Annotated in this window: 57 protein-coding genes, 1 tRNA gene and 2 pseudogenes (1 of these 60 running past the window's edge); 23 read left to right on the top strand and 37 right to left on the bottom strand. The window is 64.0% G+C overall.

Features of this window, described 5'->3' with window-relative positions:
* The 5 genes from Q2941_RS28395 to Q2941_RS28375 all read right to left on the bottom strand — a co-directional run.
* Positions 1-41, bottom strand: the start of a protein-coding gene (locus tag Q2941_RS28395) for a hypothetical protein (protein ID WP_254112144.1). Its footprint begins 196 nt before the window's first position; only the first 41 of its 237 coding nucleotides appear in the window; the start codon lies at positions 39-41; its stop codon lies off the left edge, out of view.
* A gap of 57 nt (positions 42-98) precedes the next feature.
* A complete protein-coding gene (locus tag Q2941_RS28390; RefSeq protein WP_458194414.1) occupies positions 99-1,313 on the bottom strand; it encodes a GGDEF domain-containing protein in 1,215 nt (404 codons plus the stop codon).
* 225 nt (positions 1,314-1,538) lie between these two features.
* Positions 1,539-2,015, bottom strand: coding sequence for a 30S ribosomal protein S9 (rpsI, locus tag Q2941_RS28385; protein ID WP_027522852.1), 477 nt, complete (start codon positions 2,013-2,015; stop codon positions 1,539-1,541).
* Position 2,016: 1 nt separating this feature from the next.
* Positions 2,017-2,481, bottom strand: a complete 465-nt coding sequence (rplM, locus tag Q2941_RS28380; protein ID WP_027522853.1) for a 50S ribosomal protein L13 — start codon at positions 2,479-2,481, stop codon at positions 2,017-2,019.
* 159 nt (positions 2,482-2,640) lie between these two features.
* The gene (locus Q2941_RS28375) at positions 2,641-3,069 is read right to left on the bottom strand and encodes a PaaI family thioesterase (RefSeq protein ID WP_027522854.1); all 429 of its coding nucleotides are present in this window, start codon (positions 3,067-3,069) and stop codon (positions 2,641-2,643) included.
* An 84-nt stretch (positions 3,070-3,153) separates the two neighbouring features.
* Between Q2941_RS28375 and Q2941_RS28370 the strand changes: the two genes are divergently transcribed.
* The 4 genes from Q2941_RS28370 (at position 3,154) to Q2941_RS28355 (ending at position 6,688) form a co-directional block, all read left to right on the top strand.
* Positions 3,154-3,978: an enoyl-CoA hydratase gene (locus tag Q2941_RS28370; RefSeq protein WP_027522855.1), complete on the top strand. Its 825-nt coding sequence runs from the start codon at positions 3,154-3,156 to the stop codon at positions 3,976-3,978.
* A 109-nt stretch (positions 3,979-4,087) separates the two neighbouring features.
* Positions 4,088-4,672 carry a CoA-binding protein gene (locus Q2941_RS28365; RefSeq protein WP_254112142.1) on the top strand — a complete coding sequence of 195 codons (585 nt, stop codon included), beginning with the start codon at positions 4,088-4,090 and terminating at the stop codon, positions 4,670-4,672.
* Positions 4,673-4,824: 152 nt separating this feature from the next.
* Positions 4,825-6,105, top strand: a complete 1,281-nt coding sequence (locus Q2941_RS28360; RefSeq protein ID WP_254112141.1) for an O-acetylhomoserine aminocarboxypropyltransferase — start codon at positions 4,825-4,827, stop codon at positions 6,103-6,105.
* A gap of 187 nt (positions 6,106-6,292) precedes the next feature.
* Positions 6,293-6,688, top strand: a complete 396-nt coding sequence (locus Q2941_RS28355; protein ID WP_027522858.1) for a hypothetical protein — start codon at positions 6,293-6,295, stop codon at positions 6,686-6,688.
* On the opposite strand, the gene Q2941_RS28350 is transcribed toward Q2941_RS28355, so the two are convergent.
* A complete protein-coding gene (locus tag Q2941_RS28350; RefSeq protein ID WP_458194413.1) occupies positions 6,689-7,771 on the bottom strand; it encodes a COX15/CtaA family protein in 1,083 nt (360 codons plus the stop codon).
* A gap of 94 nt (positions 7,772-7,865) precedes the next feature.
* Between Q2941_RS28350 and Q2941_RS28345 the strand changes: the two genes are divergently transcribed.
* On the top strand, positions 7,866-8,075 hold the full coding sequence (locus Q2941_RS28345) for a DUF2842 domain-containing protein (RefSeq protein WP_027522860.1): 210 nt from the start codon (positions 7,866-7,868) through the stop codon (positions 8,073-8,075).
* 74 nt (positions 8,076-8,149) lie between these two features.
* On the opposite strand, the gene Q2941_RS28340 is transcribed toward Q2941_RS28345, so the two are convergent.
* Positions 8,150-9,202 (bottom strand): polysaccharide deacetylase family protein, encoded by a 1,053-nt coding sequence (locus tag Q2941_RS28340; RefSeq protein WP_458194412.1) that lies wholly within the window; start codon positions 9,200-9,202, stop codon positions 8,150-8,152.
* A 132-nt stretch (positions 9,203-9,334) separates the two neighbouring features.
* On the opposite strand from Q2941_RS28340, the gene Q2941_RS28335 reads away from it, so the two are divergent.
* Complete coding sequence (locus Q2941_RS28335) at positions 9,335-10,522, top strand: GNAT family N-acetyltransferase (RefSeq protein ID WP_458194411.1); 1,188 nt, start codon at positions 9,335-9,337, stop codon at positions 10,520-10,522.
* Between the two features lie 25 nt (positions 10,523-10,547).
* On the opposite strand, the gene Q2941_RS28330 is transcribed toward Q2941_RS28335, so the two are convergent.
* Positions 10,548-12,782 (bottom strand): GumC family protein, encoded by a 2,235-nt coding sequence (locus tag Q2941_RS28330; protein ID WP_458194410.1) that lies wholly within the window; start codon positions 12,780-12,782, stop codon positions 10,548-10,550.
* A 199-nt stretch (positions 12,783-12,981) separates the two neighbouring features.
* Here Q2941_RS28330 and Q2941_RS28325 point away from each other — a divergent pair, with 199 nt between their 5' ends.
* From Q2941_RS28325 to Q2941_RS28315, 3 genes are all read left to right on the top strand, one after another.
* Entirely contained in the window at positions 12,982-14,115 is a 1,134-nt protein-coding gene (locus Q2941_RS28325) for a glycosyltransferase family 4 protein (protein ID WP_458194409.1), read from the top strand.
* A gap of 123 nt (positions 14,116-14,238) precedes the next feature.
* The gene (locus tag Q2941_RS28320; protein WP_027522865.1) at positions 14,239-15,783 is read left to right on the top strand and encodes an undecaprenyl-phosphate glucose phosphotransferase; all 1,545 of its coding nucleotides are present in this window, start codon (positions 14,239-14,241) and stop codon (positions 15,781-15,783) included.
* Positions 15,784-15,950: 167 nt separating this feature from the next.
* A complete protein-coding gene (locus Q2941_RS28315; RefSeq protein ID WP_458194408.1) occupies positions 15,951-17,207 on the top strand; it encodes an O-antigen ligase family protein in 1,257 nt (418 codons plus the stop codon).
* On the opposite strand, the gene Q2941_RS28310 is transcribed toward Q2941_RS28315, so the two are convergent.
* The gene (locus Q2941_RS28310) at positions 17,176-17,652 is read right to left on the bottom strand and encodes a MarR family transcriptional regulator (protein WP_051389744.1); all 477 of its coding nucleotides are present in this window, start codon (positions 17,650-17,652) and stop codon (positions 17,176-17,178) included. The two genes, Q2941_RS28315 and Q2941_RS28310, sit on opposite strands and share 32 nt — an antisense overlap.
* A 148-nt stretch (positions 17,653-17,800) precedes the next feature.
* On the opposite strand from Q2941_RS28310, the gene Q2941_RS28305 reads away from it, so the two are divergent.
* The gene (locus Q2941_RS28305) at positions 17,801-18,997 is read left to right on the top strand and encodes an FAD-dependent monooxygenase (RefSeq protein WP_027522868.1); all 1,197 of its coding nucleotides are present in this window, start codon (positions 17,801-17,803) and stop codon (positions 18,995-18,997) included.
* Between the two features lie 108 nt (positions 18,998-19,105).
* Here Q2941_RS28305 and Q2941_RS28300 read toward each other — a convergent pair whose 3' ends face one another.
* The 3 genes from Q2941_RS28300 to Q2941_RS28290 all read right to left on the bottom strand — a co-directional run bounded on the left by Q2941_RS28300 (position 19,106) and on the right by Q2941_RS28290 (position 22,022).
* On the bottom strand, positions 19,106-20,287 hold the full coding sequence (locus tag Q2941_RS28300; RefSeq protein ID WP_458194407.1) for a saccharopine dehydrogenase family protein: 1,182 nt from the start codon (positions 20,285-20,287) through the stop codon (positions 19,106-19,108).
* 108 nt (positions 20,288-20,395) lie between these two features.
* Positions 20,396-21,178 carry a DUF169 domain-containing protein gene (locus tag Q2941_RS28295; protein WP_254112131.1) on the bottom strand — a complete coding sequence of 261 codons (783 nt, stop codon included), beginning with the start codon at positions 21,176-21,178 and terminating at the stop codon, positions 20,396-20,398.
* A gap of 40 nt (positions 21,179-21,218) precedes the next feature.
* On the bottom strand, positions 21,219-22,022 hold the full coding sequence (locus Q2941_RS28290; protein ID WP_458194416.1) for a YdcF family protein: 804 nt from the start codon (positions 22,020-22,022) through the stop codon (positions 21,219-21,221).
* 156 nt (positions 22,023-22,178) lie between these two features.
* On the opposite strand from Q2941_RS28290, the gene Q2941_RS28285 reads away from it, so the two are divergent.
* The 3 genes from Q2941_RS28285 to Q2941_RS28275 all read left to right on the top strand — a co-directional run bounded on the left by Q2941_RS28285 (position 22,179) and on the right by Q2941_RS28275 (position 24,077).
* Positions 22,179-23,120 carry an acetamidase/formamidase family protein gene (locus tag Q2941_RS28285; protein WP_458194406.1) on the top strand — a complete coding sequence of 314 codons (942 nt, stop codon included), beginning with the start codon at positions 22,179-22,181 and terminating at the stop codon, positions 23,118-23,120.
* Between the two features lie 197 nt (positions 23,121-23,317).
* Positions 23,318-23,515 carry a hypothetical protein gene (locus tag Q2941_RS28280; RefSeq protein WP_007603456.1) on the top strand — a complete coding sequence of 66 codons (198 nt, stop codon included), beginning with the start codon at positions 23,318-23,320 and terminating at the stop codon, positions 23,513-23,515.
* A 70-nt stretch (positions 23,516-23,585) separates the two neighbouring features.
* Entirely contained in the window at positions 23,586-24,077 is a 492-nt protein-coding gene (locus tag Q2941_RS28275) for a GcrA family cell cycle regulator (RefSeq protein WP_458194405.1), read from the top strand.
* Between the two features lie 141 nt (positions 24,078-24,218).
* Here the strand turns inward: Q2941_RS28275 and Q2941_RS28270 are convergent, their stop codons facing one another.
* The gene (locus tag Q2941_RS28270) at positions 24,219-25,190 is read right to left on the bottom strand and encodes an SDR family NAD(P)-dependent oxidoreductase (RefSeq protein WP_458194404.1); all 972 of its coding nucleotides are present in this window, start codon (positions 25,188-25,190) and stop codon (positions 24,219-24,221) included.
* A 150-nt stretch (positions 25,191-25,340) separates the two neighbouring features.
* On the bottom strand, positions 25,341-26,252 hold the full coding sequence (locus Q2941_RS28265) for a dihydrodipicolinate synthase family protein (protein ID WP_254112127.1): 912 nt from the start codon (positions 26,250-26,252) through the stop codon (positions 25,341-25,343).
* A gap of 313 nt (positions 26,253-26,565) precedes the next feature.
* Here Q2941_RS28265 and Q2941_RS28260 point away from each other — a divergent pair, with 313 nt between their 5' ends.
* From Q2941_RS28260 to Q2941_RS28240, 5 genes and pseudogenes are all read left to right on the top strand, one after another.
* Entirely contained in the window at positions 26,566-26,805 is a 240-nt protein-coding gene (locus tag Q2941_RS28260) for a hypothetical protein (RefSeq protein WP_027522876.1), read from the top strand.
* A 652-nt stretch (positions 26,806-27,457) separates the two neighbouring features.
* Positions 27,458-27,580 (top strand): annotated as a pseudogene (locus Q2941_RS28255) (DUF3833 family protein); the annotation flags it as partial.
* A 186-nt stretch (positions 27,581-27,766) separates the two neighbouring features.
* Positions 27,767-27,994 carry a helix-turn-helix domain-containing protein gene (locus tag Q2941_RS28250; RefSeq protein ID WP_027522878.1) on the top strand — a complete coding sequence of 76 codons (228 nt, stop codon included), beginning with the start codon at positions 27,767-27,769 and terminating at the stop codon, positions 27,992-27,994.
* 137 nt (positions 27,995-28,131) lie between these two features.
* Positions 28,132-28,689: a hypothetical protein gene (locus Q2941_RS28245; protein WP_027522879.1), complete on the top strand. Its 558-nt coding sequence runs from the start codon at positions 28,132-28,134 to the stop codon at positions 28,687-28,689.
* Positions 28,676-29,401, top strand: coding sequence for a hypothetical protein (locus tag Q2941_RS28240; RefSeq protein WP_027522880.1), 726 nt, complete (start codon positions 28,676-28,678; stop codon positions 29,399-29,401). Before Q2941_RS28245 ends, Q2941_RS28240 begins: the two co-directional genes overlap by 14 nt.
* Before the next feature lie 463 nt (positions 29,402-29,864).
* Here the strand turns inward: Q2941_RS28240 and Q2941_RS28235 are convergent.
* From Q2941_RS28235 to Q2941_RS28205, 7 genes are all read right to left on the bottom strand, one after another.
* A tRNA-Pro gene (locus Q2941_RS28235) sits at positions 29,865-29,942 on the bottom strand.
* Between the two features lie 98 nt (positions 29,943-30,040).
* Positions 30,041-30,613: a MerR family transcriptional regulator gene (locus Q2941_RS28230; RefSeq protein WP_027522881.1), complete on the bottom strand. Its 573-nt coding sequence runs from the start codon at positions 30,611-30,613 to the stop codon at positions 30,041-30,043.
* Positions 30,614-30,637: 24 nt separating this feature from the next.
* Positions 30,638-30,979, bottom strand: a complete 342-nt coding sequence (locus tag Q2941_RS28225; RefSeq protein ID WP_027522882.1) for an integration host factor subunit alpha — start codon at positions 30,977-30,979, stop codon at positions 30,638-30,640.
* A 139-nt stretch (positions 30,980-31,118) separates the two neighbouring features.
* A complete protein-coding gene (locus tag Q2941_RS28220) occupies positions 31,119-32,096 on the bottom strand; it encodes a beta-ketoacyl-ACP synthase III (RefSeq protein WP_027522883.1) in 978 nt (325 codons plus the stop codon).
* Positions 32,093-33,154: a phosphate acyltransferase PlsX gene (gene plsX, locus Q2941_RS28215; protein WP_458194403.1), complete on the bottom strand. Its 1,062-nt coding sequence runs from the start codon at positions 33,152-33,154 to the stop codon at positions 32,093-32,095. Before plsX ends, Q2941_RS28220 begins: the two co-directional genes overlap by 4 nt.
* Before the next feature lie 311 nt (positions 33,155-33,465).
* Positions 33,466-34,038, bottom strand: coding sequence for a YceD family protein (locus Q2941_RS28210; protein ID WP_027522885.1), 573 nt, complete (start codon positions 34,036-34,038; stop codon positions 33,466-33,468).
* Positions 34,035-34,586, bottom strand: coding sequence for a ubiquinol-cytochrome C chaperone family protein (locus Q2941_RS28205; protein ID WP_458194402.1), 552 nt, complete (start codon positions 34,584-34,586; stop codon positions 34,035-34,037). Before Q2941_RS28205 ends, Q2941_RS28210 begins: the two co-directional genes overlap by 4 nt.
* A 98-nt stretch (positions 34,587-34,684) precedes the next feature.
* On the opposite strand from Q2941_RS28205, the gene Q2941_RS28200 reads away from it, so the two are divergent.
* Positions 34,685-35,161 carry an outer membrane protein assembly factor BamE gene (locus Q2941_RS28200; protein ID WP_027522887.1) on the top strand — a complete coding sequence of 159 codons (477 nt, stop codon included), beginning with the start codon at positions 34,685-34,687 and terminating at the stop codon, positions 35,159-35,161.
* Between the two features lie 94 nt (positions 35,162-35,255).
* Positions 35,256-36,257, top strand: coding sequence for a Bug family tripartite tricarboxylate transporter substrate binding protein (locus Q2941_RS28195; RefSeq protein ID WP_458194401.1), 1,002 nt, complete (start codon positions 35,256-35,258; stop codon positions 36,255-36,257).
* Between the two features lie 153 nt (positions 36,258-36,410).
* Here Q2941_RS28195 and Q2941_RS28190 read toward each other — a convergent pair whose 3' ends face one another.
* From Q2941_RS28190 to Q2941_RS28135, 12 genes are all read right to left on the bottom strand, one after another.
* Entirely contained in the window at positions 36,411-38,531 is a 2,121-nt protein-coding gene (locus Q2941_RS28190) for a sodium-translocating pyrophosphatase (protein ID WP_027522889.1), read from the bottom strand.
* A gap of 220 nt (positions 38,532-38,751) precedes the next feature.
* On the bottom strand, positions 38,752-39,750 hold the full coding sequence (gene thiL, locus Q2941_RS28185) for a thiamine-phosphate kinase (RefSeq protein WP_458194400.1): 999 nt from the start codon (positions 39,748-39,750) through the stop codon (positions 38,752-38,754).
* A gap of 176 nt (positions 39,751-39,926) precedes the next feature.
* The gene (gene nusB / locus Q2941_RS28180) at positions 39,927-40,418 is read right to left on the bottom strand and encodes a transcription antitermination factor NusB (protein WP_027522891.1); all 492 of its coding nucleotides are present in this window, start codon (positions 40,416-40,418) and stop codon (positions 39,927-39,929) included.
* Between the two features lie 3 nt (positions 40,419-40,421).
* Complete coding sequence (ribH, locus tag Q2941_RS28175) at positions 40,422-40,913, bottom strand: 6,7-dimethyl-8-ribityllumazine synthase (protein WP_458194399.1); 492 nt, start codon at positions 40,911-40,913, stop codon at positions 40,422-40,424.
* 188 nt (positions 40,914-41,101) lie between these two features.
* Positions 41,102-41,725, bottom strand: coding sequence for a riboflavin synthase (locus Q2941_RS28170; protein ID WP_027522893.1), 624 nt, complete (start codon positions 41,723-41,725; stop codon positions 41,102-41,104).
* Positions 41,726-42,874, bottom strand: a complete 1,149-nt coding sequence (gene ribD, locus Q2941_RS28165) for a bifunctional diaminohydroxyphosphoribosylaminopyrimidine deaminase/5-amino-6-(5-phosphoribosylamino)uracil reductase RibD (RefSeq protein ID WP_458194398.1) — start codon at positions 42,872-42,874, stop codon at positions 41,726-41,728.
* Complete coding sequence (gene nrdR, locus Q2941_RS28160) at positions 42,871-43,353, bottom strand: transcriptional regulator NrdR (protein WP_027522895.1); 483 nt, start codon at positions 43,351-43,353, stop codon at positions 42,871-42,873. The genes ribD and nrdR overlap by 4 nt, the downstream gene beginning before the upstream one ends.
* A 17-nt stretch (positions 43,354-43,370) precedes the next feature.
* Positions 43,371-44,669: a serine hydroxymethyltransferase gene (gene glyA, locus Q2941_RS28155; protein ID WP_458194397.1), complete on the bottom strand. Its 1,299-nt coding sequence runs from the start codon at positions 44,667-44,669 to the stop codon at positions 43,371-43,373.
* Positions 44,670-44,973: 304 nt separating this feature from the next.
* Positions 44,974-45,195: a hypothetical protein gene (locus tag Q2941_RS28150; protein WP_027522897.1), complete on the bottom strand. Its 222-nt coding sequence runs from the start codon at positions 45,193-45,195 to the stop codon at positions 44,974-44,976.
* 37 nt (positions 45,196-45,232) lie between these two features.
* On the bottom strand, positions 45,233-45,469 hold the full coding sequence (locus Q2941_RS28145; RefSeq protein WP_254112120.1) for a hypothetical protein: 237 nt from the start codon (positions 45,467-45,469) through the stop codon (positions 45,233-45,235).
* A 201-nt stretch (positions 45,470-45,670) separates the two neighbouring features.
* A complete protein-coding gene (gene ldtR, locus Q2941_RS28140; protein WP_027522899.1) occupies positions 45,671-46,189 on the bottom strand; it encodes a transcriptional regulator LdtR in 519 nt (172 codons plus the stop codon).
* A 503-nt stretch (positions 46,190-46,692) separates the two neighbouring features.
* Positions 46,693-47,178: a DUF6163 family protein gene (locus Q2941_RS28135; RefSeq protein ID WP_027522900.1), complete on the bottom strand. Its 486-nt coding sequence runs from the start codon at positions 47,176-47,178 to the stop codon at positions 46,693-46,695.
* A 212-nt stretch (positions 47,179-47,390) separates the two neighbouring features.
* Here Q2941_RS28135 and hemB point away from each other — a divergent pair, with 212 nt between their 5' ends.
* From hemB to Q2941_RS28120, 3 genes are all read left to right on the top strand, one after another.
* On the top strand, positions 47,391-48,461 hold the full coding sequence (hemB, locus tag Q2941_RS28130; RefSeq protein WP_458194396.1) for a porphobilinogen synthase: 1,071 nt from the start codon (positions 47,391-47,393) through the stop codon (positions 48,459-48,461).
* 233 nt (positions 48,462-48,694) lie between these two features.
* The gene (locus tag Q2941_RS28125; RefSeq protein WP_458194395.1) at positions 48,695-49,252 is read left to right on the top strand and encodes an RDD family protein; all 558 of its coding nucleotides are present in this window, start codon (positions 48,695-48,697) and stop codon (positions 49,250-49,252) included.
* 105 nt (positions 49,253-49,357) lie between these two features.
* Positions 49,358-50,134: an arginyltransferase gene (locus tag Q2941_RS28120; protein ID WP_027522903.1), complete on the top strand. Its 777-nt coding sequence runs from the start codon at positions 49,358-49,360 to the stop codon at positions 50,132-50,134.
* A gap of 21 nt (positions 50,135-50,155) precedes the next feature.
* Here Q2941_RS28120 and Q2941_RS28115 read toward each other — a convergent pair whose 3' ends face one another.
* From Q2941_RS28115 to Q2941_RS28100, 4 genes and pseudogenes are all read right to left on the bottom strand, one after another.
* The gene (locus Q2941_RS28115; protein ID WP_458194394.1) at positions 50,156-51,604 is read right to left on the bottom strand and encodes a Dyp-type peroxidase; all 1,449 of its coding nucleotides are present in this window, start codon (positions 51,602-51,604) and stop codon (positions 50,156-50,158) included.
* The gene (locus Q2941_RS28110) at positions 51,601-53,412 is read right to left on the bottom strand and encodes a hypothetical protein (RefSeq protein ID WP_458194393.1); all 1,812 of its coding nucleotides are present in this window, start codon (positions 53,410-53,412) and stop codon (positions 51,601-51,603) included. Before Q2941_RS28110 ends, Q2941_RS28115 begins: the two co-directional genes overlap by 4 nt.
* 18 nt (positions 53,413-53,430) lie before the next feature.
* Positions 53,431-54,714, bottom strand: coding sequence for a cytochrome P450 (locus Q2941_RS28105; RefSeq protein ID WP_458194392.1), 1,284 nt, complete (start codon positions 54,712-54,714; stop codon positions 53,431-53,433).
* Positions 54,711-55,304 (bottom strand): annotated as a pseudogene (locus Q2941_RS28100) (adenylate/guanylate cyclase domain-containing protein); the annotation flags it as partial. The gene Q2941_RS28105 and the pseudogene Q2941_RS28100, both read right to left, overlap by 4 nt.

Genomic DNA, 55,304 nt, shown 5'->3' with positions numbered 1-55,304 from the left:
ACCAGAGCGGCTTGCGAGGTCTGTTGACGGATCGACTCCATGGCCACGATGGTAGGAGTCGATGGTAAACAGCGCCTTACCGCAAGTCGGCTTGCAACCTAAGCCGTCGCAGGCCGTGGCACGGGGAGCCGCGCGGCAGTCTGGCGGCGCCAGTTCTCCAGCGACAGCGGCAGCTCTTCAGCGGCCTCGACGCGATTGCGGCCACCACGCTTGGCCTGGTAGAGCGCGGTGTCGGCGGCAGCCAGCAGCACCTCCAGCTCGGTGCCGGCCGGACCACCGGCAACGCCGATGCTGACGGTGGTGTCGACCGGGCCCTCGTCGACGACGATGCCCGAGGTCTCGAACGCCTCGCGCACGCGCTCGGCGACCAGCACGCCCTCCTCCAGCGAGCACGGCAACAGCGCCGCGAACTCCTCGCCGCCGATCCGGCCCGACAGGTCGGAGATGCGCAGATTGGTGGTCACGACCGTCGAGAACAGCTTGAGCATCTCGTCGCCCGCGGGGTGGCCGAAGCGATCGTTGATCGACTTGAAGTGGTCGATGTCGAAGATCATGACGGTCACCGGCCGCCCCGCCTTGGCCTCGCGCTCGATGACGCGCGAGCAGGCTTCGGCAAATCCGCGCCGGTTGAACATGCCGGTCAGCGGGTCCATCGACGCGGCGGTCTTGTGCGCGGTCACCGTGCGCTCGGACACCAGCATGAAGATCACGAACACGGTGCCGACGGCGTAGAGAATGAGCTCGACTGCGAACACCGTGACCCAGATGCTGCTGGAGAAGTGCGGATCGTTCGGCCGCAGGAAGCCGCCGATCAGGACCGGCATCATCAGCACGCAGCCGTGCATGATCGGCACGGCGTAGACCGGCCAGCTCCGTTGCAGGCTCTTGCGCCGCTCGGACCAAAGCTCGCCAGCGGTCAGCGCTGCGTAGACCGAGACGATGCCGGCGCCGATCAACATGCGCAGCGTCGCGGCGGCCGGATCGAGCAGCGACACCGCGGCAGCCCAGCCGAGCGCACCGAACAGAAGTCCGGGCCAGTTCGGCTTGCGGCCGTGGAAGACGCGCGCGGCGTTCCAGACCATGCCGCAGGCGACGAAGCCGACGGCGTTCAGCGCGAGATAGAGCTGCGCGCCGAGCTTGTCGCCGGCGGCCGTCCACAGCGCGACGGAAGCCGCGCCGAGCAGATAGGCCGTGCCCCACCAATTCAGCGCGGGACTTTTCTCTTGCCTGCCGAAGAACACCATCATGGCACCCAGCAGTGCGGCTACCATCGTGGCAACCAGGTATAGCGTGATGCTATCGAGCGACATCATGTCAGCCCCCTTTGAAACCAAGCCATTACGCGATCAGCCCGATCGCGTGCCCTTCCAGCTGCGACGCTAGGTCCCGCCGGGTTCCATTCAGGTTTTCATGCAGACGCAACTTTTCGGAAAAACACCGGCTCAATTTGCATACAAACGAACAACAAAAGGGCGCCGAATTCGGCGCCCTTTTGCATTTCATTGAAGCCGCTTTCGCGACGAATTTTATCGAAGCGATTAGCGCTTGGAGAACTGGAAGGACCGGCGGGCCTTTGCCTTGCCGTACTTCTTGCGCTCGACCACGCGGGAGTCGCGGGTCAGGAAGCCGCCCTTCTTGAGCACGGTCCGCAGCTCCGGCTCGAAATGCGTCAGCGCCTTGGAGATGCCGTGGCGGACAGCGCCGGCCTGGCCGGACAGACCGCCGCCGGCGACGGTGCAGATCACGTCATACTGGCCGGAACGCTGGGCCACGGAGAACGGCTGCTCGATCATCATGCGCAGCACGGGACGGGCGAAATAGACCTCGACCTCGCGCGAGTTGACCGTGACCTTGCCGGCGCCCGGCTTGATCCACACGCGGGCGACAGCGTCCTTGCGCTTGCCGGTGGCATAGGCGCGGTTGAGCTTGTCGACCTTCTTCTCGTGCTTGGGCGCGTCGGGCGCGGCCGTCTTGAGCTGCGAGAGCTGGTCGAGCGACTGGATGGATTCGGCCATGTTATGCGGCCCTCGTGTTCTTGCGGTTCAACTTGGCGATGTCGATCTTTTCCGGGCTCTGCGCCTCGTGCGGATGATCGGCCCCGCCATAGACGCGGAGGTTACCCATCTGGACGCGACCAAGCGGACCACGCGGGATCATGCGCTCGACGGCCTTCTCGAGCACGCGCTCGGGATGACGGCCTTCGAGGATCTGGCGCGCGGTGCGCTCCTTGACGTGGCCGACATAGCCGGTGTGCTTGTAATAGGTCTTCTGCTCGCGCTTGCGACCGGTCAGCACCGCGTGCTGGGCGTTGATGATGATGACGTTGTCGCCGCAATCAACGTGCGGGGTGTAGGTCGGGAGGTGCTTGCCGCGCAGCCGCATGGCAACGATGGTGGCGAGGCGGCCGACGACCAGACCCTTGGCGTCGATCAGCACCCACTTCTTCGTCACCTCGGCGGGCTTTGCCGAAAAGGTTTTCATATCTGAATTTCCGTGGACGGGGAGATGACGGCGCGAACGACGCGCCGGACTGCGCGGGTTTCTAGAGAAGTGACGCGCACCGGTCAATGCCCAATAAGAGAAATTAGTTCAGAAAAATCAATACCTTAAAAATATGGTGTTATATTACCTCAGAAAACTTCAAACATTTGGAATGGAATAGGTCGAGGTGACATGGGCAATCGGGTCCGGCGAGGTGCCCGAGAGCAGGTTGACCTCCCCGACCGCCAGGCGCTTGCCGAGCTTCAGGAGCCGGGCCTCCGCCAGCACGTCCTGCCCAGGCAGGCCCTTGCGCAGGAAATTGATGTTGAGATTGGTGGTGACCGCGAGCCCGATCGGCCCGATCGCAGACAGCAGCACCACGTACATGGCGAAATCGGCGAGCGCCATCAGCGTCGGCCCCGACACGGTTCCACCCGGCCGCAGCATCCTTTCGCTATAGCGCTGGCGCAGCAGCGCGGTCTGTCCGTCGGCGCTCTCGATGGTGATGTCGTCGCCGCTGAAGGCCTGGGGAAACTCCTCACGGAGAAAGTACTCGACCTCAGCCACGCTCATTTTCGCTAACGCCATGCCGCCTCTCACCCTCGCTTCACGTTGCCTGTTACATTAAGTTATCTGCGTCATCCAACTGCAAGATCCCAAACGGAAGCGTCAATGTCCGTCCAGCCCGCCCGCACCCCCTCCCCGGAACCGCCGATCCTGCTGCGCGAGATCGTCGGCAGCGTCGCCGTGCTCACGCTGAACCGCCCCGCTGCGCGCAACAGCCTGTCGGAGGCGATGATCGGACAGCTGCATGCGAGCTTCAACGCGATTGCCGAGGACAAGCGCATCCGCGCGGCCGTCATCGCCGCCAACGGCCCGGCCTTTTCCGCCGGCCACGACATGAAGGAATTGACCGCGCGCCGCAGCGATCCCGATCGCGGCCGCGCCTATTTCGCCGAGATCATGAATGCCTGCAGCGCGATGATGCAGGCGATCGTGCGCCTGCCCAAGCCCGTGGTCGCTGCCGTCCAGGGGATTGCGACCGCCGCCGGCTGCCAGCTCGTCGCAAGCTGCGATCTTGCGATCGCATCCGACGCCGCAAGCTTTGCCACGCCCGGCGTCGACATCGGCCTGTTCTGCTCGACGCCGATGGTGGCGCTGTCGCGCAACGTGCCGCGCAAGCAAGCAATGGAAATGCTGCTGACCGGCGAGCCGATCCCCGCCGCACGCGCCCGCGAGATAGGCCTCGTCAACCGTGTGGTCGCAGCCGGCACCGAACGCGATGCTGCGATTGCGCTCGCCGAACAGGTCGCGCTGAAATCCGCCTACACCGTCAAGCTCGGCAAGGAGGCGTTCTATCGCCAGGCCGAGATGAGCCTTGCCGATGCCTATCGCTATGCGGCGGAGGTGATGACCGAGAACATGATGGCGCGCGACGCCGAGGAAGGCATCGGCGCGTTCATCGAAAAGCGCGAGCCGAAATGGGAAGATAAGTGACGGCGCACTTTCGCGTCGTCATTCCGGGGCTCGCGAAGCGAGAACCCGGAATCTCGAGGTTCCGGGTTCGATGCTGCGCATCGCCCCGGAACGACGCACTAGGTGAAGAATGAATCACGACGCCTATCCCGACAATTACATCCGCGGCATCCTCAACAGCGTGAAGTCGATCGCGATGGTCGGCGCTTCGCCGGTCAATGTGCGGCCGAGCTACTTTGCGTTCAAATATCTGGCGCAGCGCGGCTACGACATGATCCCGGTCAATCCCGGCCATGTCGGCAAGGAGCTGCTCGGAAAGCCTTTCGTCGCCTCGCTTCACGATATCGGCCGTCCCGTCGACATGATCGATATCTTCCGCAACTCCAGCCACATCATGCCCGTGGTGGAGGAAGCCTTGAAGCTCGATCCGCTGCCGAAGGTGATCTGGATGCAGCTAGGGGCACGCGACGACGCGGCCGCGGAGAAGGCCGAGGCCGCCGGTATCAAGGTCGTGATGAACCGCTGCCCCAAGATCGAATATGGGCGGCTGTCCTCGGAAATATCCTGGATGGGCGTCAATTCGCGCACGCTCAGCTCCAAGCGCCCGCCCGCGCCGACGCAAGGCATGCAATTGTCACTCAATCGCATGAGTGTCGGCGGCGGCAATACCGCAGCGGCTGATCGCGCGGCCAAGAACAAAATCGAGCAGAGCTGACGCATCTGCGAAAGATTCGCTTCGCGAACGCGACAAAGCGAAGCAAGCCCGTTTCGAACAAGGCGAGGTGCGCGCGAGCGCCTTGACGCGGGCCATCGCCGCGATCAGCATGCCGCGCGTTTTTCAGCCTACCCAAGAACAGGACGCCACGAATGAGCGATCGCCTTCCGGGATTTTCGACCCTTGCCGTGCATGCCGGTGCACAGCCCGATCCGACGACCGGTGCGCGCGCAACGCCGATTTATCAGACGACCTCTTTCGTCTTCAACGACGCGGACCACGCCGCCTCGCTGTTCGGCCTCCAGTCATTCGGCAACATCTATACACGCATCGGCAATCCCACCAACGCCGTGCTGGAGGAGCGCGTCGCAGCCCTCGAAGGCGGCACCGCCGCGCTCGCGGTCGCCTCGGGCCACGCCGCCCAGGTCGTGGTGATGCAGCAATTGCTCCAGCCCGGCGACGAGTTCATCGCCGCGCGAAAGCTCTATGGCGGCTCGATCAACCAGTTCACCCACTCGTTCAAGAGCTTTGGTTGGAACGTGGTGTGGGCCGATCCCGATGACATCGCAAGCTTCGAGCGCGCGGTGACGCCGCGTACCAAGGCGATCTTCGTCGAGTCCATCGCCAATCCCGGCGGCAGCATTACCGATATCGAGGCGATCTCCACGGTAGCCCGCAAGGCGGGCGTGCCGCTGATCGTCGACAACACGCTGGCGACGCCCTATCTGATCAAGCCGATCGACCACGGCGCCGACATCGTCGTGCACTCCTTGACGAAGTTTCTGGGCGGCCACGGCAACTCGATCGGCGGCGTCATCGTCGATGCCGGTACCTTCGACTGGTCGAAGGACGGCAAATATCCCATGCTCTCGGAGCCGCGCCCTGAATATCACGGCATCAAGCTGCACGAGACCTTCGGCAATTTCGCCTTCGCCATCGCCTGCCGCGTCCTCGGCCTGCGCGACCTCGGCCCTGCGCTCTCGCCGTTCAACGCCTTCCTCATTCTCACCGGCATCGAGACGCTGCCGCTGCGCATGCAGAAGCACTGCGACAACGCGAAAGCTATCGCCGAATTCCTGTCCGGCCATTCCGCCGTGGCGTCGGTGAGCTATGCGGGCCTTGCCGGCGACAGGTACAACCAGCTCGCGCGCAAATACGCGCCGAAGGGCGCGGGCGCGGTGTTCACCTTCAGCCTCAAGGGAGGCTATGACGCCGGCGTCAGCCTGGTGTCGAAGCTGACGCTGTTCTCGCATCTGGCCAATGTCGGCGACACCCGCTCGCTGGTGATCCACCCGGCCTCGACCACGCACAGCCAGCTCGACGACGCCGCCAAGGTGAAGTCCGGCGCCGGTCCCGACGTGGTGCGCCTGTCGATCGGCATCGAGGACAAGGAGGACCTGATCGCGGACCTCGAGCAGGCCCTGGGCGCCTGAGGCTGGTCATTCCGGGGCGCCTCGAGGGGGCGAACCCGGAATCTCGAGATTCCGGGTTCGGTGCTTCGCACCGCCCGGAATGACGGACACTATTCAGGACTGGCCCAGAAATTTACGCGCCTCTCGTTAACGCTCCGTCCGGCATAGACTGAGATACTGGATCGCCTTTCCTGATTCGGAGCCGACCATGCTGCGCTGGATAATGTCCCCTCTGGCCGTGATGCTGATGGTCACGAGCGCACTCGCGGCCGACCAGGTCGTCGTGCAGAAGAAGCGGCACGTCGAGCAATTGCCACCGGGGCTGCCGCGTCCACATTACAAATTCCGCACCACGATCGCGCCGGCGGAGCCGCCGCAGGTCTGGGTCGAGACCGATCCGGACGCGCTGATCTCGCCGGCCTACGGCGTCGGCAGCTACATCCGCAATCTGCCGGGCACCCCGCTCCTGCCAGGCTCGAATACGCTGCCCGGCTATTACGGCCGGCCCTGGGATTACGACTATCAGGGTCCATACTACGGCGGCCCGCAGGTCAGCTACTGGTGGCGGCTGCCCTACGCCTGCGGCGTCTACGGCTACTGCTGATCAGCCGGCTTGGCTCGCGGGAACGACGCGCGAGTAAGTCTCAGTGGACCTTCGCGCAGCAAGGCGCTCGGCCTGCATCACGGCCAGCGTCAGCACGAGGATCGCGACCGCCTGGTGCGCGAGCGCGAGCCCCATTGGCACCTGGTTCAGCAGCGTCAGGATGCCGAGCACGGCCTGCAGGCTCACCGCCGCAAACAGCCACACGGCGCCGCTCGCAGCAGTACCTGCACGCGAACGCACGGCATCGATCGCGTGCAGCAACGCCAGCGCGAACAACGCATAAGCCGTCATGCGGTGCTCGAACTGCACGGTCAGCACATTGTCGAACAGGTTGCGCCACCACGGCGTCTCGAACCACAGCCGCGCCCCCGACGGGATGAACGCGCCGTCGATCTCGGGCCAGGTGTTATAGGCGCGCCCGGCCCGCAGGCCCGCCACCAGCGCGCCGAGATAAAGCTGCACGAAGGTCACGACGACGAGCACCGCGCTCGTGAACTTCAGTCGCACTGAGACAACGATCTCCTGCCGCGCGCCGAGCCGCCGCAACGTCCAGACGATGCCGGCGAAGATCAGCAGCGCCAGAACCAGATGCGTCGCCAACCGATACTGCGACACTTCGACCCGTTCCGAGAGGCCAGAGGCCACCATCCACCAGCCGACCGCGCCTTGCAGTGCGCCGAGCCCGAACAGCAGCCACAGTCGCCGTTTCAATTCGCTCGATAGACCGCCGCGCCACAGGAAGAACAGGAACGGCAACAGATACGCGACGCCGATGAAGCGCCCGAGCAGCCGGTGGCTCCATTCCCACCAGAAGATGGTCTTGAAGTCCGACAGGCTCATACCGGCATTGAGCTCGCGATATTGCGGGATCTTCTTGTAGGCCTCGAAGGCCTCGGTCCACTGCGTCTCGGTGAGCGGCGGCACGCTGCCCGTCACCGGCTTCCATTCGACGATCGAGAGCCCGGACTCCGTCAGGCGTGTCGCGCCGCCGACCAGCACCATCAGCGCGATCAGCGCAGCCACGGAAATGAGCCACCAGCGCACGGCGCGATGCGGGTCGGAGGAAGCTGATATCGTGGTCATTTCGGCCGGAAAACCAATGCTTGAACCAGGCTGCGCGCCCCTTATAGTCCCCCGCTCCCGCAGCGCAAGTTACGCGAAAAGCGCAAGCTCCGCCATGAAGATCCGCACCCGCAAGTTCCTCGGTACCATCGCGCTCCTGGTGCTGGCGGCGACATGGGCGCTGCTCGGCATGGTGCTGGCGCAGCTGCCGTGGATCGCGGAATCCGGCTGGCGCCAGGCGATCTATTACGTCGTGGTCGGCATGGGCTGGGTGCTACCGGCAATGCCGGTCGTGAGCTGGATGCAGCGGCCCGACCCGGCCTAGCCTACGCAAACGCGCTCGCGCGTTTGTCGGCAGCAAGCTCGGGTGTCCGCTCATCCTTCCGGATCGAACTTAGCTCAAGACGACGTGCTGCCCGTCGGCTTCACCGGCGGAAACGTCACGCCCGAGACGAGCACGTGCAGCATCCGCAGCGAGCGGCGCCGGCCGTCCCAGGAAATCCGCGGCAGCGCGCGCAGATTGGTCCGTCCCTCGACGTCGACGATGCCAGGAATCGTCGACACCGCGCTGGCAAAGCCCGCCTCCTCCGCCATCACCACATGGCTGCGCCGGAACGAGATGCGGTCGCCGAACGGATAGGCAAAGTGTCGGATCTCGCGGTGGAACGCGGATTCCGCCACCGCCTTGCCCATCGCCATCTCGCGGGAAGCTGCCGTATCCTTCATGGTGGCGAGCGCGGCATAATTCACCGTCGCGCTGCCGATCGTCACCAGCGGGTCGGCTGCAAGCTTCGAAAGATCCGACCAATCCATCCACGCCTCGCGCGAGACGGCGGCGAGATCGACGCGATGTCGCTTGCAGAGATCGTTGATCGCAGCCGACAGCTCCGCCGGCGGCAAGGTTCTGAGCCAGTCTTCGAGCAGCGTGAACAGCGCCTGCTTCTCCGCACGGTCGGTAACGACGAAGCGTTGCTCCTTCTCGCCCATCATCAGGCTGATGCGACTCTCGCGCGCGATCACCTGTTCGAGCGCGAGCCACCAGGCTTCGCCGACGCCGTCGGGAAAGGCGGTCGGCACGTAGACCGTGAAGGGCACGCCGTGGCGCGACAGCACCGGATAGGCGAATGTGGCGAGATCCTTGTACGCACCATCGAAGGTCAGCGCCACGAAGCGCTGCCGCGCGGGCAGCGTCACCGCGCGCCGGCAGACCTCATCCATGCTGACGATGTCGAACTTCCACCGCTTCAGCGCGCGAAGCATGCGGTCGAGGAATTTTGGTGTGATCTCGCTGGCAAGCAGCGGCTGGAATGGCACGCGCCCGCGCGGCCTGACGCGCTGAAAGCGCAGGATCGCGCCGGCGCCGCCTGCGCTCCGTCCGCGCAGCCGGTGCTGGCCGGTGAACCAGGCCAGCTCCAGCCGCAGCCGTTCCATCCATCGGTCGTCGGAGGCCAAGATCCACCCTTTGCGAGCCGGCGAGCGGCCGGTTCCCCTTTCCATTGTCCTTACTCTTTGTTGACATTTCTTTGCAAAGGTCGGCCACAGGCCGAACTACGCTTATTTCCGTTTTCTCGACAGGTTTTGCGAATGACCATGGCTGCGGCGATGCAAAGCCGGACGGCAGAAGCGCCAGCGCGGTTGAAAGCGAGCCGTATCGCCGAGATCGATATCGTCAGCGATCTCGCCATGGCGGAACCGCTCTGGCGCGCGCTGGAGAGTATCGGCCACCTCGCAACACCCTATCAGCGCTTCGACCTGCTCGCCCCCTGGCAGCGTCACGCCGGCGAGCACGAAGGCGCAGCGCCGCTCATCGTCATTGCCCGCGATGCCGAGCGCCGGCCGCTCGTCGTGCTGCCATTGTGCACGCGGCAAAACCATGGCGTGACCGTCGCCTGCTTCATGGGCGGAAAGCATACGACCTTCAACATGGGCTTGTGGGACGCCGATTTCGCCGGCCACGCCAATACCGCCGACCTCGACGCGCTGCTCGCGGCCCTGCGCACGCGCGGCGGCGTCGACGTGCTCGCACTGCCGCAGCAACCGATGCGCTGGCGCGACCAGCAAAACCCGTTCGCGCTTCTGCCGCGCCAAAATTCCATCAACGGCTGCCCGCTGCTCGCGATGCCGCCGGGCGGCCCGCCGGAGTCGCGCATCAGCAACTCCTTCCGTCGCCGTCTGAAGAGCAAGGAAAAGAAACTCAAGGCGCTCGCCGGCTACCGCTATCACCTCGCCACCACCGATGACGACATCACGCGCCTGCTCGACTGGTTCTTCCGCGTCAAGCCGGCGCGGATGGCGGAGCAGAAGCTGCCGAACGTGTTCGCCGAGCCCGGCGTCGAGGCGTTCGTCCGCTCGGCCTGCCTGGCGCGGCGCGGTGAAGCCCGCGTCATCGATATCCATGCGCTTGAATGCGACGAGGAGGTGATCGCGATCTTCGCCGGCGTCGCCGACGGCCGCCGCTTCTCGATAATGTTCAACACCTACACGATGTCGGAGCACGCGCGCTACAGCCCCGGCCTGATCCTGATGCGCAACATCATCGACCGCTACGCGGAAGCCGGCTATGACGCGCTCGATCTCGGCATCGGCTCGGACGACTACAAGCGCCTGTTCTGCAAGAGCGACGAAGAGATTTTTGACAGCTTTGTCCCGCTGACCTCGCGCGGCAAGCTGGCAGCGATGGCGATGTCATCGCTGAGCCACGGCAAGCGCCTCGTGAAGCAGAACCAGATGCTGTTCGACCTGGCGCGAAAACTACGCCGGGCGTTCGGGTAAAACCTATCCCCTTGCACGCTGCCGCCTACGCCGCCACCACGCGCGGCGCTTCCACCGCATCCGACGGCTGCACCGGCTTCTTCAGCATCGTCACCTCGCTGAAGCCGACCGCCTTGAGCTGCTCGCACATCGAGGTGCAGGCCTCCATGGGCATGCCGGCGTCCGGCACCACGACGGCCCGGGCGTTGGTCGTCAGCAGCTCGGCAGGCAGGTCGGAGGCGCTACCGGCGTCGAGCAGCACATGGTCGTAGACGCGGAGCAAGGCGTCGATCGCCAGCGTCACGCGCGGCGATTGCAGAAGGCTGCGGTCGAAGCCCGGGCGACCGCCCGCGACCAGTTGCAGGCGCGAGAGCTTGTCCTTGGTGATGATCTGCGCGAACGAGGCCTCGCCCTGCATCAATTCGGCAAGGCCAGGGGCTGAGGGATCGGCCGAGATCGCCGAAATCGTCGGCGACGATGCGGCGAGATCGACGACCACGACCCGCGCGTCGCGCGCCAGTTGCCGTGCCAGCGTCAGCGCGGTCAGCGTGATGCTCTCGCCCGCCGCGGTGCCGAGCACCGCCACCTTGCGCGCGGCGTCGCCGGCGCGGCGCAGGCTGTCGGCAAGCTGTTCGATCTCGGCGAACTCGGTGATGTCTGCGTCGGAAGCCATCTCCGGCTGGAGCGGCGCCGGCTCGCTCACGACGGGCTCGGACTCGACGGGCTCGGATTCAACGGCCGGTTCACTGCGAATAGCAACGCGCGAGGTGGCAGAGGCCGGCGTGAACGCGGCGATGGCGCGCGGCGCCGTCATGCGCAGGAGCTCGCCGGTGACGACGACGCCGGTGCTGAGCAGCAGCGTCGTCAGCGTGGCGATGAGCACGATCGGCAGCTTTTTCGGATAGGCGATCGTGTTCGAGACGATGGCGCGCGAGATGACGCGCCCCTCGGTGGGCGCGGTGTCGATGGTCTCGCGGGTATTGGCCTCGCGATATTTGGCCAGATAGGTCTCGAGCAGGTCGCGCTGCGCCTTGGCCTCACGCTCCAGCGCACGAAGCTGGACGTCCTGGCCGTTGGTCGAGGTCGCCTGCTTCTTGAGCTGCTCGAGGCTGACCGTGAGGCTGTCGACGCGGCTGCCGGCGATCCGCGCGTCATTCTCCAGCGAGCGCGAGATCTTACCCGCCTCGTCACGGATCTGCGTGTCGAGATCGCCGATCTGCGCCTTCAATTCCTTGATGCGCGGATGATTGCCGAGCAGCGTCGAGGACTGCTCGGCGAGCTGCGCGCGCAGCGTCACCCGCTGCTCGGACAGCCGGCGCATCAGCTCGGAATTCAGCACCTCCGATGCCTCGATCGGCTTGCCGCTCTGAAGCATCTCGCGGATCAGCCGCGCCCTGGCTTCGGCATCGGCCTTCATCGCACGCGCATTGTTGAGCTGGGTGTTGAGCTCGCCCATCTGCTGATTCGACAGCGTGGTGTTGTTGGTGCCGACGAACAGCGACGATTTGGAACGAAAATCCTCGGCCTTGGCCTCGGCTTCCGAGACCTTCTTGCGCAGGTTCTCGATCTCGCCCGACAGCCACGCGCTGGCCGACTTGGCCTGCTCCCGGCGCGCGCTCTGTTGCAGCACCAGATAGCCGTCGGCGATCGAATTGGCGACGCGCGCGGCAAGCTCCGGATCGGCCGACTGGAATTCGACGACGATCACGCGCGACTTGTCGACCGCGTAAGCGGTCAGGCGGTCATAATAGGCATCCAGCACCCGCTCTTCCGGCGTCATCGAGAACGGATCGCGGCCGATCCCGAACAGCCCGGCCAGCGACTTCAGCGGCGAGATACCGCGCAGGACCGGGTCGAATTCGGGCAGCTGCGCGAGCTTGTTCTTCTTGATGATCTCGCGCGCCAGATCGCGCGACAGCACGAGCTGCACCTGGCTGGTGACGGCCTCGGCATCGAGCGCCTGCCGCTCCTCGGTGCTGCGGTCGCTGGTCGGACGCAGGAAGACGTTCTCGCGCCCGTCGATCAGGATGCGGGCTTCCGACTTGTAGCGGGGCGTCACCAGATTGACGCCGGCGAGCCCGAGCACCAGCGCCAGCATCGTTGGCGCGATGATGAAGCCCCGCCTGCGCTTGAGCGCGGCACCGAGCGCATGCAGATCGATGTCGCCCGATTCGGCTTGCGCCGCCTGCGCGACGGCGGCCGCGACCCTCGGCTCGGGCTTGTGCAAGGCCCGTTCAATCAAGGCCTTGTCCTTGCCGGCACGCCAGAACGCTAAACGCATCGCACACTCCCGCAGGGCAACGCCGCCGCCCACCTCAACCGGGGCGATTACACTCCATTATGGTTGCCGCTGGGTTAATCGCGCCGCACGCGTGCATAGCGCGACGCGCGAACACCGTTTGTTAACCATGAAGCCGCTTAATCGGGATCGATAATTCAGTGGATTGCTCCGTCATCGCCTGCGAGCGCTGGTTCAGATCATGCCCCCCTCTGTCGACCAGCCGCTTCGCATCCTGCACGCCGTGCGTGCCCCGGTCGGTGGCATCTTCCGCCACATCCTCGACCTCGCCAACGGCCAGGTCGATCGCGGACATCATGTCGGGATTCTCGCCGACGATGTTACCGGCGGCGAGCGCGCAGCGAAGGCGCTGGCCGAGATCGCGCCGCGCCTGAAGCTCGGCGTCTATCGGCTGGCGATCCGCCGCGAACCATCGCCCGACGACTATCTGGTGTGGCTGCGCATGAGGCGCCTGATCGGAAAGCTCGAGCCGGATGTGATGCATGGCCATGGCGCCAAGGCCGGCGCCTTCGTGCGGCTCAGGCGGCGCTCGAGCGACGCCATCCGCATCTACACCCCGCATGGCGGCTCGCTGCACTATCCCCTGCATACCTTCAAGGGCGAGTTTTACGCGCGACTTGAACGGGTGCTGACGAACAGCACCGACCTGTTTTTGTTCGAAAGCGCCTTTGCCCGCGACACCTATCAGCGCATCGTCGGCAAGCCCAAAGGCGTGGTGCGCTGCGTCTTCAACGGCGTGACGCCGGAGGAATTCGAGCCCGTCGCCACCGCCGAAGATGCGACCGACCTCGCCTATGTCGGCGAGTTCCGGCACATCAAGGGCGCCGACCTCCTCGTCGACGCGGTGGCGCGCCTGCACGCCCAGGGTCGGAACGTCACGCTGACACTCGGCGGCGACGGCGAGGAGATGGCGGCGCTGAAGGCGCAGGTCGAGAAGCTTGGCCTCGCCGGTTCGATCCGCTTCATCGGCCACGTCAAGGCACGCTACGGCTTCTCCAAGGGGCGGCTGCTGGTCGTTCCCTCGCGCGGCGATTCAATGCCCTATGTCGTGATCGAAGCCGGTGCGGCCGGGATCCCCATGATCGCCGCGAAGGTCGGCGGCATCCCCGAGATCTTCGACGCCGAGAGTTCCGCGCTGTTCGCCCCCAGCAATGCCGAGGCCATGGCGGAGGCCATAGGGGCTGCGCTGGACGATCCGCAGGCGACCGCCCAGCGCGCGGCGAGGTTGCGTCAGCGGATCTCAGCGCACTTCTCCCAGCAGGCGATGGTGGACGGCGTGCTGGCCGGCTACCGCGACGCGTTTGCCAATCATTAACCACCCTTAAGGCGGCTTTAGAATTTCTTCCGATTTGTCCGATAAGCGAAAGCGAGGGGGACTCCCGCGCTTCGCGCGCCTAAATGCGCGTCCGGCGGGTTTCAGGAATGGACGTGGACGACCGTGGAACAGCTCAACGCACGCTCGATGCTCGACGCCGCGACCAGTGCCGCCGCACCCGTTGAGAAGCCCTTTGTCGAACGCCGTCGCCGCCTTTCGCCGGCAGCACTTGCGATCGTCAACCAGAAGGTCGCCCGCGCCTATTCGCCGATCGTGATCACCGGCTTCGTGCGCGTCGCCGATTTTGTCCTGCTCAGCCTCGTCGGCACGGTACTTTACTTCGGCTACGTCACGCCGCAGACCGGCTTCCGCTGGGAATATCTCGCTGCGATCTGCGCCGTCGCGGCGGCTGCCGTGATCTGCTTCCAGGCCGCCGACATGTATCAGGTCCAGCTCTTCCGCGGTCAGCTCCGCCAGATGACTCGGATGATCTCGTCCTGGTCGTTCGTGTTCCTGCTGTTCATCGGCATTTCCTTCTTCGCCAGGCTGGGCAGCGAAGTTTCGCGGCTGTGGCTCGCCGCCTTCTTCTCCCTTGGCCTCGCCGCGCTCGCCGCCGAGCGCCTGGCGCTGCGAACGCTGGTGCGCACCTGGGCACGCGAGGGCCGGCTCGACCGCCGCACCATCATCGTCGGCTCCGACCGCAACGGCGAAGAGCTGGTCGAGGCGCTGAAGGCGCAGGAAGACTCCGACATCCACGTGCTCGGCGTGTTCGACGACCGCAACGACAGTCGCGCGCTCGACACCTGCGCGGGCGCGCCGAAACTCGGCAAGGTCGACGACATCGTCGAGTTCGCCCGCCGCACCCGCGTCGATCTCGTGCTGTTCGCGCTGCCGATCTCGGCGGAGACGCGCATCCTCGAGATGCTGAAGAAGCTCTGGGTGCTGCCGGTCGACATCCGCCTCTCCGCGCACACCAACAAGCTGCGTTTCCGTCCGCGCTCCTATTCCTATCTCGGCGAGGTGCCTACCCTCGACGTGTTCGAGGCGCCGATCACCGACTGGGACCTGGTGATGAAATGGCTGTTCGACCGCATCGTCGGCGGCCTCGCGCTGCTCGCGGCCCTTCCGGTGATGGCCCTGGTGGCGCTGGCGGTGAAGCTCGACAGCCCCGGCCCCGTGCTGTTCCGCCAAAAACGCTTCGGCTTCAACAACGAGCGCATCGACGTCTACAAATTCCGCTCGATGTATCACCATCAGGCTGACCCGACAGCCTCGAAGGTCGTCACCAAAAACGATCCGCGCGTCACGCGCGTCGGCCGCTTCATCCGCAAGACCAGCCTCGACGAGCTGCCGCAACTCTTCAACGTGGTCTTCTCCGGCAATCTCTCCCTCGTCGGCCCGCGCCCGCACGCCGTCCAGGGCAAGCTCCAGAGCCGGCTGTTCGACGAGGCCGTCGATGGCTATTTCGCCCGCCACCGCGTCAAGCCGGGCATCACCGGCTGGGCCCAGATCAACGGCTGGCGCGGCGAGATCGACAACGAAGAGAAGATCCAGAAGCGCGTCGAGTTCGACCTCTACTACATCGAGAACTGGTCGGTGCTGTTCGACCTCTACATCCTCCTGAAGACGCCGATCTCGCTGCTGACCAAGAACGAGAACGCGTATTGAAGGTGGATTGCCCAAACCAAGCTGTCATCGCCCGGCTTGACCGGGCGATCCAGTAATCACCGGCAGCGGACGTCACCACTGACGGCGCGGAGTACTGGATGCCCCGCCTTCGCGGGGCATGACTGCGGAAGTTGTGTCGAGGAGCTGCGTAAGCGTGTGAGCGTGTGATGGCGTATGCGGCAACGGCCGGGGGAATGAACGTAGCCGCACCGGCTGCGCCCGGCGTGCTGGCCTTGCAGCGCGCTCTAGTGTGGCTGGTCGGCGCCTCCGGTGCGGTCGTCTTCATCGAGCCGAGCCCCTACGAGATCGTGACGCTGCTTGCGACCGTCACCTTCTTCGCCACCGGCCTGCGGCTCCGCCTCGTGTTCATGCCGTTCGTGCTGCTGCTGATCCTGCTCAATGTCGGCTACAGCGTCAGCGCCATTCCGCTGCTCGGCCAGTCCGAGGTGGCAAGCTGGATCGCGACCTCCTGGTACATGGCGGTGACGGTGGTGTTCTTCGCCATGGTCACATCGGAGGATACGGCGGCGCGGCTCGACATGCTGCGCCGCGGCCTCGTGGTCGGCGCGATGGTCGCGTCAACCTCGGCGATCGCCGGCTACTTCAATGTCGTTCCCGGCGGCCACGACCTCCTGACGCTCTACGAGCGCGCGCGCGGCACGTTCAAGGACCCGAACGTGCTCGGCGCGTTCCTGATCCTGCCGGCGCTGTTTTGCTTGCAGAGCGTGGTCTCCGACCGGCTTGCCAAGGCGTTCCGCAACGCGATCGCCTTCGCCATCATGGCGCTTGCGATCCTGCTCGCCTTCTCGCGTGCCGCCTGGGGCGGCCTGATCCTGACCGCCGGCTTCATGCTGGCACTGATGGTGTTGACCAGCCCGAGCAATGCGCAGCGCTCACGCATCATCGTCATGGCCGTGGTTGCGGCCGCGCTGGGGCTGGCGCTGATCGCGATCCTGCTCTCATTCGACTCCATCGCCGAGATGTTCAAGCAACGCGCGAGCTTCGACCAGAGCTACGACGAAGGCCGCTTCGGCCGCTTCGGCCGCCACATCCTCGGCGCGGAGATGGCGCTCGACCTGCCGTTCGGCATCGGTCCCCTGCAATTCCACCGCTACTTCCCGGAAGATACCCACAACTCCTATCTCAACGCCTTCATGTCTGGTGGCTGGCTCTCCGGCATCTGCTATCCCGCGCTGGTCTTCACCACCGTGATCACAGGCTTTCGCCACGTCTTCGTCCGCGTGCCCTGGCAGCGCGCCTATCTTGCGATCTTCTCCGCCTTCATCGGCACCGTCGGCGAGAGCTTCATCATCGACACCGACCACTGGCGGCACTTCTGGATGATGCTGGGGGTGATGTGGGGCATGATCGCGGCCGCGCAGGCCTACAAGATCAAGACCGACGACGAAGCTTCCGCAGCTTGAGGTCGGGACGCTTTTCCGGCGGCGTATCAAGAAGGCCCTTCAGCGCTTCGGTCGCCGCGAGCACCCCCTTGTAGCCCTCATTGGCGAAGCGCAGCAGCAGGCGCAGTTCCTCGTCGGAATAGGCGCCGAAGACCTTCTCCATCGCCTGCTGCATCGGCACGTAGAGTTGGCCGATCTTCATGGCCGTCTCCGGCACGACAGAGATGAAGACCTTGCGGCGGTCGTTTTCATCCCGCTCACGGCGCACGAGCCCAGCCTTCTCGAGCCGGTCGACCACGCCGGTGATGGCGCCGGTCGTCAGGCCCGTGACCTCGGCGAGCCGGCCCGCAGTGACGCGACCTTCGAGGTACAGGATGTCCATGCATTCGAGGTCGGAGTTGGCAATTCCCGCAACGTTCGCAACGGCTTGGCCGTAGAGCACGCCCTGTGCGGAGGACCGGCGCATCGCCTCCTCGAGCTCCTGCAACAGCGCCGCACGCGCCTTCGTCCTTGACAAGGCCGACCTCATATCTTAGTCGATATATATCTTAGCTGCTAAGAGATTTAGCGACCGTAATTTCTCCTAGCACCACCGCAACGTCGGGAGCAAGCCAATGCACAACCGTCCCCGCAAGGCCCTGATCATCGGCGCCGGCATCGCCGGGCCCGTCGCCGGAATCCTGCTCCGTCGCGCCGGCATCGAGGCGCAGATCTTCGAGGCCTGGCCCTACTCCAAGGGGATCGGCGGCGGCCTGCAGCTCGCGCCGAACGGCATGCAGGTGATGGACGAGATCGGGCTCGCCCGCGAGGTGATCAGCCACGGGTCGATTGCCGACTCCTTCGACTTCTATTCGCAAGGCGGTCAAAAGCTCGGCTCGATCAACCGCGACATGGAGCGGCGCTTCGGCCAGCCGGCAGTGAACATCTGTCGCGCCACGCTGAACGAGATCCTGATCGACAAGGCCTGGTGTTCCTGCGTCTCGCTCTACTTCGAGAAGCGCCTGATCAAGATCGAGGACCGCGGCGACCAGCCGATCATCGCCTATTTCGCCGATGGCACCACCGCGGAAGGCGACTTCCTGATCGGCGCGGACGGCGTGCACTCGGTGGCGCGCCGGCAGGTCGTGCCGGACGGGCCGCAGCCTTTCAACACCGGCCTGATCGGCTTCGGCGGATTCGTGCCGCGCAAGGTGCTTGCCGGCCGCGCGATCGGACAGCGCGTCGAGACCACGTTCGGTCAGAGCGGCTTCTTCGGCTACGGATTTTGCAGCTCCGATCCAAATGACGGCGTGATGTGGTGGAGCACGCAGCCCGCCCACGGCATGGACGCGGCGATGTTCCGCGCTCAGGATCAGGCGACGCTCAAGCAGCACTTACGCGACTTCCATCGCGGCTGGCACGATCCGATCCCCGCGATCATCGAGGCGGCCGAAAATATAGTGGTCACCGATACGCTCGATGTCGCGACGCTTCCGACCTGGTCGCGCAAGCGCTCGCTGCTGATCGGCGACGCCGCGCATGCGACGAGCCCGCATGCCGGCCAGGGCGCTTCGCTCGCGCTGGAAGACGCACTTCGCCTCGGCCGGCTGATGGCGGAGGGACACGAGCTCACCGCCACCTTCCAGAACTTTGAAGCCGAGCGCCGCCCCCGCGCCGAAAAAATCGTCGCGATCGCCCGCCGCAATGGCAACAGCAAACGCGAGTTCACCGCGACCGGCGCCTTCATCCGCGATCAGATGCTGAAATGGCTGCTGCCACTCGGCTCCAGGAGCATGGATTTCATGTATGCGTATGACGCGAGGGCGGCGTAAACGCACGCTGCCGTAGGGTGGGCAAAGCGAAGCGTGCCCACCACTTCTGTAATCGCGGAGAGATGGTGGGCACGGCGCTTCGCGCCTTTGCCCACCCTACAATCCGCGTCAGCTTTCCACCTTGAACGTCAGCCCGGCATGATCGACCAGCCGCTTGATCAGCTTGTGCTGCATCGCTGCGCCCGGCGTCCAGAAGCCGCCTGGGACATCCGGCGTATCGCGCAGCAGGCAGATCGCACATTCGGAAATCATCTTCGAGGTCGAGCCGTAGCCGGGATCGCGGTCGCCGGTGACGCCGGCGCGGACCTGGCGGCCGTCAGGCGCGATCGCGACGTAGAGCAGATTGAAGAGACCGTTCTCGCGCTCCTCCTTTGAGGGGCCCTCGCCGGGCTTCGGCGCGTTGGGGCCCGTCTTCTCGGCGTTGGCGGCCATTACACGCTTCGCATTGGCCTCGCCCTTCTCGCCGGGACCGGTCAGCACCATCTCGTCGTAGACGAACTCGCGGCCGTACGGAAAGCCCATCAGCATGTTGGAGCGATGGACGTTGCGCGTGTTGATCAGCGCCATCATGAACGGCGCAGCCCAGGATTGCAGGTCCTCCTCATAGGCCGCCCTGTTGCCCTTCGGCTGCTTCGGTCCGGTGAAGCCGGGCGTCAGCGCGAAGTGATCGTTGAGAATGGCGACAAGGCTGAGGTCCTTGGCGACCGCATCGAAGGTCGCCTTCGCACTTGCCGCGGTGCCGCCTGACAGCGTGCCGCGCATGTCGCGCACACGCCCCTTCACGCGCGAGCTAGGCGCACCGTGCACACGCTTGGCCTCTTCCTGCACGAAGAACGTACCGAGCTCGAACGGAACGGAATCATAGCCGCATGAGAACACGATGCGCGCGCCGCTCGTCTTGGCCGCCGCCTCATACTTGTCGATCATCTGCCGCATCCAGACCGGCTCGCCGCAGAGATCGAAATAGTCCGTGCCCGCTGCCACGCAAGCGGCGAGCAGCTCTTCACCGTAGAACTGATACGGACCGACAGTCGTGATCACCGACTTCGTCTGCGCGACCATCGCCTTCAGCGAGGCCGGATCGGAGGCATCAGCGACGATCAGCGGCGTATCCACCGACGCGCCGATCGCATCGCGCACGGATTTCAGCTTGTCGAGGCTGCGGCCAGCCATCGCCCATTTAAGCGCCTTGTCGTCCTTGTAATGCGCGGCCAGATATTCAGCGACGAGCTGGCCGGTGAAACCGGTCGCGCCATAAACGACGATGTCGAATTTCGACGAAGAACTCATGTTGCATCCTCAATTTGCTTCGTCATTGCGAGGAGCCAAGCGACGAAGCAATCCAGACTGTTTCCGCGGTGAAATCCTGGATTGCTTCGCTTCGCTCGCAATGACGATTTACTTCTTTCCGTAACTCACGCCCATGCCGGCACGGACGTCGCTTTGAATTCCATAGGGCGGGATCGGATAGCGCAGGCCATTTTTTGCCAGCGCCTTCATGCCCTTGATCGCCTTGGCGAGATGCGCTGGGCTCAGCGCCATCAGCATCTCTTCGTCCGGCACGCCGCCATAGCGCCGTTCGGCATAGCATGGCAAGGACAGGCTGGGCTCGCCGGTCTTGAGCGCCCGCCCCCAGGAATCCGCGCAGGCGGTCTCGCCGACCACGCCCCATTCGAACTTCCTGTAGCCGGTATATTGCAGCCCGTTGATCAGGATGATCATCTGCCCCGGCGTCGCGTAGACCAGACAAATGTCGGGCGGATCGAGGCGGCCGCTCGCCAGCGGGCTCACCGCGAGCGCCTGGTATTGTCCGAACGGCACCACGTCGAGCGCCTCCTGGCGCTTGCGCGCGTCCGCGGCCGTGCCATGCCACACGCCGACATAATTCTCGCCCGCAAGCCATTTCTCGTCCTGCGGCGCAAGGCCAATCACGGCGCGGCACTGGCTGCCAACGAGATCGTCGGCGGTGATGCCGACGGTCCAGCCGAGGCGCGAAGCCATGCTGACGATCTGGTCGGTGGTGTGGACCGCATTCGGCCGGCGGATCTTCGGGATCGCCTCCATGTCCTCGGCGCGCGCAAACAGCTTCATGCCGATCACCGTCGTCTTCAGCCGCAGCAGCGCGTTGAGGTCGGCCACAATGCCGGCGAGATCGATCGGTTCAGCGTTCTCTGGCTGCATGGCGTCCTCCCGGGGCGCGACGATTTTTATGTCCCCCGTTCTAATCCTTCGCCGGACCGGGAAGCAACTCGCCGGTGCGGCCCATCAGGCGGTAGGCGACGAGCCCGATCCATTCGCGCATGGCGATATCGGTTTGCATGATCCCATCGGTGCCCATATTGGTGAAGGTGAAGAGGTCCTCGCGGCCGCCCATCCGAAAGTCCACGGGGTAGGCCTCGACGTCAAATCCGGCCTTGCGGAAGATCCCCATCGAGCGCGGCATGTGGAACGCCGAGGTCACCAGCAGCCAGCGCTCGCCCGGCTTCGGCGCAACCAGCTGCTTGGTGAAGATCGCGTTCTCGTAGGTATTGCGCGAGTTGCGCTCCACGATCAGGCGCTCCTTGGCGATGCCGAGATTTTCCAGGATCGGCGCCGAGTAGTCGGCCTCCTTGGCCTCGGTGGAGATCAGATTGGCATTGCCGCCGGTGAAGACGATGCGCGCATTCGGGTAGCGCCGTGCGAGCGCGGCCGGAGCCAGCATGCGATCGGCGGCATGGGCGACGATCGGCGTTTGATGCGCCGACGACAGGTCGGTGTCGACGGAGCCGCCGAGCACGATGATGCCGTCGGGCGCGCCGCGCGAGGCATCCCACTGCGGAAAGCGCTGTTCCAGGGGATACAGCAGGAGCTTGCCGAGCGGCGAGAACGCCACGAGCGCCAGCAGGACCAGCACGGTCACCGCAAGCCTGCGGCCGGCTCGCGCAAAGCGCGTCGTCATCAGAACGAGCGAGAGAATGCCGAGCTCGACCAGTAAGTTGATCGGCAATAGCGCGACGCCGAGCGTCTTGGACAGGACGAATAACAGGGGAGCCTCGCTTTGGAATCATCGAGCCTATCGATGCGCGGACCTTGACGGGCCGATCCATCTTCAGAAATCTTCTTGAAAGAGGATGGATTGCCGGGTCAAGCCCGGCAGTGACGAGTCCTGATGAAAACACCCGCAAACGATCGGACCAGACCCATGACCCGTCACCACCTGCAGTCCAGCCCCGAAACCTGCCATTGGGGCTTCTTCGAGGCGAAGCTGAAGCCGGTCCTTACCATCGAGAGCGGCGACGAGGTGACGGTCGACACCATCAGCGGCGGGCCGGACGTGCTGCCCGACCGCAAGCAGTTTCATATTCCGCCGGAGTTGTTCGAGATTCATGCGAAGAGCGAACGCACGCTGCCCGGCCACATTCTCACCGGCCCGATCGCGGTGAACGGCGCCGAGCCCGGCGACGTGCTCGAGGTCCATATTCTCGACGTCACGCCGCGGCAGGATTGGGGCTGGAATCTGATCAAACCGCTCTCGGGCACCCTGCCCGACGATTTCCACGAGATGCGCATTCTCAACATCCCGCTCGATCTGACGCGGATGGTCGGCCGCATGCCCTGGGGCCTCGACCTGCCGCTCAAACCGTTCTTCGGCGTGATGGGAGTCGCGCCGCCGCCCGCCTGGGGCCGCATCTCCTCGCTGATCCCGCGCGCGATGGGCGGCAATCTCGACAACAAGGAGCTTGGCCCAGGCGCCACACTCTATCTGCCGGTGTTCGTGCCGGGCGCGCTGTTCTCCTGCGGCGACGGCCATGGCGTGCAGGGCGACGGCGAGGTCTGCGTCACCGCGATCGAGACCGCGCTGCAAGGCCGCTTCCGCCTCACGCTGCGCAAGGACATGAAGCTCGCCTACCCGCGCGCCGAAACCGCCTCGCACTACATGACCATGGCGATGGACCCGGACCTCGACCAATGCGTGGTGCGCGCGCTGCGCGACATGATCGCCCTCCTGGGCGAGAAGCGAAACCTGTCGCGCGAGGACGCCTACACGCTGTGCAGCCTGGCTGCGGATCTGCGGGTGACGCAGACCGTCAACGGCTCAAAAGGCATCCATTGCATGATCGAGAAATCGCTCGTGCACGGCTAGCTCGCCCCGCCCCCTTCCCTCGCAGTCCGACCTCCGTCGCCCGGTGAAAACCGCGCGGTGCGCCGACGCTCGGAATTTCTCCAGCGATTCCAATAGCCTCGGACACCGGTTCGATCCGGATTTGACTCCTCATCGTTTCTAAATAGACTCTTAATCGTTACTTTTATGTACCCGAGTAAGAGGCTAGCGTTTGCGTCATGGCCACCGAAAAAGCCGAGACTGACCGCATCCCCGTAACCTTGGCGCTCTCGACCATCACGTATCTCGAAAAACTGGTGAGACAGGGCACCCACGGCACCAGCGTTCCCGGCGTCGCACGTACCTTGATCGAGGAAGGCATCCGTCTCGCCATCAAGGACGGACTTTTGTCGATCCGCGACAATGGCAGGACGTGAGGCTCAGGGAGCGCGCAACGCGGTCGGTTTCGGACGGGGTGGTCGATTTGCAACCTGGGACCGTCACAACATGCCTGCTGTTTCACCGACCTCGTCAACGTCCGCTGCAACCTGGACCGTTGAGCGCATCGAACTTCTGAAAAGCCATTTTCACGCCGGCCTGTCCTGCCGCGAGATCGCCGCCGATATCGGCGTCAGCCGCAATGCCGTCATCGGCAAGCTCAGCCGCCTCAACCTGACGCGCGGTCCGAAGCGGGAGGAGCGGAGCGCAGACAAGAGCACCGCGCGGGCCCTGCGGACCCTCCGCAGGCTGCAATATGAATTGCTCTCCACGATCGATATCGAGGCCGAGACGCCGCTCGCCCACGTGCCGATCGACGAGGCCAACCGCTGCTCGCTTATGGAATTGACCGAGAACCGCTGCCGCTGGCCGATCTCGACGCCAGGCGCGGACGACTTCTGTTTCTGCGGCAACGCCTCGCCCGACGGCCAGTCTTATTGCACGGGCCACGCGCGCCTCGCCTACCGGCCAAACTCACGCGCGCGTCTCATGCGCGGCTGACGAAGGGGCACAAGCCCGGCGACGTACTGGGTGCCCCGGTCAAGCCGGGGCACGACACCTGCAACCTGGATACACAATGCTTCTGCAAGGATGCCATGGCTTCGCAGGGCCGACATCGAATGGGCGATACCGCCCCTCGCCTCACCCCAGCCGCCAGCCGGCCTCCTGGGCAAAGCTCTCGTAGAAAGCGCGATCATAGGCCTGCTCCGGCGTCGCGCGCACGCGCTGATCGAGGCGCACGGCGTCCTCGCCGACCAGGATGCGCCACCTCTCGGCCTTGACGCCGTCGAGGATGATCTTCGCGGCCTGCGCGGCCGTGGTCGGCGCATCCTCGCGGAAGCTGCGGGCGCGCTCGACGAACGCCGCCTGGATGTCCTCGTCCGACATCTTCTCCGCATCCGGCACGCCGGCCGCGACCATGCGCTTGCGGGTCAGCACGACCTCGTCGGCATTGAGGCGCTCGGAGCCGTCTCCGCTCTGCACCTTGCGCGAGTTGGAGACGATCGAAGTGCCGATGTGACCGGGCATCACGACCGAGCATTTGACGTGCGGCGCGTGCAGGCGGAGATCATTGATCAGCGCCTCCGTAAAACCCTTCACCGCAAATTTTGCCGAGCTGTAGGCGGTATGCGCCTGCCCCATGCCGATCGAGGCCCAGAAGCCGTTGACGCTCGCGGTATTGATGATGTGCGCCTCGTCGGCAGCAACCAACATCGGCAGGAAGGTACGCACGCCGAGATAGACGCCGCCCCAGCAGATGTTGAAGGTGCGCTCCCACTGCTCGCGCGTGTTGGTGAACAGGCTGCCACCGCCGCCGATGCCGGCATTGTTAAACAGCAGGTGGATCTTGTCCGTCTTCTGCTGCTCGGCGAGCTCGTCGCGAAACCGCTTGAGATGATCCTCGATCGCGACGTCGGCAACGTGGGTGGTGACGCGCAGACCCTGCGGCAGCTTCTCGACCTCGCACAGCCGCTTGGTCTCGGCCATCGCGGCTTCCGACACGTCGCACATCGCAACGTTGCAGCCCTCGGCCACGAGCTGGCGCGCGAGCTCGCGCCCCATCCCCGTTCCCCCGCCGGTGATGACGGCGATCTTTCCGGAAAAGTCCTTCATGGGTTCGGTCCCCTCGCTTGGTCTGGTTGTTGGTCTTGTTGGCCATCACGGACAATGCACGGGGCCGCCGCAAAGTGTAGCAGCGCCGCGCCTGCGGTAAAGCAGGCCGGCGCTGCGTCACGACGACGGCGAATTATTTCGGCGGACGAACTATTCCGCCGCCTGGAAACGCTGTCCACCCGGCAACACTCCCAGCCCCTCGAGAGCCTTGCGGATCGCGGCCGCTTGCGTCAACGAGGCCTCCGGCATCGGCGCGCGCGGCCAGGTCTTTGGCATTCCCTGGAGCGTCTGCGCGTAGCGCGTGCAGGCCGGAAGGTTGTCGGCGATGATCGCATTCCACAGCGTCAGCAGCTTCTTGTGCAGTTCGAGCGCACGAGGGTGATCGCCCGCCTTCACCGCATTCCACAGTTCGACCGAGGCATGGGGCGCCGCGGTCAGGATCGCCGCGATCGAGCCATGGGCGCCGAGCGTGTAGGACGGATACATCAGCGCATCGACGGCGCTATAGATCAGCTTGTCCGGCGCCATCATCATGAGGTCGGCGAACAGCTTCAGATCGCCCGCGCTCTGCTTGACGCCGACCACCAGCGGCACCTCGGTCATGATGCGAGTGAGCAGCGCCGGCGAGAGATAGGACCACGGCACGACGTTGTAGATGATGATGGGCATGCCGGTCTCGTCGGCCATGGCGCGGAAATGCGCGACCATCGCGTCCTCGTGCGGCTTGAACAGATAGTGCACCGGCGTGACCTGGAGGGCGGCGACATTCATGTCGCGCACGAGCTTGCCGCGGCGGATCGCATCGCGCGTCGAGTCCACGATGATGCCGGCGATTACGGGAACGCGGCCCTTCACCGCTTCGACCGTCGCCGCCACCAGATCGCGATACTCCTCGTGATCGAGCGTGTGCCCCTCGCCGGTCGAGCCGCCGGCTGCAACGCCATGCGCGCCGGCCGCGATCATCCATTCGACCTGCGGCGCAACGAGCTGAGTGTCGATCTCGCCGTTCTCCCGGAATGGCGTGGTCATCGGCGGTATCACGCCGGTCGGGCGTACCTTCATCTCTCGGCCCTCGCGTTTCCTGCTTCCCGATAGCGGTCCCGCTCTGCCGGCGAGTATCCGCGCGAGCGGTAGCCTAGCGGTTGATGTCGCGGCGGGAAGCGGCGCGACCGGGACGCAGCCCTCCTATTCGGTCATAGCGTCGGTTCCCCGTATTTGTCCGGCTTCGGATTGAGGGGAATTTTTTTACAATCCGAATCGTCAAATGGGGCGAAAGCTGAGGTGAGTCTTCAAGCCATCGTGTCGCGGTCGACACAGGGCGTGGCACCCCGCTTGCATCTCCTCGTGGCGTGTAACAACCAAAGAGGTGAAATGCATGTTTATTACCGTCGTGGCCGTGCTCTGCCGGCTAGGCGCAGCAGCTTCGGGCAGTTGCGTCGAGGAAATCGTCACCGACAGCAACATGACGCCCGAAATCTCGCTCATGCAGTGTGCAGTGGGCGCGCAGGCCGAACTCGCAAAATGGATGGGCGAGCACCCGATCTACCACGTCAACTGGCGCATCGAACGCTACAAGTGTGTGCCAGGTCACTACGAGATCAAGGGCCACGCCTAAGGCCCAGCCCCGAAAGGGGAGGAAACGCCCCAAGGGACCGGCTTTTGCCGACCTCTTGCCAAACGTTCTGAAAATGGTCGGAGCGAGGATTTCAACCTCCGCCCCAAGCCTCCAAGCGGAGGCAAGCTTTTGATTGTTGTATATTTTTTGGAAATTGAACTGTTATCCGCCGCTTGAAATCACAAGCGTTCATCCGCCCCGAAAACGACTGTGATGCGGACGTGCTGTGGCCAGGCTGCAACTCGCCCTCTGTTCTGACAGGGAACGTCGGCTACCGAACCGTTTGCAGGCTCGCCTCGAGATTACAGTACTCGCGCCGGGGCTGAGATCAGCCGCTTGATATTGGACCCGGTGGCCGCCCGGATATTGCGGGCGGCCGTTACCTTTCCTGACGTCGCGATTTGGGTTCTGCAATGAACCGCAATCGATACTTCGAAGGGCCACGTTGCACCGCGTGCAACCAGCCACGCACCTTGGTCCGAAGCGAACCGGCCACCGGGCGGTACGAAATTCGATCGTATGAATGTCCGACCTGCAAGAGCGTGCTGCGGATCGTCGAGCGCACCGAACCGAGCATGTTTCCGCGCTGATCAGCAACCGCGTCGATGAAAGCGACTGAGTTGCGTGAGACGCTTTCCGAATGGGATTACCGATGACGATCGACAGTTTTAGATCCACGACGCCGCTGTTTCTTCCCGAACGATTTTTCGTCGGGCGGCTCGAAGGCTGGGCAGTGTTGGAGAGTCTGGTTGGCGGACTACTGAAGCGCGCAACGAAGCCCATCGTCCATCGCAATCTCGAAGCGCTCAGTCTTCTCTTTAGCGGTCCTGCCCATCGTCGATCTCAACCGGCCATGCGCGTCAGGCGTGGAGCCGCGCCCCCTCGGCATCGCGACGATAGACGGCAGCTTTGTTCAGTATATCGAGGTGCAATATACTGAGCAACGGGCGACGTTCGTCCAATGGACTTGCGGGAAGTCTTCGCCACCAATCTGCGCCGTTTGCGAAATGCGAAAGGGTTGTCGCAAGACGAACTGGCATATCAGGCCAAGATTAGCCGGAGCTATTTGAGCCAGATCGAGAAGGGCTCGTTTTATGTGAGCCTCAAGGTACTTGGGAAGCTGGCACATACTCTCGAGGCCGAGCCGGAAGAGTTCTTAAAGCGCCCAGCGCGACGCCGAACTCGATAGGCGTTCCCCTTGCCCGAAGCAGCTCTGGCAATAATCGCAGAACTGCCGCCTTGTAGGGTTTCCCGCGACTTCTTTTTCAGAAGTGTCTCGGATCGGCTGTTGCCGGGGATTGGGGAGCGGTGCAATGCAACGGGCGAATGCAGTGGACTGGCGTTGCCATTCTGGCGATAGTGGAACCTTCTTTTGCCAATTTGGAGCTAAGCATGGCTGGGGGCGACGCGAAGATCAAGATCAAGATCGGTGAAATTGAAATTGAGTACGAGGGTGACGCAAGTTTTCTGAAGAACGATCTACTCGGCATCTTCAAGGAGCTGAGTAATACCAATGAACATCTCTTGGTCACGCCGAAGCCCACGCGTGAGAAGGCACACGATAGCCACGGGGCGAAATCAGCTGGCAAGCACTCGACCGTCACCATAGCCACCCTGCTCAAGGCGAAGACCGGCCCCGATCTAGTTACTGTTGCGGCGGCGTACCTGCATTTTTCCCAAGGTAAATCCGAGTTTACGAGAGCTGAAATTCTAGCCGCTATGAAGACGGCCACCGGCTACTGGCAGAAGAACTATACTGGCAACCTCTCCACTTCTCTTGAGGGACTGACCAAAGCAGACAAACTGCGAGTGGTGAAAGAAGGCGTCTACTCACTCCCGGCGGATGAGACGAAGCGATTAGAGGCCGTGCTTGCTAAAGGTTAGCGAACTGAAAAATTGGGTTCATCGCGATTTCAGCGATGTGGACAAGTTGCTCCTTGTGTTGGCAACTTTTTCAACGCCGACACAGGTGAAAGATATTAAGCAACGGTGCAAGGACGTCGGTCTCAGAAAGATAGCCGAGGGGAACGTATCGAGCTACTTTGCTCGAACCAAAGGACTAGCCATCAGTACGAGCGCGGGTTGGGAGCTTTCAGAAGGTGGGAAGCAACATCTACGGACGCTCGGCGTTTCGAGCATTCGACCCGCTGCCGTCCAGATTGCAACCGGCCTACGGGATTTACTCGCGAAGATCAGCGACGCCGACACACGCTCTTTCGTTGAAGAGGCCGTGCAGTGCTACGAATATGAACTGTATCGATCTGCGGTTGTCATGTCATGGCTAGCTGCAATGCATGTGCTCAAGATCGAAGTGCATTCGAAGCATTTGAAGGAGTTCAACACCGAAGCTTCGCGTGTTGATCACAAATGGAAGGCCGCTAAGACGACTGACGATCTAGGCGAGATGAAGGAGTTCACGTTCTTGGAGCGTATTCACGGCATCTCAATGATCGGAAAGAACGTTAAAGAGCAGCTACAGGCATGCCTAAAGACGAGAAACGGCTGTGGTCACCCGAATAGTTTGAAAGTAGGTGAACCGACCGTCTCACACCACATCGACTTGCTCATGCGGAACGTCTTCAACGTGTATTGCTGACGACTTGTCGCGCTAGTTCCGCACCAGTAGGTCCGCGCAGGAATCGCATTCGCCCTGCCTTCCTTCCGCTGCCCGGCCGGCGATGACGGGGTGCCGATTCCAGGCTCCAGCGAAATTCAGGTTGCCGGATAAGCCTTTGATTTGATTAGTCGAAGCGAGACGCCCCTTAGTCTTCTAGACTAGTGCCGCCCAAACCGCGCCTTGGTCCACCTGCTCGACGGTCGTCGGCCCGACCCATCCGACGCGGTGCGATGATGCTGATTTGCCCGACACGTCAATCGATTTTCGTAAAATCCGCAATGCACCGCCCGGGCCGTTGTCGGCTACTTTGCATGGGGTTGTTTTCGACGTTTTGTTGCCCGGTCACTGCAGCTGCAGCTCACCCCCATCGTCACGCAGGCATCAGGGGCAGCGTCCGCGCCGCGCCTCCCGAGCAATCCGCCCGCCAGATGGTTTGAAAAAATGGTCGGAGCGAGAGGATTTGAACCTCCGACCCCTAGTCTCCCAGACTAGTGCGCTAACCGGGCTGCGCCACGCTCCGAATGCCGTTCCCATAGCTAGGATCGCCGCGTTGCGCAAGGCGCCTGAACCGCCCGGACGACCGGGAACATCCCCCTGAAATCGCAGAATGCGCCTTGCTCAGCCGGCCTTGAGGGCCTCGTCGAGCAGTTCGCGGCAGGCGACGAGGTCCTGAAGCACCCGCTCCAGCCGCTCCCGGTCGGCCGGGTTCGGGCCGGCACGATCGGCCGGGCCCTTGCGGAAGGTGGTGAGGATTTCCTCGTCGTCGATCTCGGCGAAGCGGAAATCGATGCCTTCCTCCTCCTCGCCCTGGAAGTCGTCATCGTCGGTATCGGCGACGCCGCGGATCTCGGGTTCCTCCTCGGTCTCCATCAGGCTCTGGCCGATCGCGTCCTCGATCGCGCCGAACGAGACCGCGGCCGACGAATCGGCGAGGCCCTGGACCGACTTGATGCCGTGCTCCTTGAGGATCCGCTGCACGCCCCGGATGGTGTAGCCCTCGCCGTAGAGCAGTCGGCGGATGCCCTTGAGCAGGTCGACGTCGTCGGGGCGGTAGTAGCGGCGGCCGCCGCTGCGCTTCATCGGCTTGATCTGGGAGAAGCGGGTCTCCCAGAACCGCAATACGTGCTGCGGGATGTCGAGGTCCTGCGCTACCTCGCTGATGGTGCGGAACGCATCCGGCGCCTTGTCCAAGGGCCTCATCCTTTCGGAAGGCGATTACGCCTCCACTTCAGTCTTGCTGCCGTCGCCATTGGCCTTGTGTTGCGAATTGATCCGCTGCTTCAGGATGGCGGACGGCTTGAACACCATCACCCGGCGCGGCGAGATCGGCACTTCGGTACCGGTCTTGGGATTGCGGCCGATACGCTGGCCCTTCTTACGCACCATGAAGGAGCCGAACGAGGACAGTTTCACCGTCTCGCCCCGCTCGAGGCAATCGGTGATCTCCTTCAGCACGAGTTCCACGAAGGCAGACGATTCCGTCCGCGACAGGCCGACCTTTTGATAGACGGCCTCGCAGAGATCCACTCGCGTTACGGTTTTGCTAGTCTCGGTCATCGCCCTGCCCCACCCGACGGCGAACAATTGTCGTCTAAAATTATGAGGTTACGAGACAACGGTCAACCCGCTCATTCCGCGCTTGAGTCGGCAACAAAATGGCCCGCAATCTCGGCAAAATTTTATCGATCGCGCTCTACTACCAGCGCACGAGTGCGGAACCCCAGGTGAAGCCGCCGCCCATCGCTTCCAGCAGCAGCAGGTCGCCCTTCTTCACCCGACCGTCCTTCACCGCGACCGACAGCGCCAACGGAATCGAGGCCGCCGAGGTGTTGCCGTGCTTGTCGACGGTGAGCACCACCTTCTGCGGCGCAATATGCAGCTTGTGGGCGGACGCATCGATGATTCGCTTATTGGCCTGATGCGGGATGAACCAGTTGATGTCCTCGGCGGTCATGCCGGTGGCGTTGAAGGCATCGACGATCACGTCGGTGATCATGCCGACCGCGTGCTTGAACACCTCCTTGCCTTCCATGCGCAGGTGGCCGACCGTCCTGGTCGAGCCGGGCCCCCCATCGACGAACAGTTTGGCCTTGTGGCGGCCGTCCGAACGCAGGTGCGTGGTCAGCACGCCGCTGTCGGAGGTCTTCCCCGGTTGCGTCTGCGCTTCCAGCACGATGGCGCCGGCGCCGTCGCCGAAGAGCACACAGGTGCCGCGGTCGTTCCAGTCGAGGATACGCGAGAAGGTTTCCGCGCCGATCACCAGCGCGCGCTTGTAGGCGCCCGTGCGCAGGAAGTTGTCGGCAGTGGCGAGCGCGAACACGAAGCCGGAGCAGACCGCCTGCAGGTCGAACGCCACGCCATGGTTGATGCCGAGCCCGTGCTGGACGGCGACTGCGGTCGCCGGAAACGTGTTGTCGGGCGTCGAGGTCGCGAGCACGATCAGATCGATCGCCTGCGGATCGAGCCGGGCATGCGCGAGCGCCGCGCGCGCCGCCCTGATCGCAAGGTGCGAGGTGAACTCGTCGTCGGCCGCGATGTGACGCTCGCGAATGCCCGTGCGCTGCACGATCCACTCGTCCGATGTGTCGATGCGGGCCGCCAACTCGGCATTGGTCACGACACGCTCCGGCAAATAGCTGCCGCAGCCGAGCACGACCGATCGAATTTGAGTCACGAAACAGCCTCCTGCGCGGTCGGCACTGAAGTCAGCGCGCCACCGTCGCGGTTGAGCATCTGATTGATCTTGGTCAGGAGATCGTAGCGAGCCATCTCATAACCAACATCGACGGCATAGGCAAAGCCTTCAGCGTCGGTTCCGCCATGGCTCTTGACCACGACGCCATTCAGGCCGAGCAGAACGCTCCCGTTGGATTTGCGCGGATCGAGCTTTTCGCGCAACGTCTGGAAGGCGCCGCGCGCGAACAGATAGCCAATGCGCGAAAGCCAGCTCGATGCCATGGCACTGCGCAGAACTTCGAGCATCTGGCGCGAGGTTCCCTCGGCGGCCTTGAGTGCGATGTTACCGGAAAAGCCCTCGGTGACGATCACGTCGGCAAGGCCCTTGCCGATGCCGTCGCCTTCGACAAAGCCGACATAGTCGAGTTGCAGCAGGTTCATGGTGCGCAGCATCTCGGCGGCCTCGCGGATCTCCTCATGCCCCTTCATCTCCTCGACGCCGATGTTGAGGAGACCGACCTTCGGACGCGTGAGGTTGAAGTGGACGCTCGCCATCGCCGCGCCCATCACCGCGAGCGCCACCAGATGGCGCGCATCGCCGCCGATGGTCGCGCCGAGATCGAGCACGACCGATTCCCCGCGCAGGGTCGGCCAGATCGCCGCGAGCGCTGGACGATCGATACCCGGCAGCATGCGCAGGCAGAAGCGCGCCATGGCAACCAGGGCGCCGGTATTGCCGGCGGAAACCACCACGTCCGCCTCGCCCTTCTTCACAGCCTCGATCGCAAGCCACATCGAGGCCTTCTTGCGGCCACGCCGCAGCGCCTGGCTCGGCTTGTCCTCCATGCTGACGGCGACGTCGGTGTGGATGATCCTGGAGGCGGCCTTCAGCGCGGGGTGCTTGTCGAGCTCGGGCTCGATCTTGGCGCGATCGCCGACCAGCAGGAATTCGATATCGGGATGCCGGGCAAGCAAGATGGCGGCGCCGGGAATGACGACGGGGGCGCCGACGTCGCCTCCCATGGCGTCAAGCGCGATTCGAACCTTGCTTAGCATGAACGTCCCGGAAACCTGATCTCGTGCGGTCTAAGAAACTAGCGGGGCCGCGAAATGGGTTCGCCATCATCAACAGCGATCGGCCAGGCGCCACACCGCACCCGGACCGGGCCGCGACAATAGCGTTTTGTCACCCCGAAACAACCTCTTGCCCCCAGTCTTTTGGATTCCGGGCGATCACGGATCGCCCCCCGCCCAAGCGATAAAAACTCCATGAAATCAAACTGATCACGTAATCTTTCAACCTGACGAGGCAAACCATTCATGCACATCGCAAAGCGAGCCCGCCCGAGGCGCACAGTTATTTGGCCTCATTTGCGCTTGGGCTTGTCCTGGAGCGCCTTCAACGCCGCAAAGGGGTGGTCCTCGGGATCGTGGGCCGTCACCTGGGCCTCGAACACCGCCCCCGGTTTACGCGGATAGGGGTCGATGCCCAGAAACAGGGCGTCCGTCGCCAGCCGGCCGAGGTCGATGACGCCGGCAATGATCGCCTCCGGCGGCTCCGGGACCGCCTCCGCGGCGTCGTCGCTGTCCTGCCCCTCCTCGATGAGGTCAGCCAGTCGCCGCACCTCGGCCTCGGGAGCAAACATCAGGTCAATCTCCTCGTCGATCTCGCTCTCGACCGGGTCGAGCGTCACCACGCAGGTCTGGCCGATCCGCGCCCGGACGTTGCCGGTGACATGAACCCGCCCGCCGCTCTTCGGGGACACGTCGAAAGAGGCCTTCGCGGACACGACCTCGCGAACACCCGCAACCTCGGCCATGGCCTCGCGCTCGCGGCTCGATGCCTCGATCTCCCGATGCAAGCCGGTGTCCGGGATCTGCGCCACGATCACCGGCACGCGCCACGGATCGGTCTGGGGTTCGGCATTTGGTCTGGTCATGGCGCCACATGCTCCCCTGGCGGCGATGGAAATACAAATGAACCGCGCAGCAGCGCGCCCTGGTCAGTCCGGGCAAGATCAGCTTCCGTGGCCCTGGCATAGTCCGCAAGCCGCCGCGCCTGCGCGCCGTCCGTCCCGTTCAAGATATTCCTGGCGATCGCCGATGCCAGCGCCTCGCCGCCTTCGTCCATGGCCTGGTCGTAGGCCCGGGCCCGGCCATAAAAGGCCTCTCCAAAGGCCCGCATCCGCTTGGGGACGGTCTGATCCCCGATACCCATCTCCCGCAGATTGTCGTCCATGTCCTCGCAGAAGCGATCGAACAGCACCTGCGACAGCTCGGTGGCGTCGGAAGCCGCCCGCAGCCGGCGCAGCAGGAGCCACAAATGCAGGAGAAGCAGGTCGAATCGGCCGTTAACCGTGTCCGGGACGGCCAAGTCCCGGTAAAACATGGGTTCTCGCGCCTGCGTCACGATCATGCCATAGATGGTCTCAATGGTGCCGCGCGGGGCTAGCCGGGGTTTCCTGAAGTGTTTGAACGGCCAGAGCATTGTGGGTTCCACAAGCGTGCGCGCGCGGGTTGCGCTCGCCGCGTCTGCCCGGTACTTCAGCGCCTCGCGCGACGCAAGGGGACGGGATAGTTCCGAGAATGACCAATTCGAGCCAGACCAGTCACCGCGGAGTCAAGGCGCGCGGCCGTTACGCGCGCTGGCGCGCCATCGCCGCCGCCGCGCTCGTCAGCATCGGGCTTGCCGCCTGCACAGGCGAGCAGTTCCAGAAGGGCTATATCCTGCCGCCCGGTGCGCTCGAGCAGATTCCGCTCGGGGCGAGCCAGGACCAGGTGCTGATCGTGATGGGCACGCCCTCCACCGTCGCAACGCTCGACGGCGAGGTGTTCTATTACATCTCTCAGCGCTCGGAGCGTCCGGTCGCCTTCATGAACCAGAGTGTGGTCGACCAGCGTGTGATCGCGATCTACTTCGACAAGAATCGGCGCGTGCGCCGGCTTGCGAATTACGGCCTGCAGGACGGCAAGATCTTCGACTCCATCAGCCGCACCACGCCGACCTCGGGCCAGGAGCTCAACTACCTCACGCCGCTGTTCAAGCTGCTCAGCTTCAACTGAGGTCAGGCTGCGGCGTCGCACCGCTCCACGCTGCTTGCGGTGGTGCCCAGCGTTCCCTACGCTCCCTGCAAAACAAAAGGCAGGGAGTGGATTCGTGACCAGGACATCGTTTTCCCGCCGACGCGTGCTGACCGGCGCGGCAGCGCTGTCGACGGCGGCTATTCTGCCGCGCACGAGCCTGGCGGACTGGAAGCCCACCGAGAACATTCGCATCATCGTGCCGGCCGCCGCCGGCGGCTCGACCGACGTCATGGGACGGCTGCTCGCGGCGCACCTGCAAGCCGCCTGGGGCCAGTCGGCCGTCGTCGAGAACCGCTCGGGCGGCGGCGGTACCATCGGCACCGCGGAAGCCGCGCGCGCCAGAGCGGATGGCCACACCATCCTGATCGGCAATCCCGGCCCCAACGCGATCGCCTACAGCATCTTCAAGAACCTCAGCTACAAGGCCGACCAGCTCCAGGCTGTCTCCAACATGATCCGGATCCCGAACATCGTCTCGGCGCATCCGAAGACCGGCATCAAGTCGATCGAAGAGCTGATCGCCTTCCTCAAGGCCAATCCGGACAAGTTCAGTTACGCCTCTTCCGGCGTCGGCCAGAGCCCTCACCTCACCGGCGCCTGGTTTCTCCAGCTCACCGGGCTGAAGATGACGCACATCCCGTTCCGCGGTGCGGGTCCCGCACTCCAGGCGGCGCTCGCCGGCGACATCCAGATCCTGTTCGACAACCTCTATCCGAGCCTGCCGCAGGTGCAGAACGGCACGCTCAACGGGCTCTGCGTCACCACGCCGGAGCGCAGCGAGCTCGCACCCAACCTTCCGACCATGCGCGAAGGCGCGCCGGAGCTGGCCAATTTCGACGTGTCATCCTGGTTCGGCGTCTTCCTGCCGAAGAACGTGCCCGCAGCGGTGCTCGAGGCGCTGAATTTGCAGGTCAAGGCGATGCTCGCGCGCGAGGACATCAGGAAGAACATCGCCTCGATGGGCGCCCGCGCCGACTACGGCACCCCGCAGCAGTTTTCCGATTTCGTCGATGCCGAGACCAAAAAGTTCGCAGGCATCATCGCGAAGGAAGGCTTGCAGATGGATGTGCAGTGACATGCAGCGTCATTCCGGGGCGATGCGAAGCATCGAACCCGGAATCTCGAGATTCCGGGTTCGGTCATGCGGACCGCCCCGGAGTGACGTGAGAAGCTCAAACAAAAACCGCGCGGCTTGCGCCGCGGGGTTTTGTCGTACGGTTGACGCCACTCAGTGCGCGAGGATCGCCAGAAGCAGCAAGGCCACGATGTTGGTGATCTTGATCATCGGGTTGACCGCGGGGCCCGCCGTATCCTTGTAGGGATCGCCGACGGTGTCACCGGTCACGGCGGACTTGTGGGCGTCGGAGCCCTTGCCGCCGAAATGGCCGTCCTCGATGTACTTCTTGGCGTTGTCCCAGGCACCGCCGCCCGAGGTCATCGAAATCGCGACGAACAGACCCGTCACGATCACGCCGAGCAGCATGGCGCCCACGGCGGAGAACGCCGCCGATTTGCCGGCAGCACCCCCGCCCGCGATCGCGTAGATCACGAAGTAGACGACGATCGGCGACAGCACCGGCAAGAGCGAGGGGATGATCATCTCCTTGATCGCCGCCTTGGTCAAAAGGTCGACCGCCTTGCCGTAGTCCGGCTTGTCGGTGCCCTGCATGATGCCCGGCTTCTCGCGGAACTGGCGCCGTACCTCCTCGACGATCGCGCCGGCCGCACGGCCGACCGCGGTCATGCCCATCGCGCCGAACAGATACGGCAGCAGGCCGCCGAACAGCAGGCCCACCACGACGTAGGGGTTGTTGAGCGAGAAGTCCGGATTGACGCCCGCGAAGTAGGCATGCTTCGCGGAGTCCGCAACGAAGAACTTGAGGTCCTGGTTGTAGGCCGCGAACAGCACCAGCGCACCGAGACCGGCGGAACCGATCGCGTAACCCTTGGTCACCGCCTTGGTGGTGTTGCCGACCGCATCGAGCGCGTCGGTCGACTTGCGCACCTCCTTGGGCAGACCCGCCATCTCGGCGATGCCGCCGGCGTTGTCGGTCACGGGGCCGAAGGCGTCGAGCGCGACGACCATGCCGGCGAGCGCCAGCATGGTGGCGGTCGCGATCGCGATGCCGAACAGTCCGGCAAGGCTGTAGGTGACGAGGATGCCGGCGATGATGACGATCGCGGGCAGCGCGGTCGCCTCCATCGAGACGGCGAGGCCCTGGATCACGTTGGTGCCGTGACCGGTCACCGAGGCCTGGGCGATCGACTTCACCGGGCGATAGTCTGTACCGGTGTAGTACTCGGTGATCCAGATGATCAGCGCGGTGACGACGAGACCGACGACGCCGCACTCGAACAGCGCCGCGCCCGTGTAGTCGACGCCCTCGAGCTTGCCGAAGCCGATCAGGTAGTAGATCACGCCGGCGATGCCGATCAGCGACAGGACGCCGGTTGCGATCAGGCCCTTGTAGAGCGCGCCCATGATCGACTGGCTCGGCCCGAGCTTGACGAAAAAGGTGCCGATGATCGAGGTGATGATGCAGATGCCGCCGATCGCGAGCGGCAGCGTCATCATGCTGGCGAGGATCGGCGTCTTGGCGAAGAAGATCGCCGCCAGAACCATGGTGGCGACCGCGGTCACCGCGTAGGTCTCGAACAGGTCGGCGGCCATGCCGGCGCAGTCGCCGACGTTGTCACCGACGTTGTCGGCGATCGTCGCCGGGTTGCGCGGATCGTCCTCGGGGATGCCGGCCTCGACCTTGCCGACGAGGTCGCCGCCGACGTCCGCACCCTTGGTGAAGATGCCGCCGCCGAGACGGGCGAAGATCGAGATCAGCGAGGCGCCGAAGCCGAGCGCCACCATGGCGTCGACGACGGTGCGGCTGTCGGGCGCAAGCTTCAGCGAATAGGTCAGGAAGCCGAAATAGAGCGTCACGCCGAGGAGCGCGAGGCCCGCCACCAGAAGACCGGTAATGGCGCCCGCCTTGAAGGCGAGTTCGAGGCCGCCGGCGAGCGACGTCGTCGCAGCCTGCGCAGTGCGCACATTGGCGCGGACCGAGACGTTCATGCCGATGAAGCCGGCTGCCCCCGACAGGATGGCGCCGATGGCGAAGCCGACGGCGACGTAGATACCCAGGAAATAGGCAAGCAGCAGGAAGATGACGATGCCGACGATGCCGATCGTCGTGTACTGGCGTCGCAGGTAGGCCTGCGCGCCCTCACGGACCGCTCCGGCGATTTCTTGCATGCGCGGCGACCCCGCATCCGCGCCCAACACCGAAGACGTCGCCCAGATCGCGTAGACGACAGAGAGCACTCCGCAGAGCACTATCAACCATAATGCTGTCATGTGAATTTTGCCTCAGATCCTTGATGTACCCCCAGCGCCGATTTTTTCCCGTTGTGACGGAGTGGCGCCTTAAAGCGGGACCGCGCCTCCCCAAAAAAAAGGAGCAGCCCCGATGGGCGGGGACCTTGCCAAAATCGCCATGCCCGTGCAACGCCGGAGGCGCGAAAATCGTCGATCTCCGCAGGTCCTTAGGTCGTAGGCGTCCGTTTCGCGGAAATTGCTAGAAGTGGCTATAGGACAGCCGCTTGAGGACCAGTTCCCGGCCAGCGCGGTCCAGGAAGCGCGGCGCCTCATTTCCCGGCACTATCGTTCCGACGGCGGTTACGGCCACGCCAGCCGCCCGCCCGGCTTCAATCAGATCGACGCATCGCGCTTCAGGAACAGCACACAGAAGCTCATAGTCATCGCCACCGGACAGCAGCGCGTCGATCCGGACGTCGCCGCGCGCAACGAGGCCGGCGGCCGGCGCCGACAGCGGCACGCTGGCCGCATCGATCGCGGCTGACACGCCTGAGGCTGCACAGAGCTTGACGAGATCGCCGGCGAGCCCGTCCGAGACATCCATCGCAGCGCTCGCACAGTCGCGCACGGCGTGCGCCAGCACATTGCGCGGTTGCGGAATGCGGTAGCGCGCGACCAGGATATCCCGTGCGGCCGAATCGGATGCCAGCGCCTTCGCCGCAGCACCGCCCTTGAGCACCTCGAGGCCAAGTGCGGCATCGCCAATCGTTCCGGTCACTATAACGCGGTCGCCGGCTTTGGCACCGGTGCGGCCGACCATCCGCCCCGACGGTACGCGGCCGAAGGCCGTGATCGAGATCATCTGCGGCCCGGGCGTGGAGACCGTGTCGCCGCCGAGCAGCGGGCACGCGAAGCCCTTGGCGTCCTCGCCCAGCGCATCGGCGAAAGGCTTCAGCCAGGCATCGTCCTTGCTGCGGAGTGCGAGCGTCAGCACGAAGCCCGCTGGCGTGGCGCCCTTAGCCGCAAGGTCGGACAGGTTCACGCGCAACGCCTTGCGGGCGATGGTACCGGGCGGGTCGCTAGCGAGATAATGCACGCCTTCGACTACGGCGTCCGTGGTGACGACGACGTCCTCGCCGGAGGATTTCAGGATGGCGGCATCATCGACCAGAGCGAACGCGCCGGGGTCAGTCGCCAGCGGCTTGAAATAGCGCTCGATGAGCGAGTCTTCGCCGGAGACATTTGTCGCGTTTGCCATCGGCCTATCCACACACACAACTGTCATCGCCCGGCTTGACCGGGCGATCCAGTATTCCAGAGACGTTCGTGATGAATCGATGGGCCGCAGCGTACGGGATGCCCCGCCTTCGCGGGGCATGACAGCGGAATATGGGGCTGGCGCATTGCATCAATTCGACGCCCCTTCGCTTTTGGCTACCGCCCGAACTCGTCGCCGCGAAAGTGGCGGCCGATCTGGTCGAGCACCGCGTTGACCATGCCGGTCTCCTCGCGATCGACGAAAGCGTTGGCGACGTCGACATATTCGGAGACCACGACCCGGCCCGGCACGTCCTTGCGATGCTCCAACTCGTAGGCCCCTGCCCGCAGCACCGCGCGCAGGATTGCCTCGATGCGCTTCAGGGGCCAGCCCTTCGAGAGCGCCTCGTCGATCAGGGGATCGAGCTTCTTCTGGTCGCGCACGACGCCGGAGACGACGTCGCGGAAGAAGGCCGCTTCCGCCGGCAGATATTTTTCGCCCTCGACCTCGTTGCCGAGCCAATGGCTCTCGAACTCGGCGAAGATGTCGTTGATGCCGGCGCCCGCAATGTCCATCTGGTAGAGCGCCTGCACGGCCGCGAGCCGCGCAGCGCCGCGCCGGTTCGCCTTTTTCTCCGCCCCGCCGGGCTGTTTCTTGGTGTCCGCCATGGCTCAGGCCCGCGCCAGACGGCGCTTGATGCGCAGCATGGCAAGCGCCGCGCGCGCGGCATCGCCGCCCTTGTTGAGCTCGCTGGCACGCGCCCGTGCCCAGGCCTGCTCTTCGGTGTTCACTGTGAGAATTCCGTTGCCGAGCGGAAGCTTGCGCGCCACGGCAAGATCCATCAGCGCGCGCGAGGATTCCTGCGAGACGATCTCGAAATGGATGGTGTCGCCGCGGATCACGCAGCCGAGCGCGATCACGGCGTCATAGGGTTTCCCGTTGCTCGCGGCATCGTCGACCGCAATGGCCACGGCTGCGGGGATTTCCAGCGCTCCGGGAACCGTAATCACGTCATGGGTGAGGCCGGCCGCCTTCAGCTCGGCAACCGCGCCTTCCAAAAGCGCATCCTGGAGGTCGTCATAGAAGCGCGCTTCGACAATCAGCGCCCGCGCGCCGGAAATGTCGGTCTGGTCCTTCAGGGGTGCGCGCCGCGCGTCTGCCATCGTTCAATCCGTTCTACTGAGGTCGGCGCGTTATGTAGTCGCCGCAAGCGGTTAAGCCAAGTTTTAAAGTGACCGTCATTCCGGGGCGATGCGACGGGACCGCGGAGCGCGGCCGGAGCATCGAACCCGGAATCCCGAGATTCCGGGTCTGGTCCTTCGGACCATCCCGGAATGACCGGCTCCGCCGGTCACGTCATTTCGGTCAGTCGCGCCGCATAGCGGGCCATCAGATCGACCTCGATATTGACCTCGTCCCCGGCGCGCCAGGCACCGATGGTTGTGACGCTGAGGGTGTGCGGGATGATCAGGACCGAAAAGGTCACGTCCTTGACCGTATTGATGGTCAAGGACACGCCGTCCAGGGTGATCGAGCCCTTGGTCGCGATGAAGCGCGCGAGCTCCCGCGTGGTCTTGAGCTCGAACCGCGCCATGTCGGGCAAGTCCTCGCGACTGAGAAGCGTCGCGATCCCGTCGGCATGTCCTGCGACAATATGGCCACCGAGCTCGTCACCGATCTTCAGCGCGCGCTCGAGGTTGAGCTTCGTACCAATTTTCCAGTGCTTGGCCGTCGTCAGCGCCAGCGTTTCCGCCGCGGCGTCGACATCGAACCAAGTCCTTTCAGCAGAGTCTTTGCCGCCTTCGATGCCGGAAGCCACCACGGTCAGGCAGACGCCGTTGCAGGCGATCGAGGCGCCATCGGCGATGGTCGCACGATCGTAGCGGCAGGCAATGCGCAGCCGATGCAACTGGCCCTGCGCCGTCGGCGTCAGGCCGACGATCTCGCCGATATCAGTGACAATGCCGGTGAACATTTAAGCGCGCTCGTAGATGGTGAGAGTATCTCTGTCGAATGTTTCGCTAGCATGAACCTTGAAGGCGGGCGACTGCGTGATTTTCGACAGGGGCAATGCATCGAGCGCATCGACGCCGCCGGCGCCGATCGCTTCGGTCCCGCGGAACAGCCAGATCTCATCCACCAGATCGGCCGCGACGAAGGACGAGGCCACATGGCTGCCGCCCTCGACCATCAGCCGCGTGATGCCCTTCTCGGCCAGCGCGTACAGCACCGCAGGAAGATCGAGCCCCGGCGTACTGTCGGGCGGCATGCGCATGACCTGGACGCCTGCCGCGCCGAGCCGCGTGGCTGCGGCAGCTTCCGCGAGCTCGGAGCCGATCACCCACAGCGGCGTCTCGCGTGCGGAATGGACGAGCTGGCTCGACGACGGAATGCGTAAACTCCGGTCGAGCACGATGCGCACCGGGGAGCGTGCTTCCATGCCCGGCAGGCGACAGGTCAGAAGCGGATCGTCCGCAAGCACCGTGCCGATGCCGACCAGGATGGCATCGCTCTGCGCTCGCAAGAGATGCACGCGGTTGCGCGCGACCTCTCCCGTGATCGCGACCGGCTTGCCGCCGGCCGCCCCGATCTTGTCGTCGGGCGAGACCGCAAGCTTCAGGATCACATGCGGGCGCTTGTAGCGGATACGGCGGAAATGGCCGGCATGATCGTAGGCAGCATCCACAGCACAGAGCCCGACATCGACGGTGATGCCTGCGGCGCGCAAGCGCGCGTGGCCTTGTCCTGCGACCTCCGGATTGGGATCCTCGATCGCCGCCACCACGCGCGTGATGCCGGCCGCGATCACCGCGTCCGCGCAAGGCGGCGACTTGCCGAAATGCGAGCAGGGTTCGAGCGTGACGTAGAGCGTCGCGCCACGGGCCGCCTCGCCCGTGCGTCGCAGGGCCTCGCGCTCGGCATGCGGGCGGCCGCCGTGTTGCGTCCAGCCGCGGCCGACGATCACGCCATCCCTGACGATGACGGCGCCGACGGACGGGTTCGGCCAGGTGCGCCCCTGCCCGCGCCGGCCGAGCGCCAGCGCAAGCTGCATGAAGCGGCGATCAGCGTCTTTGGACTCACGGGCCTTCTGCGCAAGCTGATCCTCCAGAATGCGGAAGATCATTTGCGTATCGCGGCGAGCCGCGCTTCCTCCTCGCCGGAGAGCTCGCCGAGCACGTCGGCAAAATCCTTGGCCTCGCGGAAATTGCGGTAGACGGAGGCGAAGCGCACATAGGCGACGTCGTCGAGCGTGCGCAGATGCTCCATCACCGTCTCACCGATCACCTCCGAGGAGATCTCGGCCTCGCCCGCGGTCTCGAGCTCGCGCACGATGGCAGAAACCATCTTCTCCACCCGCTCCGGCTCGACCGGCCGCTTGCGCAAGGAGATCTGCACGGAGCGCATCAGCTTGTCGCGGTCGAACGGAACGCGGCGGCCGTTGCGCTTGATCACGGTGAGCTCGCGCAGCTGCACGCGCTCGAAGGTGGTGAAGCGGAAATTGCAGGCGACGCAGATGCGCCGCCTGCGGATCACGGACGAATCCTCGGTCGGACGCGAGTCCTTAACCTGCGTATCGAGACTATTGCAGTTGGGACAGCGCATCCGCTTGTTATCCGCCCTTACTGGTAGATCGGGAACCGATCGGTGAGCGCCTTGACGCGTTCCTTGATCGCGGCCTCGACCAGCGGTGCGTTGCCGTCGTCGGACTGCGCGATTGCGTTCAGGACTTCAGCGATCATGCCGCCGACCTGCTGGAATTCAGCGACGCCGAAACCGCGGGTCGTCGCGGCCGGCGTGCCAAGACGCAAACCGGAGGTGACGAAGGGCTTCTCGGGGTCGAAGGGAATGCCGTTCTTGTTGCAGGTGATGGCGGCGCGGACCAGCGCCTTCTCCGAGACGTTGCCCTTCAGGCCCTTCGGCCTGAGGTCAACGAGCATCAGATGGTTGTCGGTGCCGCCCGAGACGATATCGAACCCGTGACTGCGCAGCGTTTCGGCGAGCGCCTTGGCATTCTCGACGACGTTCTTGGCGTAGACCTTGAAATCCGGCCGCAGCGCCTCGGCGAACGCCACCGCCTTCGCCGCGATCACGTGCATCAGCGGCCCGCCCTGGAGACCCGGGAAGATCGCCGAGTTGAGCTTCTTGGTGAGCGTCTCGTCATTCCACAGAATCAGACCGCCGCGCGGTCCGCGCAGCGACTTGTGGGTCGTGGTGGTGGTGACGTGCGCATGAGGCACGGGAGAAGCATGCACGCCACCGGCAACGAGGCCGGCGAAATGCGCCATGTCGACCAGCAGATAGGCACCGACGCTGTCGGCGATCTCGCGGAAGCGCTTGAAGTCCCAGGCGCGCGAATAGGCAGAGCCGCCGGCGATGATCAGCTTCGGCTTGATCTCTTCGGCCTGCTTGGCCACCACGTCCATGTCGATGACCTGGTCCTCGCGTCGCACCGTGTAGTGCGCGGCCTTGAACCACTTGCCGCTCATGTTGACGGGCGAGCCGTGGGTGAGATGGCCGCCGGCGGCCAGATCAAGGCCCATGAAGGTGTCGCCGGGCTGCATCAGCGCCAGGAACACGGCCTGGTTCATCTGGCTGCCGGAGTTCGGCTGCACGTTGGCGAAATTGGCGCCGAACAGCCGCTTGGCGCGATCGATCGCGAGGTTCTCGGCAACGTCAACCCATTCGCAACCGCCATAGTATCGCGCGCCGGGGTAACCTTCCGCGTATTTGTTGGTCATCACCGAACCCTGCGCTTCCAGCACGGCCCGGCTGACGATGTTCTCGGAGGCGATCAGCTCGATCTCGTGGCGCTGACGGCCGAGCTCGCCCTTGATGGCGGCGGCGATTTCCGGGTCGGCCTTGTCGAGCGAGGCCGCAAAAAACGAATCGGGCGCGGAGGCGGTTTTGGCGGACGTCATCGGCGAATATCTCCACCGCCGCAGCCTTTTTGGCAGGCTACGGTCGGTCTTGTGTGGCGGTTGGAAGCAGCCGCGATCTACCACATCGCCCCGGTCCGGCCAAGCATTTGCGGGTCCGGGGCGACAATTATGCCAGATATGGTGGGGATCGCGGGGATTTGGAGGCCCGCAGATGTACGGGATCGCCCGCGCCGGGCGCTCGCCGAGCGTTAACAGGCGGCCGCCGCCACACCCGCCGCTTGGCGCCCAGAGGGGCGCCGGCAGCCGGTTCCTCCGGCTTTGAGATAGACTTGGCCGCCTCTCCTCACAAACCGGTATAACCCGCCTTCACCGGGTCGATGCTGCCGTCGAGCTGGCGCAGGTAGGTCAGGCCGCAGACCGTCAACCGATGAGTGTCCTTCTCGCCCGCCTCAACCAGCGTATTGAGGTAGTTGGTCACCTTGGCCCTCGCCTCCTCGCTCGCCGCAGCGGTGCGGTTGGCGAGCAGGTCATATGTCTTCATGATGCGGTCGATGGCGGCTTCCATGGCATCCTCTGCTCGATCTGAATTTTGGGGAATGCTGTCAGGCAAGCGCGTCGGCCTCGAACGCGGCCTCGAATTTCGCGATCGCCTTGTTGGCCAGCCTGATCTTGTTGAATTCGCCGTGCTGGAACAGCTGCACGATGATCTTCAGTAGCCGCTCATCGGTGACGAGCGTATCGGGGAGCGCGCCGGCTCTGCGGAGATAGTTCGCGGCGATGGCATAGGCCTCGCTCACGATCTCCACGTTCATGGTCTGTAGTCCACGCTCGACCAGCATCGCACGCCTCCGATCTGAAGGGGATAAGCTGCGAGCCGGCGGCTGGTTCCGCAAAGGCGCTGCTTTTTTCGCAGGTGCAAAAACACAAAACGCGCCGGTCCGGGCAAAGCCGGGCCGGCGCGATCGGGGAAGTTTAGGCACGTTCGGGAGGCACGCCGGTCTTGTTCAGGGCCGGCTTGGCCTTGATCCCTCCGAATAAACTCAGAGCCGATACAGGATCTGGTCGGTCCAGAACCGCTCGAGGCGATGCAGCGACTTGTTGAGCGTGGAGAACTCCTCGCCCGAGATGCCGCCGACCTGCTCCACCGTCTTGACGTGCTTCTGGTAGAGCGCGTCGACGATGCGGCGAACTTCCTGGCCCTGCGGGGTCAGGCGGATGCGCACCGAGCGACGATCAACGCGCGAGCGCTGATGATCGAGGAAGCCGAGCTCGACGAGCTTCTTCAGATTGTAGGAGACGTTGGAGCCGAGATAGTAGCCGCGCGTGCGCAGCTCGCCTGCGGTCAGCTCCTTGTCGCCGATGTTGTAGAGCAAGAGCGCCTGCACCGAGTTGATGTCGGCGCGGCCGCGACGATCGAATTCATCCTTGATGACGTCGAGCAAGCGGCGATGCAGCCGCTCCACCAGAGTCAAAGCTTCCAGATAGAGCGACTGCACCGAGCCCTGCTGGCCGGCGACGCGCTCTGCGGTATCTGCCGCAGTTGCGACGGCTTTCATCATGACACTTCCCCTGTTGTCGTTTTTGTCGACACTTATTCGACGAAACTTTTGTCCCGCCTGATAGCCGCAACTTAAGGGGAGGCGTTTGAAGATCAGCTTAAATAAGAGAATAAAGAGATCATGAATTTAAGACAGTGAATCGCGGATTAAGCCTGTGCGACAAGGACTTTTCGCAACCCTCTGTTGACGGTGGCAAGGTCCTGTTCACCCTCCGTCCGCACCACTTGTCGCATTCCAGAACAGCCCTGCCCTGTTTCGAAACGGGAGCGTAAGAGCTGTGGCGGATCACGCAGGATCCGTGAAAACTTGCCGCAAATTTGAGGCAACCATCGATCAACCATCGACGCGCGAAAACACGCTCTCGTGTCCCTGACGCGCTGCAGCGTGCAACGCTGCTGCGCAGTGCCGGCACTCGGACGCCCGACAGACGATTGTGGAAATTGTGGAAAGATGCGCCCCGCACCCGATCGTGGATGCGCTGCGCAAAACCAGAATTGGCTTTGCTATGGCGGGCGCTCGCGCGCGGCCATCCATGCGAGCGCGAGATAGGCGGCGAGCATGAAAGCTTCGACCGCGACCACGATGAGGCTGCCGCCATAGATGCCGGGGAACATCAATTCGATCACCGCCATCGACACCACCGTCGTGAGCCACACGACCGCGCCCCAGGGCGTCGCGAGCCACAGGCCGACGGCGGCGACGAGTTCGATCACGGCGAAGTAGACGGTTGCGGCCTGCCAGGCCATCGACTGGTTCTCGAACGCATCGTCCTCGCCGCCGACGAAGCCCGTCACCTGCGCCCAGTGATAGAGGCCCTTCAGGATCGAGAGCAGCGCCATCACGCGCAGGAATAGCACGAGCCGCCGCGTCCAGACGTTCTCGTCGGACTCGGGTCTCTCGGACGACAACGCGGCCACTGACATTGCGCTGTCTCTGCCGTTGTCCCTGGCGCCGTCGCGGGCGGCATCGCGGGTTGAGATCTCGGACATGGCTCCCCTTCTGGCCGCTTCGCCCGGCAAAATCAATCGGTCTGCTACCGGGTTGCGGAAGGTCAAGCCGCGGTGACGGGAACCATGCGAGCTGGTATAAGAATAATTCTAGTTCGGCATGATCCGGAAAAGTCTGCAGCGGTTTTCCGAAAAGATCATGCCCAAACAACAACTAAGCGCGATGATGAATCATCGCGCTGGAGATACCTACAATGGCGATCAAGTACGGACGTCCGATCGAATTGCGCGAGGTAGCGCGCGGAAACGCGACCGCCGCTCCTGCCAGAGATCTGGGCTTGGATCTGACCGTCCGCCCGCGCCGCAACCGCAAGGCGGAATGGGCGCGGCGCCTGGTGCGCGAGAACGTGCTCACCACGGACGACTTGATCTGGCCGCTGTTCCTGATCGACGGCAGCAACAAGCGCGAGGCGATTGCCTCGATGCCCGGCGTCGAACGTCTCAGCGTCGACCAGGCGGTGCGTGAGGCCGAGCGCGCGATGAAGCTGACGATCCCCTGCATCGCGCTGTTTCCCTACACGGAAGCCTCGCTGCGCGACGAGCACGGCTCGGAAGCGACCAATCCCGACAACCTCGTCTGCCAGGCCGTGCGCGCGATCAAGAAGGAATTCCCTGACATCGGCATCCTCTGCGACGTCGCGCTGGATCCCTTCACCAGCCATGGCCACGACGGCCTGATCGCGGACGGCAGGATCCTGAACGACGAGACGGTCGCCGTGCTCGTGGGCCAGGCGCTGGTGCAGGCGGAGGCCGGCTGCGACATCATCGCGCCCTCCGACATGATGGACGGCCGCGTCGGCGCGATCCGTGAAGGGCTCGACCGTGCCGGCCTGCTCGACGTGCAGATCATGGCCTATGCGGCGAAATACGCCTCTGCCTTCTACGGCCCGTTCCGCGACGCCATCGGCTCAGCCAAGACGCTTGTAGGCGACAAGCGTACGTATCAGATGGACAGCGCCAACACCGATGAAGCACTTCGCGAGGTCGAGCTCGACATCGCCGAGGGCGCTGACATGGTGATGGTGAAGCCCGGCATGCCCTATCTCGACGTCGTGCGGCGGGTGAAGGACACTTTTGCGATGCCGACCTTCGCCTACCAGGTCTCCGGCGAATACGCGATGATCGCGGCAGCTGCCGGCAATGGCTGGCTCGACGGCGAGCGCGCGATGATGGAAAGCCTCCTCGCCTTCAAGCGCGCCGGCGCCGACGGCATGCTGACGTATTTTGCGCCGAAGGCAGCAGAGAAGATCAAGGCGCAGAGTTAATACAACTTCCGTCATTCCGGGGCGGTCCGCAGGACCGAACCCGGAATCTCGAGATTCTCAGGTGCGCAAGTGCGCACCATAGTTCGATGCTGACGCATCGCCCCGAAATGACAGTGTCCAATCACTGCCCCCGAATCGCCGGAATATTTCCGCTTGTTGATCGCCGCGGCCTTGGCAGCGGGACGGCCTGATCCCATGTGCAGCCACGAGTGTTTCCGATCGGAGAACGGACCATGTCGTATTCGGACTCGGGCAATTCGAGCCCTAACTCGGGTCCCCGGCGCAATGACGGCGGGGTTCCGCCGCATGCCTATGATCCCTACCTCCAGCCGGAGCTGTTCCGTGGCGTATCGACCCGACGGGTATTCGCCTTCCTGATCGATCTCATCGCGATCTCGGTCCCGGTAATCCTCGGCTACATCTTCATCGCCGTGTTCGGCATCGTCACGCTTGGTCTGGGCTGGGCGCTGTTCTGGCTCGCCTGGCCGGCCTCGGTGATCTGGGCCGTGGTCTATTACGGCGCCTGCATCGGCGGTCCGCATTCCGCGACGATCGGCATGCGGGTGATGGATCTGGAGTTGCGCACCTGGTACGGCGCACCCGGTTATTTCGTGCTCGGTGCCATGCACGCGGTGCTGTTCTGGGTGTCGATCTCGTTCCTGACGCCGTTCGTGATCGTCGTCGGCCTGTTCAACGGCCGCCGGCGCCTGTTGCACGACATCGTGCTGGGAACGGTCGTCATCAACAACTCGGTCCGCTCGCCCGTGCCTCAGACGGCAAGAACCTATTAGAGAAACCTACTAGAGCGCCTCCTAAACCACCTTGTGAGCTGACCGATTGACCATGAGCCTCCGTAGCGCGATGCTGATACCTGTTTCGGAGGCCTACGACGTCCCTTGACCCAGCACTCGCGCGACACCCCCCAATTCTACCTTACGGCGCCCTCGCCCTGCCCGTACCTGCCGGGCCGGCATGAGCGCAAGGTGTTTACGCACCTCGTGGGGGACCGCGCCGGCGACCTCAATGACCTCCTGACCCATGGCGGCTTCCGCCGCAGCCAGTCGATCGCCTACAGGCCCGCCTGCGACCAGTGCCGGGCCTGCGTCTCGGTCCGGGTGGTCGCCAACGAGTTCCGCCCGTCCCGCAACTTCCGCAAGGTGATGGCGCGCAACGCCGACATCATCGGCGAGCAGCGCAGCGCGGTTCCGACCTCCGAGCAGTATTCGGTGTTCCGCGGCTATCTCGACGCCCGACACCGCCATGGCGGCATGGCCGACATGACCGTGCTCGACTATGCCATGATGGTCGAGGACAGCCATGTCGAGACCCGCATCATCGAGTACCGCAAGCGCGGCCCCGACAGCGGCATCACCGGCCGCGGCGAGGAGCTCTTGGCGGTGGCGCTGACCGACGTGCTCAGCGACGGGCTGTCGATGGTCTATTCCTTCTTTGAGCCGAGCCAGGTCGGCCGCTCGCTCGGCACCTTCATGATCCTCGACCACATTGCCCGCGCCCGGCGCCAGGGCCTGCCCTACGTCTATCTCGGCTACTGGATCGAGGGCTCCAAGAAGATGGACTACAAGGCGCGCTTCCTGCCGCAGCAGCGCCTCGCACCCTCCGGATGGCTGCGCGTCGACGCACAAGGCGACACGGCGTCAGAGCCGCAGGATTAGGCCCTTTCGACGTCTTGCCGCTCAGGGGACTGCCGCTTCGGCCTGGTGCGCCGCAGCCGTCCTGGCGCCAGCGCGATGTCTGACGATGAAGTTGAGCGCCGCGATCCCCGGCAGGAAGAAGTAGCCGCCTCCGAGCGGCTGCGTGAACGAGGCCAGCGTGACTTCGCTGCCGCTCGGCAATCCGGGAATGGTGAACGTTTTGGGGTCAGGAAGCGACCCGACGACGGGGTCGTCCTGGTCGTGGAGAGTCCCGAACCTGGGGTTTTGCACCCAGCGCTGGTGAATGAACTCGAACTGGCGCTCGAGATCCGCATTGCACGCGATGAAGAACAGGCCGTCGCGCGTGCCGCTGTCGGTCTCTTCGCGATAGGGCCGTCCACGGCGGAGCAGCCGGTGCAGCTTGGATGACTTGATGCTCGATTGCACATCGATGCCCAGGGAATCGCGCGGGTTGGACCTACGGATGTGAGCCCCCTTCGGACAAACGAAGCCATTTGCATCCTCGACACGGTAACGGAAGGCGTCGGCCGCCGAATCCGATCCCGGGGGGCCTTGCCAGCCGAGCGGCATGCCATCCATTCGACGTCCCATCAGCTTTTCGCAGATGCCCTGGCCGTTCGCTTTCCTGAACTCCTCGAACGCCTCGACATCCTGCTGGATCTGGCGCACGGCCAGGTAGCTTCCGTTCAGCGTGAAGCGGTCTCCCGACTGCGGCCACTCCTTCACATTGGGACAGTAAGTGAGTTCGTCATACTCGTTGCGATAGCCCAGAACGAATTCTCCGGGCTCGACGACACGATCTTCATAGAAATGGCCGGCGTCCCGTTCGGCCTGCTTCCGCGACGCGCCTCCCTCTTCTCTGAGGCCGCGGATCACGGGTTGCGCGAGGCCATCGCGAAACCCGAACGGCTCGCGCAGTCTGCCGTCTTCTTTCTTCTTGAACGAGCAAGGATTGTTTTCGACGGTCCTGATGACGAACACATCTGGATCGGGAGCCTCCATTCGTGATTCTTCGTCGAGCACCCACCATTGCGCTACGAGAACATGGACCGTCTGGCAGCCGTCGTGGCCTTCAACATCGGACCAGCGCCATTGATCACGCGAAGTGTCTCTCAACAGCTCTTTGCGCAGCGCGCTCCCCATGCCGCTGCTGAAAGGAGTCGGGAACGGATGCGTCTCGGCCTCGGAACAGCCGAGCTTCTTCAGCCCTGAAAAACTGAAAGCGACCGCCACCGCTTCGCTGATCGATGCTTCCGATTTCGCCTTGCCTTCCTCGACGCGCTTGGCACTGACGACCAGGCCGCTGTTGGCGAGTTGTGCAAGCCATGCCCGGGCCTGATCCTCGCGGCCGTCGCGGATCGTCAGCAGCCAGAAGCGGCTGGATTTGAGCCAGCCGAAGCCGCTCTTCAGCATGCCATGGATGTCGTGTCTCTGCTTGGAAAGATGCGGCGCGTGCTTCACGTACTTCATGTTTCGATGGCCCTCATAATCAGGTCGTCGTTTTTCTCGTTGCGCTCGCCGAACAGGGCGTCGCGCAGCCCAGTGGCGAGATTGATCTCGTCGATCGTCGCGTTGCACGCCACGAAGCGGTACAGATTCGGAAGCATGCTGTCGCGCGCGTAGGATTTGAACTTCAGCTCGCACTTCACTCCCCGGTAAATGAGAAACCGCGTCGGCGGGAAGCTGCGCGGCTGCGCAATGCCGGGCTGACCGGCCACCGCCGGTACGCGCGGGTTCAGCTCCGTCCACCGCCATGCCAGCGTCGTTCCGCTGGAAGCGCCGTTGATGAAGTCGTCGAGGTAGCCGCCAAAATTGCCGTCATAGTTCGAGCAAAACAGGAAGCGGCGACCGTTGTCGATGATGTGCCAGTGGCCGAAATGGATGCCCGGCGCATCTCCCAGCCATCCCTGCGTGAAAAACACCCGTCCGGCGAACGTCACGATGCGCAGGGAAGCCCGGATGCACCACGCGCTCCACCCCTGCGGACCGCACAAGTCCGTCAGGCTGATCATGTGCTGAATTCGGTCGACCTCTCGCGCCTCGCATCTCTCGATCGACGGGTGGATCTGCTGGGCGCGAGGAACGTCGTCTTCGAGTGGATGAAAGAACCTTTCGCTCAGCGTCGTGAACCGGCGATTGAGCCGGGAAAACAGCGCGCCGATGCAGAGCACCACGATGATCGCGACAACGGCGATCTCGGTGAGTTCCAATCCAGTAAGCTTCGGTATCTTCGGTTCGATGGTCTGTTCCATATACTCCGGCACCAGCGCGTAGGCCAAAGGAGCGAGGGTGTAGGCTATGGCGCACGCGGCGATGGCCAGGAGCAGCGGCACGCCGATGACCCAGCCGGCCACATAGGTAGACAGCGACGAGATCGTCTCAGTCGGCCGTTCGAGTTCGCGCTGAATGCTCTTCAACCAGCGTCTCCAGGACACGAATTGCGCCGGGAGCGGGACCAGGAACAGCCAGACCAGAAATGCAATCACCGCCACCGCCAGCAGAAAATGTCCACTCATTGCCAGCAGACATTTGCTCGTCTTGCTCACGGCGTCCTCGATCGCCAGCACGACGGGATGCGGCTCGCCGAAGAACCAGTTGTAGGCGCGCGGAAGCGCCCCGCCGAGCCAGAGCACGACGAACCAGAGGACGAGCGCGCTTACTGGATAGGCGAGCTTCGCGCCGATGCCGGCGCCCTTCCCGCGCCAATAGGATCGCGGTGCAGGTTTGGCCGCCCACTCGAAGCGGGGGTTCGTGTATGCCCATCGTGCCAGCGCCAGGGCGAACGCGGTGCGATCATTGCCGTATTTCGGCTTCAGCGTCCGCGCTTCGTTTCGCGTCTGCTTGAGCAGCTCCGCTTCCATCTGGATCTGCCGGACCGACCGGTCGCGGGCGCCGATGAAGGCGCCATCGGCGATGCTGTGGCATTCCATCAGCCGGCCAAGCAATTGCTGCTTCTGCTGATCCGTCGGCTCTTCGACGTTGGGGAAATACATGCCGCCGAAGAGCGACCACATCGCGCCACCGGAATGGTAGATCAGCCGGTACAGCAGGTCGTATGGGCTGAGACCCTCCTCGACGGCAAGCTCGAGCATCAGCGAAGGCCGCTGCTCCGCTGCATCGGCCATGGCCGGCAGGAGCCCGATCGATGCGAAGTGCACTACCGCGACATCCTTGAACAGGTCATTCAGCGCGCCAGAAACGGGCGTTGGAATTTCGCCTCCGCCGGGCCAGCCTGGCGCAACGATGCAGATCATCTGCTGCCGGACAATCTCGAGCATGGCTGTCCTTCTCCGCGCTTACGGGATACGCATACGCATGCACGACATCAGCGGCCCGTCGTACACGATGGCCTTGCCTTCACCGCGCGCCAGCTGCAGCCCGGGCAGGGTCAGCAAGCCGATCAGCGCGCTCGTCAGGATTTCGACTGCGTAGTCCCTGGCAGGACATTGCCGGTAGCCATATCCGAACATGAGATACCGCAAGGCATGTTCGTTGCCCCAATTGCGATGCGGGCAAAACTTGCCGCTGTCAGGAACCGCGGTTGAATCGAACAGGGCAGCGATCGACAAGAGCGAGACCTTCCCGCCGCCTGGACACTTGGCATTGTGTCGCGCGCCGGTCTCGACTTCGGTATCCCGCGGCACGTCACGCGCCAGGAGCGGAAAGATCGGACGGAAGCGCATCAGCTCGAGCACATGGTCGCGCACGACGTTGCGGAAATTGGCGTCGGTCCAGACGGATGCGCCAAGACTTTTGGCCTGCGATCGTAGCTGTTCGTAGACCTTCGGCCGTTCCAGGAGCTCCTGCACGGCAAGAGCTCCGGACTGCACCGTGACCGGATGCGAGATCCAGGCAAGGCCCACCGCGTTTCGTTCAATGTCCGCAGTGGAGCTCGTGACACCCCACGCCGTGCCGATGAGGCCGGTTAGGCGACCGATCCGCGCCTGTAGCGCATCCCCGCAGGTTTCCGCTCGCCGCCGAACCCCTAATGTCGCCAAGCTGCCAGCCAAGAGCTGCCCCGCGACATATCGGATTTCCAGCAGGTACTGTCGTTGCAGGCCCTGATTGACATTGCCCTGCGCGGCCGCGGCCGGGGCCGCCGAGCCCGCAACCACGGCGCCGGTTGCAGTTCCATACAGGGGCCTCATGGCATGAAACACCACCCACATCAGGTAATCATCAATCAGATCGAAAGCGCCCGCTCCGGGTTGGCTCAGAGTATTGATCCGTCGCTTGGCCTCATCATCAGAGTCGACTGGAACGTTCAGAGCGGCCAACCGCTGATGGACCAGGTCCCTGTCGGAATCGTAGGTGGGACCTGGATCCATGCCGATCAGATAGGTCCCGGAGACCATGTTGGCCTCATGCGCCGTGTTGGAGAAGCTTCGCGTCCTTGTCAGAACGCCTTTGACGGCACTGGCGCGGGCCACCATGCTGCCGCCCAGCGAGGGCCAGCGCCTGAGCACAGCGCCGACCGCGCGCAGGACGATGATGTGACGATTGAGCCAGCAAAAGGCACCATAGGAGAAGTTGCGGGCTCCCGGCGACAAGGCATCGGGTTCATACATCGAGAGTTTCATGCTGGGTGCCAATCCTCTTGTCGCTTTGCAAGCGCTGCAACGGCCCGCTTCTGGTAGTAGGGCATGCCGAGACGACGCGCCGCCTCGGAGGTCTGCGCGAAACACGCTTCGGCCGCTGGCTCATCGCCCGCGCACCGCAGCGTCTCGGCCAATTCGTAAAGCGCTTCCGTCCGGTGCCCGTACTCTTCGCCCGCTTGCTCCACCGCCTTGCGTCCGGCGCGGATGGCATCGTCCAGTCGTCCAAAGTTGCGATAGGCGACGCCGAGGGCCACCCGCATGAAGGTCCTGCCGTAAGGACCGGAGGCATCGAGGATGCGGTCGGAAAAACCCTTTTCCAGTAGCGGCACCGCTTCGGAGGCCTTGCCGTTGCGCGCAAGTGCATTCCCGAAAATGCCGGTGCAGGGGGCCAGCATCGTCGGCACGTTGTGCATCACGCACTGCTGCACGCTTTTGCGCATCAAGGCTTCCGCCCGGTCGAGTTCCCCTTTCTCGATCCAGATTTGCCCCTGGGCTATGTCAACCAACAGACGCGAATACGGATGGTCGGCGCGAGAGAGAATCTCGTAGGCCAGCGCGCAGACGCTATGTCC

It is taken from the genome of Bradyrhizobium sp. UFLA05-153, assembly GCF_054185185.1.
The sequence above is the reverse complement of the archived record's forward strand: the minus strand, read 5'-3'. Positions and strand labels throughout refer to the sequence as shown.

Bases quoted from the DNA above. Each gene is read 5' to 3' on its own strand.
- Q2941_RS28390 (WP_458194414.1), bottom strand. From the start codon at position 1,313: ATGATGTCGCTCGATAGCATCACGCTATACCTGGTTGCCACGATGGTA.
- rpsI (WP_027522852.1), bottom strand. From the start codon at position 2,015: ATGGCCGAATCCATCCAGTCGCTCGACCAGCTCTCGCAGCTCAAGACG.
- rplM (WP_027522853.1), bottom strand. From the start codon at position 2,481: ATGAAAACCTTTTCGGCAAAGCCCGCCGAGGTGACGAAGAAGTGGGTG.
- Q2941_RS28375 (WP_027522854.1), bottom strand. From the start codon at position 3,069: ATGGCGTTAGCGAAAATGAGCGTGGCTGAGGTCGAGTACTTTCTCCGT.
- Q2941_RS28370 (WP_027522855.1), top strand. From the start codon at position 3,154: ATGTCCGTCCAGCCCGCCCGCACCCCCTCCCCGGAACCGCCGATCCTG.
- Q2941_RS28365 (WP_254112142.1), top strand. From the start codon at position 4,088: ATGAATCACGACGCCTATCCCGACAATTACATCCGCGGCATCCTCAAC.
- Q2941_RS28360 (WP_254112141.1), top strand. From the start codon at position 4,825: ATGAGCGATCGCCTTCCGGGATTTTCGACCCTTGCCGTGCATGCCGGT.
- Q2941_RS28355 (WP_027522858.1), top strand. From the start codon at position 6,293: ATGCTGCGCTGGATAATGTCCCCTCTGGCCGTGATGCTGATGGTCACG.
- Q2941_RS28350 (WP_458194413.1), bottom strand. From the start codon at position 7,771: ATGACCACGATATCAGCTTCCTCCGACCCGCATCGCGCCGTGCGCTGG.
- Q2941_RS28345 (WP_027522860.1), top strand. From the start codon at position 7,866: ATGAAGATCCGCACCCGCAAGTTCCTCGGTACCATCGCGCTCCTGGTG.
- Q2941_RS28335 (WP_458194411.1), top strand. From the start codon at position 9,335: ATGACCATGGCTGCGGCGATGCAAAGCCGGACGGCAGAAGCGCCAGCG.
- Q2941_RS28330 (WP_458194410.1), bottom strand. From the start codon at position 12,782: ATGCGTTTAGCGTTCTGGCGTGCCGGCAAGGACAAGGCCTTGATTGAA.
- Q2941_RS28325 (WP_458194409.1), top strand. From the start codon at position 12,982: ATGCCCCCCTCTGTCGACCAGCCGCTTCGCATCCTGCACGCCGTGCGT.
- Q2941_RS28315 (WP_458194408.1), top strand. From the start codon at position 15,951: ATGGCGTATGCGGCAACGGCCGGGGGAATGAACGTAGCCGCACCGGCT.
- Q2941_RS28310 (WP_051389744.1), bottom strand. From the start codon at position 17,652: ATGCGCCGGTCCTCCGCACAGGGCGTGCTCTACGGCCAAGCCGTTGCG.
- Q2941_RS28305 (WP_027522868.1), top strand. From the start codon at position 17,801: ATGCACAACCGTCCCCGCAAGGCCCTGATCATCGGCGCCGGCATCGCC.
- Q2941_RS28300 (WP_458194407.1), bottom strand. From the start codon at position 20,287: ATGAGTTCTTCGTCGAAATTCGACATCGTCGTTTATGGCGCGACCGGT.
- Q2941_RS28295 (WP_254112131.1), bottom strand. From the start codon at position 21,178: ATGCAGCCAGAGAACGCTGAACCGATCGATCTCGCCGGCATTGTGGCC.
- Q2941_RS28285 (WP_458194406.1), top strand. From the start codon at position 22,179: ATGACCCGTCACCACCTGCAGTCCAGCCCCGAAACCTGCCATTGGGGC.
- Q2941_RS28280 (WP_007603456.1), top strand. From the start codon at position 23,318: ATGGCCACCGAAAAAGCCGAGACTGACCGCATCCCCGTAACCTTGGCG.
- Q2941_RS28275 (WP_458194405.1), top strand. From the start codon at position 23,586: ATGCCTGCTGTTTCACCGACCTCGTCAACGTCCGCTGCAACCTGGACC.
- Q2941_RS28270 (WP_458194404.1), bottom strand. From the start codon at position 25,190: ATGAAGGACTTTTCCGGAAAGATCGCCGTCATCACCGGCGGGGGAACG.
- Q2941_RS28265 (WP_254112127.1), bottom strand. From the start codon at position 26,252: ATGAAGGTACGCCCGACCGGCGTGATACCGCCGATGACCACGCCATTC.
- Q2941_RS28260 (WP_027522876.1), top strand. From the start codon at position 26,566: ATGTTTATTACCGTCGTGGCCGTGCTCTGCCGGCTAGGCGCAGCAGCT.
- Q2941_RS28250 (WP_027522878.1), top strand. From the start codon at position 27,767: ATGGACTTGCGGGAAGTCTTCGCCACCAATCTGCGCCGTTTGCGAAAT.
- Q2941_RS28245 (WP_027522879.1), top strand. From the start codon at position 28,132: ATGCAGTGGACTGGCGTTGCCATTCTGGCGATAGTGGAACCTTCTTTT.
- Q2941_RS28225 (WP_027522882.1), bottom strand. From the start codon at position 30,979: ATGACCGAGACTAGCAAAACCGTAACGCGAGTGGATCTCTGCGAGGCC.
- plsX (WP_458194403.1), bottom strand. From the start codon at position 33,154: ATGCTAAGCAAGGTTCGAATCGCGCTTGACGCCATGGGAGGCGACGTC.
- Q2941_RS28210 (WP_027522885.1), bottom strand. From the start codon at position 34,038: ATGACCAGACCAAATGCCGAACCCCAGACCGATCCGTGGCGCGTGCCG.
- Q2941_RS28205 (WP_458194402.1), bottom strand. From the start codon at position 34,586: ATGCTCTGGCCGTTCAAACACTTCAGGAAACCCCGGCTAGCCCCGCGC.
- Q2941_RS28200 (WP_027522887.1), top strand. From the start codon at position 34,685: ATGACCAATTCGAGCCAGACCAGTCACCGCGGAGTCAAGGCGCGCGGC.
- Q2941_RS28190 (WP_027522889.1), bottom strand. From the start codon at position 38,531: ATGACAGCATTATGGTTGATAGTGCTCTGCGGAGTGCTCTCTGTCGTC.
- thiL (WP_458194400.1), bottom strand. From the start codon at position 39,750: ATGGCAAACGCGACAAATGTCTCCGGCGAAGACTCGCTCATCGAGCGC.
- nusB (WP_027522891.1), bottom strand. From the start codon at position 40,418: ATGGCGGACACCAAGAAACAGCCCGGCGGGGCGGAGAAAAAGGCGAAC.
- ribH (WP_458194399.1), bottom strand. From the start codon at position 40,913: ATGGCAGACGCGCGGCGCGCACCCCTGAAGGACCAGACCGACATTTCC.
- Q2941_RS28170 (WP_027522893.1), bottom strand. From the start codon at position 41,725: ATGTTCACCGGCATTGTCACTGATATCGGCGAGATCGTCGGCCTGACG.
- ribD (WP_458194398.1), bottom strand. From the start codon at position 42,874: ATGATCTTCCGCATTCTGGAGGATCAGCTTGCGCAGAAGGCCCGTGAG.
- nrdR (WP_027522895.1), bottom strand. From the start codon at position 43,353: ATGCGCTGTCCCAACTGCAATAGTCTCGATACGCAGGTTAAGGACTCG.
- glyA (WP_458194397.1), bottom strand. From the start codon at position 44,669: ATGACGTCCGCCAAAACCGCCTCCGCGCCCGATTCGTTTTTTGCGGCC.
- Q2941_RS28150 (WP_027522897.1), bottom strand. From the start codon at position 45,195: ATGGAAGCCGCCATCGACCGCATCATGAAGACATATGACCTGCTCGCC.
- Q2941_RS28145 (WP_254112120.1), bottom strand. From the start codon at position 45,469: ATGCTGGTCGAGCGTGGACTACAGACCATGAACGTGGAGATCGTGAGC.
- ldtR (WP_027522899.1), bottom strand. From the start codon at position 46,189: ATGATGAAAGCCGTCGCAACTGCGGCAGATACCGCAGAGCGCGTCGCC.
- Q2941_RS28135 (WP_027522900.1), bottom strand. From the start codon at position 47,178: ATGTCCGAGATCTCAACCCGCGATGCCGCCCGCGACGGCGCCAGGGAC.
- hemB (WP_458194396.1), top strand. From the start codon at position 47,391: ATGGCGATCAAGTACGGACGTCCGATCGAATTGCGCGAGGTAGCGCGC.
- Q2941_RS28125 (WP_458194395.1), top strand. From the start codon at position 48,695: ATGTCGTATTCGGACTCGGGCAATTCGAGCCCTAACTCGGGTCCCCGG.
- Q2941_RS28115 (WP_458194394.1), bottom strand. From the start codon at position 51,604: ATGAAGTACGTGAAGCACGCGCCGCATCTTTCCAAGCAGAGACACGAC.
- Q2941_RS28110 (WP_458194393.1), bottom strand. From the start codon at position 53,412: ATGCTCGAGATTGTCCGGCAGCAGATGATCTGCATCGTTGCGCCAGGC.
- Q2941_RS28105 (WP_458194392.1), bottom strand. From the start codon at position 54,714: ATGAAACTCTCGATGTATGAACCCGATGCCTTGTCGCCGGGAGCCCGC.